Consider the following 57671-nt stretch of genomic DNA (forward strand, 5'->3'; position numbering starts at 1 on the left):
GCGCCGGCCTGCGGCGCCGGCAGCGCGGGCGCCGCCGGATGCGCGCCCGGCGCCGGCGGCAGCTGGGCCGGCGGACGCGCCGCCAGGTCGGGACGGCGGCGGAAGTTCGCTTCCGTGCCGGCCGAGAATTCGGACAGCTGCGCCTCCGGCCGTTGCACGTTACGGATCAGATGCGGGGTGATCGACAGCACGATCTCGGTCTTCTGATTGTCGTCGCGGTTGCTGCCGAACAGGCGGCCCAGCAGCGGCAAGTCGCCGATACCCGGCACATGGCTGCCGGTGCTGCGCTCCTCGCTGTTGATCAGCCCCGCCAGCACCTGGTTCTCGCCATCCTTCAACTGCAGCATGGTGGATGCCTGGCGCGTGCCGATCTGGTAGGCCGTGGTGCCGGACTTGGTCTGGATCTGGTTGACCAGGTTGCTCACTTCCAGCTGCACGCGGATGCCCACCTCGTTGTTCAGGTAGATGGTCGGCTCCGCGTTCAGCGTCAGGCCCACGTCCACATAGCTGACCGATTCCGTGGCGAAGCCGCCGGCGCCGGGCGAAATGGTGGTGGTGATCACCGGCACCTTGTCGCCGATGACGATCTTGGCTTTTTCCTTGTTGCGCACGCGGATGCGCGGATTGGCCAGCAGGTTGGCGTCGCCATCGGTCTTGCTGGCGTTGATGGTGGCGTTGAACGTGCCACCCACGCCGTTGACGCCGATGGTGCGCTGGTTCAGGTTGTTCAGGTCGCGGATGGTCAAGCCGGTGCCGCCCGAGGTGGACAGCGGCGTCAGGCTCACACCGGCCGGCCAGGCCACGCCCAGCTCCATCAGGCGGCTGCGCTTGACCTCCAGGATCTCCACTTCCAGCATCACTTCCGCTTCCGGCGCGTCCTGCAGCGCCACCAGCCGTTCGGCCAGGCGGATCGCTTCGGGCGTGTCGCGCACGATCAGCAGGTTGAGCTTTTCATCCACCACCACGTCGCGCGACTTGAGGATGGTCTTGAGCGTGTTGGCCACCAGCTTGGCCTCGGCGTTGGCCAGATAGAAGGTCTTGACCACCATCTCCTGGTATTCCTTCTGCTTGGCCGCCACGTTCGGATAAATCAGGATCGTGTTGCCATCCATGACCTGGCGTTCCAGCTGGTTGGTCATCAGCAGGAAGTAGATGGCCGATTCCACCGTGCTGTTCTTGAGGAAGATCGACGCCCGCTGGTCGGTCTTGACGTCCTTGTCGAACACGAAATTCAGGCCCGAGCGGCGCGCGATCACCTCGAACACCTGCTTCAGCGGCGCGTCGCGGAATTCGATCGAGATCGGCTGGCGGAACGCCTTGGCCAGGCCGCTCTCCACCACCGGCGGCGCCACCTTGGCCTGCACCTCGCGCAGCAGCTCGCGCGCCTGCGGGTGGGTGGGCGCCTCGGTCAGGATGGCGTTCAGCTGCTGGCTGGCCAACGCGTACTCTCCCTTGGCTTCGTGCTCGCGCGCGCTGGCCAGCAGCTTGTCCTGGCGCTGCGCCGCGTCCAGCGCGCGCAATCCGGCGCGCGCCCGCTCATTGGCCGCATCCAGCGCCAGCACGCGCTGGAAGCCCTGCTCCGCCGCCGGATACTGGCCGGCGGCCAGCGCCCGGTCGGCCTGCTCCAGATAGCGCACGGTGGCGCGGTCGCGCGCCTGCAAATACGCCGCGTGGTATTGCGCATTGCCCGGCTCGGCCGCGATGGCTTCCTGGAACTTGCGCAGCCCCGCTTCCACCTGGTCATGCTCGACCAGGTCGCGGCCGTCGCGGTAAGCCAGTTGCGCGGCGCATCCGGCCAGCGCCAGCGCCAGCGCGGGCAGCGCCAGGCCACGGGTCATCTGCGTCAGCACGCGCCGGCCGGCGCGCTTCTGTGGGTGACTAGGCATCAGTCGAGCACTCCAATATTGAGCTGTTGAACCAGGTTCATGGGCAGATAGGTGACGGACATCAGCGGCGGCGCGATCGCGTCCACCCGGTAGACGCCGTCGATGACGGTCTTGGCGCGCACCACGTACACCTTGTCGGCGCGGCTCAGATAAACTTCCCACGCGCCGTCGGCGGCGGCCTTGCCGATGTAGGTGAACGGCAGCGGCGGCGCCGATGGCGGCGGCGGTGGAGGTGGCGGCGGTGGCGGCGGCGCGGGCGGCGTCCAGTTCTGGCCCAGGAACACGCCCTTGCCGGCGCCGAACGCGGCGTCGCCATCCTCGCCCACCAGTTGCGCGCGCGGCACCAGCGGCAGGATGGCCGGGCCGCTGCCGGCGGCCGCGCTGGCGCCGGACTCGCCGCGCCGCGCCGGAGCGGGCGCGGGCTTGCCGGCGGCGCGCGGACGCACCACGGCTTCGGCCACGTCGGACGACGGCGTCCTGTCCCCGAACAGGGCCAGGCCGGCCGCGCCCACCAGCGCCAGCGCCATCGCGATCTGGTAAGGCTTCATGGCTGCGCCACCGTTTGTCCATCCTTCAGGTAAAGCGTCAGGCGGATGCGCGCCTCGACGGCCGGGTCGGCGATGGCGTCGCGCCGGAAGCTCACTTCATCGAGCGCGGCGAACGGCATGGCGCGCAGCGCCTGCAAGGTGAACTGCCAGATCGCCGCATACGGCCCCTTCACGGGCAGCACGATCTGGTAGGTGGACACCCGGCTGGCCTTGTCGTAGGCCGATTTGTATTCGCCCTGGCTGAGCACAAGGTTGGCCTTGGCGGCCAGCCCGAACAGCACTTTGACCTGCTGCTCCGCATATCGCTGCTCGCCCAGCACGTCGTAGAACGCGGCCAGGTTCTGGTCGGCCGTGGGTGGCGGCGGCGCGCTCACCAGCGCCACCGGCGCCGGCAACGGTTGCGCGCTGAGAGCCACCTGGGCGGCCCGCTGCGGCAGCAGCCACGCCCACCCGGCCGCACCGGCCACGCACAGCAGCGCGGCCACGCACGCGGGCGCGCCCGCGCGCGCCAGCGCCAGGCGCGCGCGCAACGCGAAGGCCGACAGCCGCGCGCCGTTCATGGCGCCACCCAACGGGCTTCGAGCTGGAAGCGCAACGGATGATTGCTGTCCTGCTCATTGATCTCGTGCCGCGTCAGCAGCACGCCGCTGAACAATTCCTGCTCCTTCAGCTGCTCCACGTAGGCGATCATGTCGTCGCTCGATTTCGTCTCGGCCGTGAGCTTGAGCACACGTTTGCGCGGATCGGGCTCCAGCGCCAGCAGCGCCACCGTGGGCGGCGTGGCGGCGGCCACCGCGTCCTGCAGTTCACGCCACGGCAGGTTGAGCTGCATGACGGCGCCATTGACGAACGTGGCCTGCGCCTCCGGGATGGCCACGGCGGCCACCGCCACCGGCCTGGCGCGCTGCGCCGCCTGGCGTTCCTCGATCTGGCGCAAGGCCTGCTCGCGCGCGCGGCGCAGTTCCACCACGTGCCAGCCACCGAGCGCCGCGCCCGTGCACAGCAGCAGTCCCGCCACACCGGCCGCCAGCACCACCGGATGCAGGTGGTACAGCGTCCGGCGCCAGCCACGCGGGGCGAAATCAATACGCAGCTGTCGTTTCGTCGTGCTCATACCATGCTCCCTCGGCGCGCCAGCATGGCCGCGCTGCTCCACTTGGCTTCGCCGGCGCGCTGCGCCAGATCGAGCGCTGTGCACCGGATGTGGGCGGGATTGCTCACCGGGCCGGTCCACAGGGCCGGCGCGGGACCGCACAATTGCAGCTGCGACGGCACGTCCAGTTGATGCAGCAGCGCTTCGCGCGTCAAGGCCTGGGTCAGCCAGTAATGGTCGGCGCCGGCCGGCACCGGCAGCGCGTGCACGGCGCGCAGGCGCTGGCCATCCACCGCCGCCACCGTCAGCAGGCCGTCGTGCAGCACGCCGAACCAGGCGCCGGGCGCCAGCGCGCGCCGCCAGCGGTTCCAGGCGGCGATGAAATGGGGCAGGACTTCGACGATCACCAGCTGCTGTTCGCGCGCCACCTGCTCCAGCACCGTCAGCAGCGTGCGCGGCACGGCGGCGGCGAAGAACGGATGGCTGGCATCCCAGTCGGCGGCGATACGCCACGCTGCCGGCGCTTCGCCGTACAGCGTGTGGAAACGCAGGCCGGCCGCCGCTTCGATGTCGGCCAGGCGCGCCGCGCCGGCCGGCGGCGTGACCTGCCACAAGCGCGTCAGGTCGTCATCGAGCACGATGCTGACCGGCCAGCCCGACAAGCGCTGCTCGCCCAGCAGCGCGCGCAAGGCGTTGCCGATGGCGTCGAACGGATGCTCGCCGGCCGGCGAGAACGCATGTTCGGCCAGCACCGTCAGCGCCGGCCCGCGCCAGCGGCTGGTGCGCAGCAGGCTGACGGCGCCGGCTGACACGCCGACGCGCAACGCTTGTCCCGGCCATCTACGCATGCAAGGTCACCCGTTTGATCTCGGCCAGCGTGGTGCCGCCGCGCCGCACCAGTTCCAGCGCCGCCTGGCGCAGACTGCGCGTGCCGTTGGCGTGGGCCGCCTGCTTGATCTGGCGGATCGGCCGCTTGTCGACGATCAGTTCGCGGATCTCGTCGTTCAGGGTCAGGATCTCGGCGATCGAACGGCGGCCCTTGTAGCCGGTGCCACGGCAGTCGCCGCAGCCCTTGCCCTGCATGAACAGGTAGTCCTGCGCGTCGGCCCAGGTCAGGCCCACGCTGGCCAGCTCCTGCTCGTCCGGCGTGTACGGCGCGGCGCAGTGCGGGCAGTTGATGCGCACCAGGCGCTGGGCCCAGATGCCGTTCAGCGCCGACACGAAGGCGTAGGGATCGATACCCATGTGGGTGAAGCGGCCGAACACGTCGAACACGTTGTTGGCGTGCACCGTGGTCAGCACCAGGTGGCCCGTGAGCGCCGACTGCACGGCGATTTCGGCCGTCTCGCGGTCGCGGATCTCGCCCACCATGATCTTGTCCGGGTCGTGGCGCAGGATCGAGCGCAAACCCTTGGCGAAGGTCAGGCCCTTCTTCTCGTTGACGGGAATCTGCAGGATGCCGGGCAGCTGGTATTCGACCGGGTCTTCGATGGTGATGATCTTTTCGCGCCCGTTGTGGATCTCCGTCAGCGCCGCGTACAGCGTGGTGGTCTTGCCGGAGCCGGTGGGGCCCGTCACCAGCAGCATGCCGTAGGCCTCCTGCGCCAGCACCCGCAGCGTGGCCAGAGACGGCGCGTCGAAGCCGAGCGCCTCCAGCGTCAGCGAGCCGTAGGCTTCGATCATGGCGCGCTTGTCGAGGATACGGATCACGGCGTCCTCGCCGTGGATGCTGGGCATGATGGAGACGCGCAGGTCGATCTCGCGCCCGCCCGCCTCGACCCGGAAGCTGCCGTCCTGCGGCACGCGGCGCTCGGCGATATCGAGTTCGGCCAGCACCTTCAGGCGCGAGATGATCTGCTCGGCCACTTCGATGCCGTTGACGGAGGTGGCGTGATCGAGCACGCCATCGACCCGGTACTTGACGGCCAGGCCGCCGGCCGTGCTTTCGAGGTGGATGTCGGAGGCGCCGGCCTTGAGCGCGTCGTACAGCGTGGAATTGACCAGCCGCACGGCGGGGCTGGCCGCCTCGGACACGGACGCGAACGACAGCACGGCGGCCGTCTTGCCGTCGCGCCGGCCTTCGCTGGCGCCCGGCAGCAGCGAGTCGGTGGCGCGCGCCGATTCCTCCTGCTTGGACAGATAGGCCGAGATGTCGGCCCGCAGCGCCAGCCGCACCGCCAGCGGCGCGTGCGGCGTGGCGCGCGCCTGCGTGCCCAGCCAGGTTTGCAGATCGAGGTCGAAGGGATCGTCGATCACGCCGGCCAGCGCGCCATCGTCCGCGCGCAGCAACGCGCAGCGGCGCGCCAGCGCCTGCGACAGCGGCAGCAGGTCGAACGCCGGGTGCATGGCCAGCATGTCGGCCGTCTCCAGCACCGCCAGCCCGAACGGCTGGGCCAACGCCTGCACCACCAGGCGCGGCTCCATGCCCGACAGCGCCTCCAGTTCTTCGACCAGCGTGCGTTTCGATTGCAGCGCCAGCGCGCGGGCGCGCGTCATCATGGCCGTGTCGATGGCCGGCAGGTGCAGCGCGCTCACGACATGTCCCCCGCCAGATCGAAGATGGGCATGTACAGCAGCACCACGATGGCGCCCACCACCAGGCCGATGGCGGCCATCAGCAGCGGCTCGAAGGTGCGCGTGAAGCGGTCGATCCAGCGGCTGATCTCGCCGTCGTAGAAGGCGGCCGACTGGGTCAGCATGGGGCCCATGTCGCCGGTGCGCTCGCCCACGCGCAGCATGCGCAGCGAGATCGGCGTGGTCAGGCCGTTGCGTTCGAACGCGGTCGACAGCGGCAGGCCGGCCTCGACGTCGGCCCGCGCGCCCTGCAGCCCGGCGCGCACCGACGGCGACACCATGCCCTGCACGGTGTCGATCGCGTGCACGATGGTGATGCCGCCTTCGCTGAGCATGCCCAGCGTCAGGTACAGGCGCGAAAGTTCATAGATGCGCACGCGTTCGCCGATGCCCGGCACACGGCCCAGCAGGCTGGCCAGGCCGCCGCTGCCGGCCAGGCGTCGCAGCAGCAGCGTCACGCCGGCCACCGCGGCGGCGATCCCGCCCAGCAGCACGGCCGTGTGCTGGCCCGCGAACTGGCCCCAGTTGAGCATCTGCTGCGACAACCACGGCAGATTGCGGCCGGCGCCCTGGTACACCTCGGCGAAGCGCGGCACCACGTAGCCGATCAGGAACAGGCTCACGCCGCCGCCCACCAGCAGCAGGATGCACGGATAGATGGCGGCCGACACCAGCTTGCCGCGCACCAGGTCGATGCGCTGCTGGTAGTCGATGAAGCGGGACAGGGCGCGCGGCAGGTCGGACGTGCCTTCGGCCGCCTTGACGATGCCCACGTACAGGGGAGGAAACAGTTCGGGCTGGTCGGCCAGCACGGCGGAGAAACGCTGGCCTTCACGCAGGCCGGCCAGCAGCCGTTCCAGCACGCCGCGCGTGGCGGGGCTGGCTTCCTTTTCCAGAAGCGCTTCCAGCGCCTCGACGATGCCCAGCCCCGCCGTCAGCAGGGCCAGCAATTCCTGGCTGAACAGCACCAGCGAGAGGCCCTTGCCGCGCCGCGTGCGCAGCGTGCCGCGCACGGGCGCGATGGCGCTCACGAACAGGCCGCGCGCCTCCACCTGGCGGCGCGCGTCGGCCTCATCGCGGCCATCGACAAGCAGATGGGCGATGACCATATCGGCCGACAAGGTGCGGACGTCGAACTGCATGGCGGGAACCGGCGCGGACGGACAGGCTTATTGCGAGCTGATGTCGGCGTCCTCGCCCGAGCCGCCCGGCTGGCCGTCGCGGCCCAGCGAGACGATCTCGAATTCGCCCTTGGTGCCGGGCGAACGGTATTGGTAGGGGTGGCCCCACGGATCGGGCGGCACGGCCTTCTTCAGGTAGGGGCCGTTCCACTTGGCGCCGGCCGTGGCGGGCGCCGCCAGCAGCGCGGCCAGGCCTTCATCCGTGGTCGGATAGCGGCCTACGTCGAGCCGGTAGGTGTCGAGCGACTTTTCAAACGCTTCGATCTGGGCCTTGGCGATGGTCACTTCCGACTTGCCCAGCTGGGCGAAATACTTCGGTCCCACGTAAGCGGCCAGCAGGCCGATGATGACGATCACCACCAGCAGTTCCAGCAAGGTGAAGCCGCCGGCCTTGCGCGGCCCGGCGGCTGCCTGATTCTTTGCACCATCCATCAACACGACTCCTCAATTCGACTATCCGCGCCCGCCCAGAGTCCAGAGGCTACCACGCGGCTTATGGTTGCGACAATGTTTTATTGACGCCCTGCAAGTGGGCCCCGGCAGCTTACCCCAGCCGTCGCCAGTTGTTTTACTTTTCCCAACATTGTCGTCTTTTCCTCACAGGCGGTTGACACAGTCAGGCCAAATAACAAATATTGAAAAATTAGCCATTTCGATTATACGGATGACTACATTGACTGGCAACCATCAGGCCGCGCTGGCCAGCGCCGGGCGCGGCCGTTCCAGCAGGCGCAGCGCGCCGCAGCGGGCGATCGCATGGGCCCGGTTCGATACGCCCAGCAGCCGGTACAGGCGCTGCAAATGGTTCTTCACCGTCAGGCCGCTAATGCCCAGCAACTGGCCGATCTCGTCGTTGCTCTTGCCCTCGCGGACCCAGTACAGGATGTCGGCCTCGCGCGCGCTCACGGGCCGCGCCAGCGCGCCGTCCGCGCGCGCGCCGTCCGCCCGTGTACCGCCGGCCGCGCCGGCGCACACGCCCTGCCAGCTCAGGTGCAGGTAGGGCAGCAGCAAGGCCAGGAAATAGGCCTGGCGCGCGGGCGCCGCATGGGGCAGGCCGAACAGGACGAAGCAGCTGGCGCCGCCCGGCAGGCGCTCGGTGCCGTGCACCAGCGCATTGTCGATGCCGCACTGGCGCAACTCGGCCTGGAACGGCAGCAACGACGGCTGCGCCACCACGCCCGCCGCGACGACGCCGGCGGGCAGTCGCAGACCGGCCCTGCAGTGGCGGGCCAGGCGCAGGGCCAGGCCATCGGCGGGATCGGCCAGCCTGGAACGCACGGCCGCGTCCAGCACGCCGCTGTGCAGGCAACTGCTGTGGACCAGCTCATCATCGGCGCCAAAGCGCAGGCAGACCATGATCTGATGCGGCAGCAGCGCCTGCATCTGGCCCTGCGTCCACAGGAAGAACTGGCGCGCCTCGCGCACGGGCAGCGCCGCCTCGATCGCATGCAGCAGCGCTTCCTGCTCCAGCTTGCTCAGGATGACCAGTTGCTCCATGTCAGGCCGCCCTGCCCTGCGCGCCGGCCCGCCGCGCCTGCCAGGCGACGAAGCGGTAGCCGCTGCCGCGCACGGTTTCGATATGGCGCTGGTGGCCGCTCGGCTGCAGGGCGCTGCGCAGCCGGCCCACGTGGGCGTCCACCGTGCGCTCGCCGAGGCAGGCCGCGTTGCCCCACACGTGGTCAAGCAGTTGGGCGCGGCTGTGCACGCGCTCGGGATGGTGCATGAGGAAATTGAGCAGCCTGAATTCGACCCGCCCCAGCGCCAGCGGACGGGCGCCCGCCGTCACCTGCAAGGTGGCCGGGTCGAGCCGCAGGCCGGCCATCTGCACGGGTCCGCCGCCGGCCGGCGGCTGGCGCCGGCGCAGCAGCGCGTGCACGCGGGCCAGCGTTTCGCGCGGGCTGAACGGTTTGGTGATGTAGTCGTCGGCGCCGGCCTCCAGCGCCACGATCTTGTCCTGCTCGGCGGCGCGCGCCGTCAGCATGATGATGGGCAGCTCGCGCGTGCGCCACTGGGCGCGCAGGCGGCGGATCAGGGCGACGCCGGACTGGCCCGGCAAGCTCCAGTCCAGCAGCAGCAGGTCCGGCACGGCCGTCTCCATCAGCAGCAGCGCGCTTTCGCCATCGCGGGCCCGGCTCACGCCGTAACCGGCCATGTCGAGGTTGAACGCCAGCAGTTCCTGGCAGGCGGCATCGGGGTCGACGATCAGGCAGTGGGCGGTCATGGCGGCGGTTCGGCGCATCGGCTGCGATGATGTGTAAATTTTAACTATGCATCAAGCACCATGATGTGACTAATACAATTTCATTCATCCATTCAGAGGCTGGCGCTATAAATCGCGCCGCCGCCAACCGCCGTGCGCCCCGCCCGCCCCCAAAGAAAAAGACACATGGACGCCGGCGGCATCGCATGTGTCTCCATTGCGCCACGCGCGGGCGCGGCGCGGGTCCGGCCGGGTCAGGCGCGGCGGCGCTTGACCATGCCCAGCAACGCCAGGCCGGCGCCCAGCATCAGCCAGGCCGACGGTTCCGGCACCGGGCTGACGCTGGCCACGCCGGCATCGACCACCGCCACGCCGACCTGGCCGGCGCCGCTGGCGGCCGGGTTCCAGCTCAGCGACAGCAGGCTGCCGTTGGCGTCTGGATGGCCGAGCTGGGTGGCGCCGTCGGCGCCGTACAGCGACACCGAGAACAGCGACGGGATGGCGGCCGGCGACGGATCGGGCAAGCCGCTGAAGCTGACGTCGAAGCTGACCGTGCCGCCCAGGTGGACGGCGTGGAACAGGTCGTTCCAGTCGGTGCTGTTGCCGAACACGAAGGCGCCGCCCTGGGCCTGCACGTCGCCATTCAGTTGCGCGGCCACGCCGCCGTCAAAGCCGCTCAGGTGGTCGACCAGCGCGCTGGCGGCCACGGCCGGCACGCTGGCCGGATTGAACTGCAGGTCCAGCCAGCCGCTGCTGCCCAGGCCGGTCGTATCGAGCACCACGTGCATGGACTGGGCCGAAGCCAGGCCGGCGGCGGCCGTCAGGGCCAGGGCCAGGGCGCCGCGCCGCAGCGCGGGGAGGATGTTGGATGATTGCATGGGGATTCCTTAAAAAGTACCGCTGTAGACGTGGACCGTGTAGCCGATATTGGCGCTGCCCGTCTTGCTGAAGCTGAGCGGGAACGACACGCTGGCGCCCGCCGCCAGCGACGCGGCGTCGACCGTGATGTATGGTGCGCCGTTGTGGCTGCCGGTGGCGTTGACCAGGGTGACGCCGGCCGGCAGGCCGTCGAACTCGACCTGGAACGGCCCCGTCAATGCCGCCGCCCCCGTGTTGGTGACGGTGAAGGTGCTGCCGTATTTGCCGGTGGCGCGGTTGTACACCAGGCCGCTGCCGACGGCGCGCACGCTGGCGCCCACGTCCACGAACGATGGCTGCAGGTTCAGGCTGATCACCACCGGGTCGTGGTCGGAGGCGCGGTATGGCTGGGCCGTGTACAGGTCCTGCTGCTTGCCGTTCAGGTTGTAGTCGATCACGGTGGGCTCGTCGGCGTTGATGTGCCATTCCGTGGCGCCGGCCACCTGGCCGTTCATTTTCGCGCTGGCCAGCGCGTGGTCGAGGTAGCCGCTCTGGCTGTCGAAGATGAACGAATACGGCATGCCGTTCGGGCGCACATACCGTTCCAGCTGGTTGACATAGCCGGTGGCCGTGATGGCGTTGATCGGGTCTTCGAAGCCGTGCGAATTGAAGTCGCCGATCAGCAGCACGTCGGGGTCGCCGGCGGCGGCCATCACCTGCGGCACGAACGTGCCCACCAGCCGGTTGGCCTGCTGGATGCGGGTGGCGTTCCAGCAGCCCTGGCTGTCGCCACGGTCGGTGTCGGGGCCGGTGCCGGTCGGGCAGCTCCCCTTGGACTTGAGGTGGTTGACCACCAGCGAGAACTTCTCGCCGTTGGCGGCGCGGAAGGTCTGCGCCATCGGCGGACGGTTGTTGATGCTGTCGCTGTCGGACAGCGCGCCGCCCACCAGCGCCAGGCTGGACGGCTTGTAGATCATGGCCACGCGGATCGCGTCCGTGCCGGTGTCGGCCGGCTTGGGCACCACCGCGTAGGTGGGCGCGCCGATGGCCGTGTTGAGCGCGTCGACCAGGTAGGTGACCGTGTACTCGCCGTTGTTCTGGATCTCCATCAGGCCGTAGACATCGGCGTCGATGGCTTTCAGCTCGCCGACGATCTTGTCGCGCTGGCGCACGAACTCCGTCATGTTGTCGGCGCCGCGGCAGTTCGACTTCGACACGCTGGCGCCCAGCGAACAACCCTGGTTGCTCGCCCCTTCCACGTTGCTGCCGTTGGTGAAGGTGGTGAAGAAGTTGAGCACGTTGGCGCTGGCCACGCGCACGTTGCCGGCCACGACGGCCGGCGCCGTGGTGCGCGGATTGTCGCGCGAGAACTGCGGCGCCACGGTCGGCTGCAGCTTGTAGGCGGCCCCGCCGCCGCCCTTGGGCGCGAAGTCGATCACGCCGGTCAGGTCGGCCACCGTGTCGCCGGCGCGGATGGTGCCGTCCTGGCCGATGTAGGGGATGGTGGGCGGCGTGACGGTCAGGCCGTCGTCGAGCACGATCAGGTTCTGCGCGTTGGCGGCGGCCATGGCCAGCGCCTCGGGGGTGCGCGGCGGGTAGTGGTTGGTGGGCACTTCCAGCCGGCCCGACGACAGGCTCAGTTCGCCGCGCGTGCCGAGGAATGCCGATTGCGACACCGTCAGCGGATGGGCGAAGCGCACCAGCATGCCTTCCAGCTGGCCCAGGTTGGCGTTGGGCAGGTCGATATTGGTCGGCGTGATGCTGTGGCCGCTGCTCTGGGTGACGACGGCCGTCACATCCTTGAGTTCGGTGACCGAATGGCTGGCGCCGGTCGGCGTGTATTCATAGACGCTGCCTGTCACGCGCACCTTGTCGCCGGGCTGGGCGCTGTTGGTGGCGCTGCCGGTGTAGACGAAGATGCCGTCCGAGGTGGTGGGGTCGCCGTCGCCGGCCTCGTCCTGGATGAAGAAGCCGGTGCCCACTTTCAGCGTCAGCACGCCCTCGGTGGTCTGCACCGTGCCCGCGTACGGGCTGGTGTCGCCGGCGCCCTGGATTTGCGGGATGCTGTGGGTGACGCCGGCCAGCGGCGTCACGTCGACGTTGACGGTGCAGCCGGCGTTCTGGCCCTGGTCGTTGCCGAAGCTGATGGCGACCGGGTAGCTGCCCACAGGCACGGCGCCGCCCACGTTCAGGCTGACGCTGGCGTTGCCGCCGGCCGCGTCGGCGGCCGTGAAACCGGCCAGGCTGATGCCGGGCACGGCGGCCGAGGTGATGACGGCGCTGTTGACGATGCCGTCCGCGTCCGTGGCCGACAGCATGGCGCCGCCGCCGCTGCCGGCGGCCAGGGCCAGCGTGGCCGGGCAGGTGGCCACGATCGGCAGCACCACGGGCGCGCCGCACACGCGCAGGTCGGAGGCGCTGTTGCGCGGCGCCGGCGCGGCCGTGCCGAAGTCGGCCAGGTTGTTGTCGGTGTCGGCGCAGCCGTAGTCGCCGCGCTGGGCGGCCGTGGTGTTGGACAGGCCGGGGCCGGGCGCGCCCTCGTAGCCGTTGGCCGTGTTGCCGTAGCCGAGCAGGTCGCGCAGCGCGCCGCCGCTCGGATTGCTGACGTTGAACGCGGCCGTGCTGCTGGCCAGCGCCACCTTGCCGGCCGTGCCGCTCATGGCGATGGTGCCGACCGCCTGCGGCGTGGGCAGGGCCGTGCTGCCGCCCGCGCCCATCGCCTCCTGCACCAGCAGGTACTGGCCCGGCTGCAGGGTCACATTGGGCAGCGGCGTCACCTGCCAGGCCGCGCCGGCCGCGCTGGCGGCGCTGGCGTACTGCACGCTCCAGCCGTTCAGGCTGACGGGGCTGGCGCTGCGGTTGAACAGCTCGATGAAATCGTTCTTGTAGGTGGCGCCGGAATTGCCGCCGCCGCCGTAGACCTGGCTGATGACGACGTCGGAGGCGAGCGCCGGCAAGCCCAGGCCGGCCAGCAGCGCCGCCAGCACGGTGCGGCGGCCCAGCGTGGCGGCGACCCGCGCGGCATGGGGGGGAGCGTAAAGAGTCATGTGGTTTCCTGTCCTGTAAGTATGCAATCTTGCCATTTGCATATTATTCACAGGGCATGACGACTTGATGACAGGGCCTTAGTCCGAACGGACTAAGGGCGCACGCGGCCGGCGCCGGCGCTTCGCTAATGCTGGCGGTACGGCGCGGCCAGCGGCTCGCCGATGAACACGCCCTGGGCCGGCCAGGCCACGCTGCGCCAGTAGGCTTCGATGGCCGTGGCGCCGCCGAGGTAGTGCTTGAGCAGCACCGTGGGCTGCGGGAATTTCTGCCAGTAGTTGCATGGCTCGGACACGGTGCCGTAGCTGGCCGTGGCGCCCGCCTCCAGCCAGCGCAGGCTGCTCATCTGGGCGGTGCCCAGCAGATCGCCACCGGCCGAAGTCAGGTGGTCGGCCAGCGCGCCGGGCAAAAAATGCAGCGTGTCGAGCTGTTCGACCCTCACCCTGCCCGTCTGGTAGATCATGATGTCCTTGACGTCGGCGATGCTGTCGGCGCGCAGGGTGCGGATGGTCAGCTGCTGCTGCGGCAGCACCATGGAACGGGGGAAAAACATGGAGCGGCTGTTGCGCGCCGCGTCGCTCGTGACCAGGTAATAGGCCGTGGCCGGCTGCACGCGAAAACCGCTGGCCTTGCCGCGCAGGATCAGGGCCTTGGCCTGCTCGACCGACTCGGTCGGCAGCAGCATGGACAGGCGGATGCCGAAATCGTTGCGGGGCCGGCTCGACGCGGCGTTGAAATACGGGCTAGGCTTGCTCGGCTCGCACGGCTTGTCGCACAGGCCGGGATCGAAGCCCAGCGTGTAGGCGGACGTGATCGAATTGCACTCGACCGCATAGGGCGCCGTCCACACCATCAGCACGGCCTGGATGCCGGGCGGCAGCTGCAGCTCGATCACATTGTTCAGGTGGCGGAACTGGTCGGCCGTGAGCTTGTGGGGCTTGCCGGGAATGTTGACGTGGACCACGTTGCGGGCCGGGATGTCGCGCGCCTGGCGGTAGAATTCGCCGATGGTCACGCTGTTCGGCTCGTCGTCGTTGACGATGATCGCCAGCTGCGACGGTTGCAGCCCGGCGGCCGGCGGCGCGCCGGCCATGGCGGACTGACAGCACAGGCTGGCGCAAAGTATCAGGAAGGCGCGCAAGGACAAAACCCCGGAGTGGATGGACGACGGCACATGCCGCCGTCCCGATTATAGCGTCTGCGGGGCCGGCGTCCAGCCACCTCAGGCGCGCTGGTAGACGTCCTCGAAACGGACGATGTCGTCCTCGCCCAGGTAGCTGCCCGACTGCACCTCGATCAGGTGCAGCGGCACCTTGCCCGGATTCTCGAGCCGGTGGTTCATGCCGATCGGGATGTAGGTCGATTCGTTCTCCGTCAGCAGGCTGACCTTGTCGCCGCAGGTGACGCGGGCCGTGCCGCTGACCACCACCCAGTGCTCGGCGCGGTGGTGGTGCATCTGCAGCGACAGCTTGCCGCCCGGATTGACGGTGATGCGCTTGACCTGGAAGCGCTCGCCCATGTCGATGCCCTCGTAGCAGCCCCACGGCCGGTAGACCTTGGTGTGGTGCAGGTGCTCGGTGCGGCCCTCGGCCTTCAGGTGGTCGACGATCTGCTTGACGCGCTGCACCTGGTCCTTGTGGGCCACCAGCACGGCGTCGGCCGTCTCCACCACCACCAGGTCCTTGACGCCGACCACGGCCACGATGCGGCTCTCGGCCCGCACCAGCGAACCGGACACGTCGTCGAGGTAGACGTCGCCGCGCACCACGTTGCCGTTCTCGTCGCTCTGCTGCACTTCCCACAGGGCCGACCAGGAGCCGACGTCGCTCCAGCCGATCGAGGCCGGCACCACGACGGCGTGGCGCGTGTGCTCCATCACGGCGTAGTCGATCGAGTCCGACGGGCAGGCCGTGAAGGCGGCCTCGTCGAGGCGGCAGAAATCGAGGTCGCGGTAGCCCTGGGCCACGGCCGCCGCGCTGGCGTCGGCGATGGCCGGCGCGAACTGGCGCAGCTCGTCCAGATAGGCGGCGGCGCGGAACAGGAACATGCCGCTGTTCCAGTAGTAATTGCCGGCCGCCACGAAGCCCTGGGCCGTTTCCCGGTTCGGTTTTTCGACGAAGCGGTCGACCTTGTAGCAATGCGGCGCGCCCGCGCCGGCGCCGCTCTGGATGTAGCCGTAGCCGGTCTCGGGCGCCGTGGGCACGATGCCGAAGGTGGCCAGCGCGCCCTCGGCCACCGGCACGCAGGCCTGTTCGATGGCGGCGTGGAAGGCGTCGACGTCGGCGATCACGTGGTCGGCCGGCAACACCAGCATCACGGCCTCGGGGTCGATCGCCTGCAGGTAGTGGGCGGCGGCGGCCACGGCCGGCGCCGTGTTGCGGCCCACGGGTTCGAGCAGGATGCCCAGCGGCGCCACGCCGATCTCGCGCATCTGCTCGGCCACCAGGAAGCGGTGCTCGTTGCCGCACACGACCAGCGGCTGCATCAGCTGCGGCCGGCCGGCCAGGCGCAGCGCCGTCTCCTGCAGCATGGTGTGCTCAGTCACCAGCGGCAGCAATTGCTTGGGCAACACGGCGCGCGACAGCGGCCATAAACGGGTGCCCGAACCGCCGGACAGGATGACTGGATAAATCTTCATGCTCTATTTCTCTTTTCCGCTAACTCGTTACTCGGGTCGGGCCGCCGTCCGCGGCGCCGGTCGCGCGCGTTGGCCCAGGCCTCGGAATCATACTCGGAGGCGTGTTTCATCTCGCCGGCGCGGTTCACACTATAGTCCTTGAACACGATCATTTCGTTCAAAGAAACATTTTCTAACACACGAGTATATTCGAACAGCACGCTGCGCACCACGTTGGCGCCGCGGCACACGTGGCTGCCGTGGCCTATCCACGTCGGGCCGATGATGGTCACGCCGGCCTCGATGCGGGTGCCCGAGCCGATGTAGACCGGCCCCTCGATGCGCGTGTCCTGCCAGTCGATGCTGGTGTTCTGGCCCACCCACAGGCCGTCGTTGATCTGTATCCCCGGCATGTGCAGGTTGGCCACCTCGCCCATCAGCACGCTCTGGCACACTTCCCAGTAGTCGCGCACGCTGCCGATGTCGATCCAGTTGAAGCGGCGCGTCTGGGCGAAGAACGGCAAACCGCGTTCGGCCAGCAGCGGGAACAGTTCGGAACCGATGTCGAACGGCCGGTCCGACGGGATCAGGTCGATCACCTCGGGCTCGAAGATGTAGATGCCGGTGCTGACCCGGTTCGACAGCGCCTCGTGCTGGCGCGGCTTCTCCTGGAACTGCGTGATGCGGCCGGCCTCGTCGGTGACGACCACGCCGTAGCTCTCGACCTTGTCCCACGGCACCTCGGTGGTGATGACGGACGCCAGCGCGCCCTTGCGGCGGTGCTCGAACAGGGCCGACTTCAGGTCCAGGTCGATCAGGGCGTCGCCGCACAGCACGATGGTGGTGTCGTCGAAGAAGCCGCCGAACTCCTGGATCTTCTTCATGCCGCCGGCCGAGCCGAGCGGCTCGGGCACCACCTCGCCCTCGTCGTTGGTGTAGCCTTCGAACGAGTAGCCGATCTGCACGTCGAACTGGTGGCCCTCGCCGAAATACTCCTCGATCTTCTCGTGCAGGTAGCTGACGTTGACCATGATCTCGGTCACGCCGTAGCGATGCAGGTGCTCGATCAGGTAGGCCATCACGGGCTTGCCCAGGATGGGGATCATGGGCTTGGGCAAATCGTAGGTCAAAGGACGCACCCGCGTGCCTTTGCCGGCCGCCAATATCATCGCTTTCATGTCGCCTCTCTGTTATTTGGGGCCGGACTGCCAGCGCCACGCGTCGGCGCACATCTGGGCGATGCCGCGCTCGGCCTTCCAGCCCAGCTCGCGCTCGGCCAGGCCCGCGTCCGCGTAACAGGCCGCGATGTCGCCGGGGCGGCGCGCCACGATGCGGTACGGCACGGGCCGGCCGCTGGCCTGCTCGAACGCGCGCACCATCTCCAGCACGCTGTTGCCGCGCCCCGTGCCCAGGTTGTAGGTGACGATGCCGGGGCCGGCGGCCAGCTTGTCCAGCGTCTTCAAATGGCCGAGCGCCAGGTCGACCACGTGGATGTAGTCGCGCATGCCGGTGCCGTCCGGGGTCGGGTAGTCGCCGCCGTACACGGACAGGAACTCGCGCCGGCCGTCGGCCACCTGGGCGATGTAGGGCAGCAGGTTGTTGGGGATGCCGTTCGGCTCCTCGCCGATCAGGCCGCTTTCATGGGCGCCCACCGGGTTGAAGTAGCGCAGCAGCGCGATGTGCCAGCCGGCGTCGGCGCGGTACAGGTCGCGCAGCATGTCCTCGATGATCAGCTTGCTGCGGCCGTAGGGGTTGGTGGCCGACAGCGGGAAGTGCTCGTAGATCGGCACCGAGGCCGGATCGCCGTACACGGTGGCCGAGGAACTGAACACCAGTTGCTTGACGCCGAACTTGGCCATCGTCTCGAACAGCACGATGCTGCCCGACAGGTTGTTGTCGTAGTAGCGCAGCGGCTGCTCGACCGATTCGCCGACCGCCTTCAGGCCGGCGAAGTGGATCACGGCGGCGATCGCGTGGGCCGCGAACACGGCCTCCACCCCGCCCCGGTCGCGCACGTCCACCTCGAGGAAGGTGAACGGTTTGCCGGCGATCGCGCACACGCGGTCGAACACGGAGGCCCTGGCGTTCGACAGGTTGTCGATCACCACCACCTCATGGCCGGCCGCCAGCAATTCGACGACGGTATGGGAACCGATGTAGCCCATGCCGCCGGTAACGAGTATCTTCATTTTTTACAATTCCCTCATCCTTGGCGTGGCGTTGCCCAATCCGTTACAGGCGCCACACCTTGAGGCCCACCGCTGACAGCGCCTCCTGGGAGAACGCGGCCTTGACGTCGATGAAGCAGCCACCCTTGATCAGCTTTTTCTGGAAATCCTCCGCCGGCAATCCCAGCAGCGCCTGATGCGACACGGCCGCCACGATGGCGTCGGCGCGCGGCAGCTCGTCCCACGCGAACAGGCGCACGCCATACTCATGCATGGCCTCGTCGGCGTCGGCGTATGGATCATGCACGAACACTTCCACCCCGTACGTCTTGAGCTCGTTGATCACGTCGCCCACCTTCGAGTTGCGCAGATCGGCACAGTCCTCTTTGAAGGTCAGGCCCAGCACGTTGACACGGGCGCCCTTGATGTAGCTGCCGGCGGCAATCATGTTCTTGACGGTCTGCTCGGCGATGTATTTGCCCATGCCATCGTTGATGCGGCGGCCGGCCAGGATCACCTGCGGATGATAGCCCAGCGTTTCCGCCTTGTGCGTCAGGTAATACGGATCGACGCCGATGCAATGGCCACCGACCAGGCCGGGGCTGAACTTGAGGAAGTTCCATTTGGTGCCGGCCGCCTTCAGCACCTCGGAGGTGTCGATGCCGATCTTGTCGAAAATGATGGCCAGCTCGTTCATCAGCGCGATGTTCAGGTCGCGCTGGGTGTTCTCGATGACCTTGCACGCCTCGGCCGCCTTGATGCTGGAGCAGCGGTGCACGCCCGGCTCGACGATCTGCTCATACAGGGCCGCCACCCGTTCCAGCGTGTGCGGGGTGTCGCCCGACACCACCTTCACCACATTGGTCAGCATGTGCTGGCGGTCGCCCGGGTTGATGCGCTCGGGCGAGTAGCCGACGAAGAAGTCCTGCTTCCACTTCAGGCCCGAGGCCCGCTCCAGCACCGGGATGCACACCTCCTCGGTCGCGCCGGGGTACACGGTCGATTCGTAGACCACGATGGCGCCCTTCTTCATGTGCTGGCCGACGCTGTTGCTGGCGCCGATCAGCGGACCGAAATCGGGATTGTGGGCGAAGTCGACGGGGGTCGGCACGGCCACGATCAAAATGTCGGCCTCCGCCAGGATGGCGGGGTCGGCCGAATACTCGGCATGGGTGGCGGCGGCCATCTGCGCGTCGCTCAGCTCGCGCGAGGGATCGACGCCGCCGCGGCAGCTGTCGACCTTGGAGGTGACGATGTCGAAGCCTATCGTGCGGCTGCGTTTGCCAAACTCCACCACGAGCGGCAAGCCCACGTAGCCCAAACCAATTACGGCGATCACTGTCATACAAACCTCTTCTTTAATCTGTGGAATGGAAAATCGGGCTCAGCGACGGCTGGCCTCTTTCAGCAGCAGGCGGATGAACGCCATGTCTTCAATGAAGTAGCGGCGGAACATGCGGCGCGGCTCCTGCAGGAAACGGTAGAACCATTCCAGGCCGGACTGCTGCATCCAGCGCGGCGCCCGCTTGACCTTGCCCACCGCGACATCGAAGGTGCCGCCCACGCCCATGGCGAACGGCACCTTCATCAGCGCCTGGTACTGGCCCAGGAACTGCTCCTTCTTCGGCGAGCTGATGGCCACGAACAACAGGTCGGCGCGGGCCGCCTGGATCTGCGCCACCACCCCGGCCTCCTCCTCGGGCTTCCAGTAGCCGTTGCGGTAGCCGGCCACCACCAATCCCGGATACTTGAGCTCGTAACCCTGCTTGACGCCGGACACCACCTCCTCGCGCGCGCCCAGCAGGAACACCCGCCAGCCCTTCTGCGCCGCGCGCGCCATCAGCGCCTCGAACAGGTCGACCCCGGCCACGCGCTCCTTGAGCGGTTTGCCCAGCAGGCGCGAAGCCCAGACCACGGGCATGCCGTCGACGTTGACCAGCGCGCATTCATTGATGATGCGGCGCAGTTCAGGGTCGCGCTCGGCCTTGACCAGCTTGTCGACGTTGACCACCACGTGCTGATGCGGCAGGCCGGACTGGATGAAGCCTTCGATCTTCTGGAGCGTGTCCTCCATCGACAGGTTGTCGATCTGGCAGCCCATCATAGTGATGCGTTCGCTCATGCCAGCTCCTTCGCCAGCACGTCCACGATCCGTTCCGCCGCACGCCCGTCCCACAGGTGGGGCCGGCGGCCCTGCTTGCCCTCGCCGCGCAAGATCTTATGCGCCTCGGCCACGATGCGTTCCGGATCGGTGCCAGCCAGCACGTTGGAACCCTCCTCGACCGTGACGGGGCGCTCCGTGTTCTCCCGCAGGGTCAGGCAGGGTACGCCGAGCGCCGTGGTTTCCTCCTGCAGGCCGCCGCTGTCGGTCAACACCAGCGCGGCATCCTTCCACAGGTTGAGGAATGCCATGTAGCCCTGCGGTCCGACCAGCTTGATGTTGGGACCCAGGTCGATGGAGAATTTTTCCAGGTTGGCGCGGGTGCGCGGATGGACGGGAAAAATCAGCGGCAGCTCGGCGGCGATGCTGCGCAGCGCGTCGGCCAGGCGCGTCATCATGGGCGCGCTGTCGACGTTGCTGGGGCGGTGCAGGGTGACCACGCCATAGCGGCGGCCGGCGCCGCTGTGGCGCGCCTTGTAGTCGCTGGTGTCGAACTGCGCGCCCGGGTCGTCGCCGAGCTTGTTGGCCTGGTACAGCACGTTGTCGACCATCACGTGGCCGACATAATGGATCGCCGACTCGGCCTTGCCCTCATGGCGCAGATGCGCCACGGCGCTCGGCTCGGTGACGAAGAACCAGTCGGAAATGCTGTCGGTCACCAGGCGGTTGATTTCCTCGGGCATGGTCATGTCGCCGCTGCGCAGGCCGGCTTCGACGTGGGCGACCGGGATGTTGAGCTTTTTGGCCACGATCGAGCAGGCCAACGTCGAGTTGACGTCGCCCACCACCAGCACGGCGTCCGGCCGCTGCTGCTGGCACAGCTCCTCGAAGGCCAGCATGATCCTGGCCGTTTGCTGGGCATGGCTGCCGCCGCCCGCGCCCATGAAGATGTCGGGTGCGGGGATGCCCAGCTCCTCGAAAAAGACCTCGTTCATGTCGCGGTCATAGTGCTGACCGGTGTGGATGATCTTGAATGCGATGCCCCGGTGGGCTTGCAGCGCACGCACGATGGGCGCGATCTTCATGAAATTGGGACGCGCTCCTGCGACCAGATACAGAGTAGGCATGACGAACACCTTCAGAATTGAAATTTACAAAAATACATCTATTTTAAACTGGGCGCGCAAGACGGCGCCCGCCTCGCGCGTGGCCACGCGCAGGGTCGGCGCCGGCTGGCGGTGCTCATAGCGCGCCGAATACCAGCCCAGCGGCGGCCGCTCCCGGCCGCGGACCAGGTCCAGCGTCAACGCCGGACCGGAAAACTCGGCCCGCAGCGCGAAACGCTCGCCACGCACCTGCAACACACTGCCCTCCAGGCTCAGGTGCAAGTCCGGCGCGAAATGCCAGAACTGCTCGAGCAGGTGGGACTGGCGCCCGCCCGCCTCGTCGTCCACCGCCAGGGTCAGCGTATCCGCATCGAAGCGCACGCGGCGGCGGTGCCGCAACGGCTCGGCCAGGCGCTGGTAGCCGTCGTGCGCACCGACGAAGTCGAACTGCGCGGGACCGCTCGGCATGCGCTCGACGACGCAGCGGGCCTTGCGCGTCCACATGAAGCGTCCGCCGCTGACCGACTGGTCGAGCCCATCGACGCGCAGCGTGTTGTGCGCCGATGTGCCGCGGAAATAATCGCGCCATTGCTGCTCCTGCCAATACGAGTACGTGCCCGGATCGACCAGGCAGGGCTGGCCACAGACCGACAGCGTCAGGGCCAGCGCGTCGGCATGGCCATGGGCGGCGATGCCGAGATAGCCGAGCGGACCGCAATCGACCATGCCCTTGATCTCGTCCGCCGCGCCGAAGCGCGTGCCGAACAGCAGGTAGCCGCCGTCGGCGAATTGCCAGTCGCTGGCGGCCGGCAGCGGCGGCGCCAGTCGCGCCAGTCCGCCCAACAGCCAGCGCGCCTCCGCGGAGCGCGGCGCGCCGGGTTCGAACATGGCCCGGCCCAGCGCCAGCAACATCGCGCCGCGGTCGGCCACCGGCCCCGGTTCCAGCCGGAACACGGTGCCATCGTCGGCGTCGCCGACCATCGGCATGTGGCCACCCGCGTCGCGCACGGCCGCCACAAAATGCAGGCCGCGCTGCAACGTCTGCCAATAGGCGGGCGACCAGGCCTCGCCGGCGCGCGCCCCGGCGAGGCCGGCCATGAGCAGGAACTCCGCCGTGAAAATCTGGTACGAGAACGCTTGCTCGCGGTTGACGCCGTCGGCCGCGTGCTGCAGGCGGGCCTGCTGTTCCAGCTCGGCCTTGGCGCGCCGGCGCCAGCCGGCGCTGTGCGGCCAGCACGGCCAGGTGCGCGCCGCCACGTACAGGCCGGCCAGTTCGCCCACCAGGTGGTTGTTGGCCGACGAGTGGCGCGACAGATGGCGGCGGACGTACAGGCAGTGGGCGAAAATGCTGTCCAGCCAGGCGCGGCGCAGCGCGGCGCCGGCGGCGCCGGCGAACAGCGCGCTGTCGCGGCCGCCGATCAGCTGCCAGATCAGACTCCAGTTGATCAGACGGATGCCCAGTTCGAGCGAGCTGGTCCAATTGGGGCCGCGCAACGGCGGACACTGGCGCAGCCAGCCATCGAGCTGGCCCAACAAACCTTCGCCATACCGCGCATCGCCGCTCAGGTGATAGGCCTGGGCCAGACGCACCAGGTGCAGGTGGCGGTTCAGCTCCCACACATGCTTGATGTCGCCCACGCGCGCGCGGTCGGTCACGCCGATGGCCGGCCCGAAGCCGGCCGGGCCGCGGATGCCGGTCAACGGATCGCGGTTCCATTCCGGCTGCGCGCCCACGGCGAAACTGCCGGTCGCGAACAGCGGCACGGTGCCGGCCAGGATGGCGTCGGCCTCGTCCAGATACGTCCGGGCAGCGAGGCCGTCCAGGTCGAACGGCGGCGGCGGCGGGCAGGACGCCAGTTGCGCCGGCGGCGCCGCCTGCGGCAGCATGCCGTGGCGGATCAGCCGCGTCAGCCCGGCCTGGCCGGCACGGTGCAACACCTCCAGCGGCGACATGCAGCGCAGCCGGTTCCAGAACCAGCCCGCCCTGTGCCGCACGGACGACCCCATCGACGGCGCGCTCATGGCCGCACGGTCGACTGGCCCGCGCCGCGGTCCAGTTGACGATAAATGGCCGCGATGCGCGCCAACACCACGTCCGAGCTGTAGCGCTCGCTCACGGTCTGCCGTGCGCGCACGCCCAGCCGTTGGCGCAGGGCCGCATCGGCCAGCAGGCGCTGCAGCGCGGCGGCCAGCGCGGACGGATCGGCAACCGGCACCAGCAGTCCATTGTCCTGGTCCTGCACGGCTTGCGGAATGCCGCCCACGGGCGTGACGACGATCGCCTTTTGCGCCGCCATGGCCTCCAGCATCGACATCGGCAAACCCTCGTCGTGGGATGGCAGCGTGAAAATCGCCGCGCGTGCCAACTCCTCGTCTTTTTGCGCGGCATCGATCCAGCCCAGCAAGTGCACGCGATCAGCGATGCCCAGTTCGGCCGCTCGCCGCCGCACCTGCTCCAGCTCGCCGTCGCCGGCAATGCGCAGTTGCAGCTCCGGCCAGGCCGCGCTCAATTGCGCGACGGCCTCCAGCAGGTCATAGGTCCCCTTGCGGCGGTTGGAACGGCCGAGGAACAATACGCGGCCGGCCTGTTCACGCGTCGGCGTCGGCAAGACCGGCAACCGGACCGAGTTCGGCACCACGTGCACCGTCGCCCGCGGCGCGTAGCGGCGCAGGAAATCGGCCCAGGCGTCGGACAACCCGATCACGACGGAGCTGCGCTCAAGGGTATGGCGTATCCACCAGCGCATGGGCGGCCCGGCCTCGTTCTCGGCGAACTGCTGAAAGCCACCGCCATGCAGGTGGAAGATGGTCGGGCAGCCACAGGCGCGCGCCAGCGCAAGCAGCAGCGACTTCCGGTAGAAGCTCGCATGCGATGCCGAGTGGACGTGGACGATGGGGCGGCCGCCCAGGCAGGCCACCAACAATTGCCAGCTGGCCGAACACATGGCGCGCACCTTGCCGCCCACGCCATGTTCGATATGGCTGGCCAGGTAGCGAATCTGATGACGCTCGAACAAACCCTGCTGCCGTAGGCCGCTCACCACCGCCGCCACCCCACCCTTGCCATCTGGCGCGGTGCCGACCATCAGCACCTTGGCCGCCGTGCGCCTCATTGCCGCGCTCCGTGGCGGACACACGGCCATGCCTGTCCCGGCGACGCCGCGATTACTCTTCCCAGTCCCATCTTCCAACCTCTCCTGAATCGAACTACCCACCGGCCGGAGACAACGGGCGTGACCAATCTGCACGAACAGCTGCGGGCTTGTCGCCGCAACAATAACATTCGGACAACATCATTCCATCCCTTGTGTGGATTGTCAATCGAAACACACCCCATCGGGCGCGATTCATGCGGCCCGCCTAAGAAAAAACCTCCCTGCCGGGCGCTGCGGCCACGGGAGGGAGGTTGTCTGGCCGGCGCCCCAGCGGGCGCCGCGGCGGATCGATACCCGCTTATTTTGGCAAGGAGATGGTCTCGGTGCCCACCTGCAGGGTACGTCCGGTACTGGTGGTGGTCAGCTTGACCGTCGGCTTTTTGCAGCCGACATCGAGCAGCATCAGGAACTCGGTCGACAACACCGCGCTGTTGTTCGCGTAGACCCCATAGTCTTCCACCCCGGTCTTGGGCGGCGGGAAACTGCGCTTTTCGAAGTGGATGCCGGCCGTGTTGATCGGCCGTATGCACAGCGACCTGTTCAGGTAGGTCACCGAGGCGTTGCCCGCCGCGTCGACGGCGATCGGCGCCAGGGTATGGAAGTTCCATTCGAACACGTGCGCGGCCGGCGCGGCCAGCGTATCCATGACGACGGCCGCGTCGATGTTGCGCAGGTACCAGATCTTGCGCACCGCCTTGCTCAGCACACCGGAATACGTCACCGTGGCGTCGCCCTCGGCATAATCGCGCGTCGCGCTGGTGGAGAACGAGGTCACCTTGCCGGTGTAGGCGAGCGTGCGGGTGTAGCCGGCCGTCGTGTAGCCGTCCACCGCCTGCCCCTGGCCGCCGTCGTAGGTGATGGCGTTGTGGGCTTTGGTCTGGCGATACCAGGTGCTCCACAACAGCGAGCCGTAATAGTCCTCGAAGCCCGACTGCGGCAACAGGGGCACGCCGGCGCTGTGCAGCACAATGCTGTTCTGCTCGCCGTGGCTGTGGTTATACGAACCGTATGGGCTGGCCTTGAAGTACAACGAGGTACGCAGGTTGCTGCCCATGTCGCTGTGCATGGCGACCCAACCGATACTCGGATAGAGCCCGGCATTGGCGGGAGGGGCCACCGAGGTGGCTGTGTTGACCGGCAACGGCCATGGGGCCTGCAGCAAGGTCAGCGTATCCATCTCGCCGGGGATGTGGCTGTAATACCATGCGGCCGCCGGCGTCGAATAATGGGCCGCGTAGCCTTTGAGCACGTAGAAGGTCGGAGGTACTTCGTTCTCATCGCCAAACACGTGACGGGTCGCCCCCGGCGGCACGAAGTGCATGAAGTAGCGCAGGAAGCCGGCCGACCAAGGCTTGTTGAACATATTAAAGCCGGTTGCTTGCATCATGGGCTGCCAGATTTGCTGGGCCAGCTCGGCCGTGTACTGCGCGTAGGCCGAACCGTTGGCGAAGCCGCCCTCCGGACCGCTCCAGGCGCTGAACGACGCCACGTAGGCGCGGAACGAGAAATCGAACCACGTGTCGGCGGCGGGAATGTCGCCCAGCGCCAGGGTGGAAATCAACGCCAGGAAGCCGAGGTTGGTGCCGCCATGGGAATCGAATGGATACTGGTCCATGCGGCCGTTACTGCCGGCCAAGTCGTTGTAGATGTCGGTGGTGCGCAGCGCCACCGAGTTGAGCCAGGCCGCGCGGCGGGTGCCCGACACGTTGGCGCCCAGGCCGTCGATTGCCCGCAGCAGGGCCAGCGTGATCACGCGGCACCCTTGGTCCTGATTGGCATAACTGGTCGGGCCGGTCGTGCTGAGGGCGGCCATCGCATCGCCGCGCAGCAGCGCTTCATTGAGGAACTTGACCTCGCCCGACAAACGGTACATCAGCGTGGCGGCTTCCAGCTGGCGGCCGTTGGCGTAGATGGCCGCGCGCACGGCGTTGATCTGGGCCACCTGGGCCGACGTCAGCGGCGAGCCGGTGGTGCTGAGCGGCCACAGCGCGTCGCTGACCGGCTTCACCGAGGTGACGGCCCACGATACCTCGGAGTACAGCTTGTTGTAGGCGTTGAGGCGTTCGGCCTTGATCGCCGAGCCCCAGCTGCTAAACAGCGGCAAGCCGCGCTGCAGGCCGCGCGGGCGCGGCGTGGCGATGATGGCCGCGCGCAGCGTCGCGTTGTCGGCCACCTGGAACACCTGGGCCGAGCTGTCGACCGTGAAGGTGCGCGGCAGCGACCAGTTGGTGGTGCCGGTCGGCGCCACTTGCCAGGTGTAGGTGCCGAGCGGCAGCGCCGTGGTGGGCAAATACCAGTTGCGCGTCGTGGTGAAGGTCTGCACCACCGTGGTGCCGGATTTGATGACGAGGGTGTACGAGGCCGCCCCGGTCGGGTAGCGCGCCCACTTGAAGGTGGGGGGATTCTGCGCCTGCAGCTCCATGTTGGCGGGGGCGGGCGTCACGACCACAGGGTCGGACGACTGCACCCAGTCGGCATGCGCCTGGGTACTGGCGGCGAACAACAGCACCGCCGATAGCGGCAGCGCGTACAGTGAATTGAGTTTCATATTGCAGCCTCCGTGGCGACAAAAGGAGCGGACAAGGACAAACGGTTTACGCGATGGGTCGTGGCGAAATCGGATCGACAAGCGGCTGCGGACTTTATTCGCTGCGCCGACCACACAGTCGCGCGATCGAATATCAAGCCGCTTGTTCCCTTTGATTATACACAGTTTCCCTCTGAAAACGACCCCTCATTGACCACCCAGCGGAACTTCCCGGCCTTTGTGTGCGCAATATCCGACATCAGACGGATATTTATTTGTATCCTTGCATCAACTAATTGATGTATGTTGTCAATCAACCTTTGTTGATCAGAAGCATCAAAACCATGATCCGGCACCAGCCTGATTTCCCACCGGCCCGGCGCCACCTGCGCCACCTGCGATTTGAGGATGCGGCCGACGCCCTTGAAGGCGAAGGTCAGGACGGACGGACTGACCGGGGCGCCGTCGCTGCCGTAGATCGCGTCCTCGTATTTGCCCGTCACCGGCTCGATCATCGGGAACGGCCGCCCGCAGCGGCAGGCGCCCGGCTTCCAGCGGGTGCGGTCGGACAGGCGGTAGCGCACCAGCGGCATGGCGGCGTTGAACAGGGTGGTGCCCACCACATAGCCCTCGCCATCGGTGGGGCGGCCCTGCTCGTCGACGATCTCGACATAGGAATAGTCGGAATTGATGTGCATTTCACCATATTCGCAGGCGGTGGCCATCGCCACCCGCTCGGCCATGCCGTACATGTCGCGCACCTGGCCGCCCAGGCGCCGCTCGATCAGTTCGCGCTGGTGGTTGTACAACGGTTCGGAACTGGTGAAGATGTGCGGGATGGCCAGCGTCCGCTGCGCGCGCTCCAGGTATTGGGCCAGCATGTAGGCCGTCGACGGATAGGCCTGCAGCATGGCGGGCGCGAAGCGCGCCAGCTCGTCGACGATGGCCGGCAGGAACGGCGCCTTCAGGTGGCGGGAGGAAATCAACAACTGCTGGTTATATCGGTTGTGGAACCAGAAAGGCGGCGTGGTCCGTCCCAGATCCACGACCTGGTCGCCGCGCAGGGAGGCCCGCCGCATGCCGTCGTGGAAGCCACTCCATTCCCACTGCCGCTTGACGAAGGCCATTTCCAGCAGCACCGAGCGCGGGCTGCGGAACATGGCGATCGGCGTGCCGGTGGTGCCGCTGCTCTTGCCGACCGACTCCCACGGCCGGGGCCGTCCCCCGTGCGGATACAGGCGCGACGGCTCGGCCAGCAGCGTGTGCTTGTCGATGATGGGGAACCGCGTGCGCAGCACATCGACCGCCTCGGCCGGCGTGAAGCGCACGTCGACGTGGGCGTAATACGGCAGTTTGGCGATCGCCCACTGCAGGCTCTGGTGCAGCCATTGGGCTTGCCGCGCAGCCAGCTCGGTCGTCGTGAGGCTTTCATGGCGCCGGATCGAGCGCAGCAGATAATTGCCCAGGGCGTTGTCGCGCAGCAGCGCCCTGGCGCCGAAATGCAGTTCCTGTTTCAGCGTCACGTTCCACCCACTTCGCCGTACCGGTGCACAAGCATCGCATCCGGCCCATGCTCCAATACTACTTTGCTGGCGATGGGCGTCTGCGGGGGGATCAAGCGAACGGTCGCCATTCCTCTCAGCAGACCGGCCGCCGCCACGTGCCACAGCAACAGGGAAAAGGCGGCATCGGGCAGGCTGCGCTTTTTCGCCGCCAGTGCCACGCAAACGAATACCCCCGCGCCGACCAGCACGGGTAGTGCGCCCGGCACCAACAATGCTAGCGCCAGCATGATGCTCCAATAGACGAGCACCCCCAAGGGGTGCAGGCACATGCGCAATACGCGTCCCAGCCACGGCTGGCCCATGGCGGATTTCAGCAACACGCCCCCGGCATCTTGCCTGCCCGAACGCCATTGCCGCCGAATCAGGGCCATGGTGGAATCCGCATGTCCGGTATGCAACACGGCGACAGCGGGAAGACGTACCAAGCGCCAGCCCCGGCTGCGCAGCCGCAGCCCCAGCTCCGCTTCCTCATACGCCTTCAAATTACGGTTGCCCGCATAGCCACCCGACTCCAGCACGGCGGCGCGCCGGTACAATCCCCCACCGGCCAACCACTGGACTTCACCAGGCTGCGCCGCCGGCTTGTTCTTCAGGCGGTGGCGGTCAAAGCGATTGTTGATTTGACTATCCTGCAACACGCCAGCCACCCCCCCCAGCGTTTCATCGCTGTCGATCAGCGCCAGGGCCTGCCGAAGAAAGTCCCCCTGCAGCTCCATGTCGCCATCAAGAAGATACACAAACTCACCCTGCGCGTGCTGGAACCCCAGCTGCACGCCGGCGCCGCAGCCGCGGTCATCGGCGCGTATCATCTGCACGATCTTCACCGGGTAGCGGGCGGCGATGGCCAGCGTCGCGTCGGTCGACAGTGAGTCGGCCACGATCACTTCGACCTCGGCTAGCCCCTGCACCGCGGAACAGACCGCGTCCAGGCACCGAGCTATCTTGCGCTCCTCGTTGTAAGTCTTGATCAATACCGAAAGTTTCATCTCTTTATCCATCCGTGTCGGCCACTGACCGTGCCCGCGCGGGTATCCCCACCACGGTGACCCCAGCCGGAACATCGTGCAGCACCACCGCGTTCGCGCCTATCCTTGCCCCCGCCCCCACCGTGACGGGCCCGAGTATCTTGGCGCCACTGCCGATCACCACGTCGTCTCCGATCACTGGCACGGCGTGCAAGCCGGAGCGCCCACCTATCGTCACATTGGTGCCTATATTGACGCGGCTGCCGATGCGGCAGCGCCCATGTACCACGATGCCCAACCCGCTGTACCCAAACACGGTGCCCGAGCCGACCACCGTCGTTGGCGGCAACACGACAGCAAACAAGATGCGGTTGATCACATATAGCATCTGCGGCAACAAAGGGATGTGCCGGCGGGACATCCAGTGGGCAAGGCGGAAGATCAGCAACATGGATTGCGTCCTCCATACCGACGCGTCCAACGGAAAATTTGTTCAATCATAAATATTATCATAACAATCACCCCGCCATCTGTCCGCGCGCGTACCGGGCGGTGACAGACTGTGCGGGCGCCCGTGCCGGCGGCAATGCGCGCGCGCCCCGGTCAATCACATAGAAAAGATAGGCCATCGTCGCGAAGAATTCCGCCCCCAGGATGGCATTGGGCGCGATCGGCACTTCCGTTATCGAGCGCGCCAGCAGGACCAACAACATCGCAATGCTAGCGCCGGAGGTCGCCTTCGCCGCGCGGACGGCATAACGGATGAATACGCCGAGGAAGCCCAGCAGACCGACCACGCCGACCAGGCCAGAACGGCTGAACACTTGCAAATACTGATTGTGGGCGGTGACCGCCCCGCTCAAGCCCAGCCGCAAGCGGTTTTCCAGATTCCAGAAGCCGCCGCCCTGGCCGAACAAAGGATGCTCCATGCCCCCGTTGAGCGCCGCACGCCAGATCCACAAGCGGCCCGTCCCGGTGCTGAGGTCACCCACAGCGCGCGAATCCAAATTTCTTTCGAGCGTACGCAGCAAGTGCGAATCGGCGAACATCATCCATCCTCCCAGCACCACAATCATCATGCATGCCAGCCCAAGCAGCACGGCCAGGAACAGGCTGCCGCTGCGATTGTAGCCCTGGCCCTTGTCGCTCACGTAACGCCAGATCCGGTTGCCAGTGATAATCAACGAGCCGAACATGGCCGACAGAATCGACGTCTTGGACTGCGTCAGCAACAACGTCAGCCAGGCTGCGCCCAGCACCAGCAAGCCGACCCAGCGCCGTTTGGATGGCACCGCCAATTCCATCAGGACGTACGCGCAGGCGACCGCCCCCAGCGCGTTGGCATGGGCGGTGACCCCCCACAGGCGCCGGCTGAAACCGGGGATCAAGCCGACGTAGCCGGGTTGAAAGGCCGAACTCGGCGTTGCGACTGCGGCGATCAGGCTGGCGAACACCAACATACCCAGACAATACTTCAAGATCAGCGCCGGGTCGAAGTCGGACAGCTGCATGTAGCAAAACAGGGCCAGATAAACAAAGAAGGGATACACCAGCGAGATGTGGAAATAATAGTGCTTGCCCAAAGGAATCGGCAACACGCTGAAGGCGACAAAGAACAGCATGAACGCCACCGTTGCGTCACGCGGCGGCATGAGGCCACGGCCGAGATAGCGTGGCGCGCCGGCCAACTTTTTATTGAAGTCGAAGAACCAGGCAAGGCATAGCGCTATGGACGACGCCACCAATGTCATCAATAGAAGTTTGGCCGCCAAACCCGAGCCGGCATCCCCTTCGGCGACATTCATCAGCCCCTGGTCGCTCAGCGTCAGTTTCCTTTTGGACAAGACGATGCTGAGGATACTGGCCACCGTCAACAACATGATCAGCGCGCTGAAGGCGTAGCCGCGCCAACGGATCGCCATGCCGCTGACGATGACCGACCCGCTGATCGCCGCCACGGCAAGCAACAGCGCCGCCAGTGGCAATAACACAAACGTAAAAAGTTCTACCATGGTGGATGCGCTCCCCCTCCGAATTACATTACCGCCCGGTCTAGCGTCCGAACAACGCCGCCAGTCGCCGCCCAGCCCCGAAGCGCAGCATCACTTCATGCAGCGCCGGACAGAAGAAAAAGTGTGGAAAAGCCTTGAGCAGGCCGACCACCACCAACAGTTTGAGCGGCAAGCTGAGCGCCTCATACATCATCAGATCGCCACCAGGCACATACAGCGGGGCAAACTGCACCGCCAGCACCAGTGCCAGCACCAGCGGCCCGCGGACCACGCCCAGCAATTCCCGCCCCCCGATGCCGGCACTGCGCGCGATCGCGCGCGTTTGCACCGCCAGTCGGACCAGATAGGCTCCGCTGATGACCAAACCGAGCGCCACCAGGCCATAATCCACGGCCAGGTAGAGGCCGAGCAACATCAATAGCAGGCAAAACAATTGCGAACGCAGCACGGTCTGCTGACCACCGATCGCTGTCAGTATGGCGCCCGACAGCGTGCTGATGGATAGCGCGACCATACCGACAGACATGGCCGAGAACGCAGGCGCGGCCTCCAGCCACTTGTTGCCGAACAACAGGCTGATCAACCAGTGCGCATGGGTCAGTGCATAACCGTAGGCGGGGATGACCACGAAGGCAATCGACGCCACCGCGCCCAGGTAGAGCCGCTTGATGCGCGGCGCGTCACGCCCGACCGCCGAGGCGGTGGAGAACAGCACGACCTGCAGCGTCTGCGCCAGTTGCATCGCCGGCGTGCGCGACAACATGCTGGCCGCATTGAAATTGCCGAGGGCGCCCGCCCCCAGCGCGCCGGCGACGACCCCGCTAGAATTATCGACCGCCCAGTTCAGCACGTTGATGCCGGCCACCGAGCGTCCCAACGGGCCGGCCTTGGTCGGCCGCAGCGGATTGCCAAGCCGCAATGAGTGCGGATAGAAGTAGTAACCTATCGCGAACTGCAAAATCGCCTGCGCATACCAGGCGCCCAGCAGGGCCCACATGCCGCAGCCGGCCAACGCCATGCCGACCCCGACCAGCGGATAGGCGATCAGGTAGGCGCCGGTGGTGGCGTATTGGATCTCCCGGAACCGCAACTCGGCCCGCAGCTTGGCGTGCGAGATGCCGAACACGGCGATCAGCAGATAGGACGGCGCCGAATAGCGGAACATCTGGCCCGCCAGCGGGCTGTGCAGCCAAGCCGACAGCGGGTAGGACATGGCATACACCAGGCACCCGCCCAGCACCGAGCCCAGCATCACGCGCGACAGCACGATACTGACCTCATCGGCCTCGAACTGCCCCTGGATCAGCGCCCAGCCGAAGCCCTGGTCGATGATCAGCGCCATCACGCCGTACAGCAGCAGGTTGTAGCCGAATGTGCCGACCAATTCCGGTCCGAGCTGGCGCATGATGATCAACTGGGCGAAGAATTGGGCGGCGATGCGCACCAGCGTGCCCGCGTAGTTGCTCTTGACGGCACCGATCGTCTTTGCTGCTAAATTCATTGGATTCCTAATGGCGTGCGCCGGCGCGATGATCGCCTAGCGGGTCAGCCCCGTCAGACGCAGCTTGTCCGGTTCGCCCAGCCGGGCCACCAGCGCCTGCACGAAACTGTCCTGCAGCTGGAAGGCGCTGCCGGTGTCGCGGTTGATCGAGGACACGCGGAACAGCAGACCGTCCGGGATCTCGCCGTGGAAGCCATAGCGCATCTCGGCCAGTTTCTTGTCTATCCGGCTGACCACCACCACGTCGCCGACGGTGGTCCAGTAGGTCACGGGCTCGTAGCGCTGCGCCTCCAGACTCGTCTCCAGGCGCCGCACGGGGATGGTGCCGCTGGCCGTGGCCAGCGTCGCCGCCCGGTTCGACAACACCTGGAAGCCCTGGGCCGGATAGCAGATTTCCGGATAATGCACCTGGGTGGTGTCGCTCTGGTCCTTGCCGTAGGCGATCGACAGCATCACCTGCTCGCCCTTGCCGTTGACATAGGTGCGGGCCAGGGTCTGGGTGTAGATGCGCTTGAGTTCGTCCTGGATCTGCGGATCGACCACGGTGGCGCCGGTGTCGACCAGGGTCCAGTCGCCAAAGCGCGACGGGATGGCGCGCTCGAGCACGATGGGCGCGCGCACCTCGGCCAGCCGGACGGTCGGGGTCAGCTGTTTGGCCAGGCCGGCCGACAGCAACATCATGCCGCACAGGGCGAATTGGGCGTAGCGTCGCTGTGTCATGCCGCGTCCTTACTGGCCGCCGCCGGCGCCGACCGGCGCGCGCGCACGCCGACGATGTATTGCAGCAGCGAGTCGACGCCCATGATCAGCAGCAAGGCGCTGATAAACAGCAGCATCCCGGCGAAGCCGTGCAGGAAACCCTGGCCGGCCGCGTCGCCGAAATAATAGGTGATGAGGGTGAGCGTGATCACGCGGATCACATTCGCCGTGAACGAGATGGGAATGATCAACGCGGCCAGCGTGACGTTGCGCAGGGCGGCGGAGTGGCGCACCACGTTCAGGTAGAACAGGCCGAGCGCCTCCAGCGTGAGCAGGGTCTGCAGGCCGGCGCAGGCGTCGGCCACCAGCAGCTGGTACTGGCCGATCTGCAGGATCACGCCGCTGCGCGCGATCGGATAGCCGAACAGGAACAGGATGTGCTCGGCAGCGTAGGACACGGCCATCTTCATCGGCAGCGTCAGCATGCTGACCACGGCGCTGGGCAGCGGGATCATGAACAGCATGAAAAAGAACGGGAACCAGACCACGCGCAGCGAGCCCCCGCCGAAGAAGATCAGCACCAGCGCCAGCAGGACGACGATGAACGAGCCCAGCTCGAACGCCTGGATGGCCTGCGAGCGGCCGATGACGTACAGCGCCATGGCCAGCACGCCCAGCGCCCAGCCGGCGTAGGCGCGACCGCCGCTGCGCCGCTGCGCCATCCGGGGAAACAGGCGCGCCAGCAGCCACAGCGCCAGCGCCAGGATGATGGGACCGTGGGCATAGCTCTCGGTCGACCAGAGGCCGGTGGCCAGGTCGTAGAAGGTGGGGCCGTACAGGGCCGCCATGCCCAGCATCAGCGGCCACCAGTCGGCCAGCAGTTGCGGCCAGGAAGGGCCGGCCAGCGTCAACGGTCGTGTCATCGTCCGTGCCATCAGTCGTCGATCATCACGGCGCCCACCACCTCGGCGCCACTGCGTTCCATCTGCTCGCGCATGGCGTGCACGCTGGCCATCCGGGTCTTGTTGTTATTGATCACCAACAACACACCGCCGGCGCGCGCCGCGGCCACGAAGGCGTCCGTGCCGGCCTGCACCGAAGGCACGTCGTACAACACCACGTCGTAGCGCTCCTCGAGCTGCAAATTGAGGCCGGCGAAACCGGATCGGCTCAGCAACTCCAACGGGTTGGGCGGCAGCGTGCCGGCGCCCAACACCGACAGGTCGAGGAAATCGTCGATGACGGCGATCGCGTCCAGGCCGGCCCGTCCGGCCAGCAGGTCCGACAGGCCCTGCCGCCCGCTCAAGGCGAAGATGTCATGCTGGCGCGGCGTGCGCAGGTTGGCGTCGACCAGCAAGGTGCGCTCGCCCAGCTGGGAAAACACCACGGCCAGGTTGGCCGCCACCAGGCTGGCGCCGGCGTCGCCATCGACGCCCACCACCACCAGCGCCTTGCGGCCGCGGGCGAACCATCGCAACATGAGCTGGCTGCGCACGGCGCGCAGCGTCTCGACCTGGCCGCTGAAGGGCTGGTAGGCCGCCACCAGCGTCGGCGGGAACTTGCCCTCGCCTTCGGCCAGATAGGGGTAGTCGAACTGGCGCGCCAGCACCTGCTGGATGTCGGCCTCGGTGATCAGGCCCAGACGCTGGGCCGCTTCACCGAAGCGTATGCCCAGTTCCTTTTGCATACGCAGGACACGTTCGGCGTTCTCGGGACTGATCTTGCCCGAAGCCAGCAGCAGGGCGCCTATGCTCGAATCGCCGCCGCGCGCCAGCGGCGGATGGGGCACGGGGGAGGCAGGATAATTCATAGCGGGTTCCATCATTTAATTTGAACGGCGGCTGCGCGCGCCAGACGCGGCAATCCAAAGCGGCGCGGCCGCGGCGCATCCTGCCAACGGATGGCGCCAAACACGGGCACCTGCAGCAACTCGACCACATCGGCCTCGGAACGCACACGGCGGTCGAGCATCTCGGCCAGCAGGCCCAGCCCCACGCCGAGCAGGCTGCCCAGCAGTATGGACAGCAGGGCGTTGAGCAGCACACGCGGGCTCGACGGCTGCACCGGCGGCACGGCGGGGTTCAGCACGGCCACGTCGGACTGGTCCGCCTGGCCCTCGATCTTGGTCTGGGAGAAGCGCTGCGAGGTCGCATCGAAGGCGCGCTGCGCGCTCTCGACGTCCTTCTGCAGCACCCCCAGCTCGTCGCGTGTCCGGTTCAGTTCCAGCACCTTGGCCTTTTGCTGGGCCAGCGCCGCGCGCACGGACGCCTCGCGCTGCTGCAGGATTTGGGCGTTGTTGCTGACACTGTTGGAGGTGGCCTGCAGCTGATCGCGCAAGTCGGCCCGCAGCTTCTCGACCTCCGCCTTGGCGGACTGGTACTGGGGATGGTTCTTGTCCAGGCGCTGGCTCAGTTCGGCCAACTTGGCCTCGGCATTGCCCAGGCCGACCTTCAGGCTCTGGATCAGCGGGTTGCTCACCACGTCGGGCGATTCCGCGCCCATGCCGCCCTGCGCCATGCGCTGGCGCGACGTCGCCTCCATCAACTGGCCCTGCGCCATCACCAGCTGGGTCGACAGGTCGTTGAGCCGGGTCGACTCCACGTCCAGCCGGTTGTCCAGGCTGACGATGCCATGCTCCTGCTGATATTTCGACAGGCGCGCCTGGGCCGTCTCGACGTTATCGCGCAGCAACTTGGTCTGCTCGTCGAAATAGCTGGCCGCCTTCTTCATCGGCTCGACCTTCAGCTGTATGCTCACCTTCTGGTATTCCTCGGCGAAGGCATTCGCCACGCCGGCGACGAAGTCCGGGTCGGCGCCCTTGAAGTTGATGTCGACCACGCTGCTTTCGCGCGACGGCACGATCTCCAGCTTCTTCAACAGCAGGTCGGCCAGCCAGTCGCGCACCGTGCCCTTGCCCTCGGTGGCCTCCTTGAATTGCGCCTGCACGACCGGGCTGCTGGCCAGTTTCATCTGGTCGACCACCCGCAACGCGACGTTCTTGCTGCCGATGATGTCGATCTGCGTGGCCATATAGCCGGGCAACAGCTGGCCGGGCATGGTCAGCCCGGTCACCGAATCGACGCCCTTATAGTTCATCACCAGCGAGGCGGTCGCGGTATAGGTCTTGGGCAGCAACAGGCTGACCAGCAGCGTGATCGAGACGGTGGCCAACAAGGTGATCAGGATGATCTTCTTGCGCGCCCGCAGGATCAACAGGAATTGAGAGAAATTCATGTTACAACTTTCGACACAAAATGGAGGACATGGCGCCGCGCGCAAACGGCGCGGCGTGTATCAGAACAGGCTTTCCCGCACATACACGACATCGTCGGCCTGGACCACGTCGTCCAGCTTGGCGTCGATCGATTGCATCGAGCCGTCGGCCCCGCGGCGCTTGATGCGCACGCCACGCTCGGTGCCGCGCGGACTCAGACCGCCACCGACGGACAACGCCTGCGCCACCGTCATGGCGCGCTCCAGGCGGAACGTGCCCGGACGCTGCACCTCGCCATAAATATAGAAGCGCGGCGCCCGCTCAACGTACAGGATATCGTCCGGCGCCAGCTCGAAATCGTTCTTGAACTCGCCCGTGCGGATCATGTTGACGATGTCGATCACGTCCTTGGTTGTGCGGCCGTTGCGCTTGCGGATCACGCTGACGGTGTCGCCGCCGTCGGCGCTGATGCCGCCGGCCAGCGCCAGCACGTCCATCACACTGCGCTTGCCCTCGACCGGGTAGCGGCCCGGACGGTTCACTTGACCCAGCACGGAGATCTGCTGGCTCTGCAGGGCCGTGACGACAATGTTGACCTGCGCCTTGCGCACGAAACCACCCGACTCCAGCAAACCACCGAGCTTCTTCTCCGCCGTCGTCACGGACAGGCCGCCGACCTCCACCGCGCCCAGCAGCGGAAACGTGATCGTGCCGTCGGTGTTCACGCGCGTCTCCAACCCCAGGTCCGGATTGCCGTACACGGACACCTTGATCAAATCACCGGCGCCCAGCTGCGTTTCAGCCGCGTTCGCCAGTCCAGCCATACCGGCCAGCAGCAAGGCCATCATCCATATCGCAAGTCGCTTCATTATCCACCCGATCCTATCGCTCATAAATGTTTGTTGTGCGCCATCGCGCCCCGCTTCACTTCAACCCGGCGACGCCCCGTTCATTGGCCGTCGCCGCGCTGGCGGCCGGCGCGGCCGGCGTGGCGGCCGGCGTGGCCGGCGCGCCGGCCGCCTTCTCGTCACCGGGCGTCAGGTAGACTATCTTGGCGGCGGCACGCAGCCGGGCCAACTCGGCGTCGGCCAGTTCCTTGTTCTTCTTGTTGAACAAGAATTGTTCGATCTGCGCCGCAGCCACATCGACGGTCACCGGCACGTCCTTGATGGCGGCGATGGTGATCAGCAGACTGCGTTCGCCTTCCTTGATGACGAACAATTGGCCCTTCGGCATAGCCAGCAATTTGCTGACCAGCTCGGAGGGCAGGTCGGAGCTGGCGCGCGTCAGTTCCGTGCGGCCGAATTTGATCTTGCGGGCATCGAGCCAGGCCGCCACGTCGTCGAGCGACTTGGCGCTGTCCATCTCGGCCTTCAGTTCATCGCCCAGGTCCGCGGTGGCGATGACCAATTCGCGCATGAGCAGTTCCTTCCGGTTGGCGAAAAATTCCGGATGGGCCTTGTAATAGGCCTCCACCTCGGCCCGCGAGGGCCGCGCCACGGCGCCCACCCGCTTTTGCAGGTAAGCCTGCGCCACGATCAGCGACTTGGCGCGCTCGACCGCCTGCACCACCTTGGGATCGCGGTCGACCTTGTCCTTGACGGCCTCGTTCTGCAACAACTGCCGGTCGACCAGGGCATCCAGCAATTGCTTGCGCGCGGCCGCCTGCTGCTGCGGCTGGATGCCGGCGCGCTGCAATTCCTCGTTCAACTGGAGCACGGTGATCTCTTCGCCGTTGACGCTCACCAGCGACTGGCCCGATTTCTTTTCCTTGTTCCCGCAAGCGGACAGGGCCAACGCCGCCGCCAGCATCACCCCGGAACACACCAGCACTTTCCCAGCAGTCTTTTTGTTCTTCATCAAGTTCGCCATATTCAAATAGGTCAACAAGTCCCGGCAAGCACCGCCAAGCCCGATCGTGGGCCAGCCGCCGGCCTACCGCGACATTAGCAAACTTTCGCTACCCACAGCATAAATATTTGCTACTGATTTGCCACCGCAGTATGCAAGCCACGGGCTTGATTGTCAATATTACAAAAATCATCGACGGCCGGAAATCGCGCCGCGCAACTTTGCCAAAAAAACCATTTTGTGGATTATAAAGCAAGCGCCGCGGTTCGTCACGGCGCGCCGCTACCGTGCGCACGGTGGTGGCCGTCAGTGCGCGTTGTCGCGCTTGAGCACCACGTGCACCGTCTTCACGATGATCCAGAGGTCCAGCCACAGCGACCAGTTGCGCAGGTAGTCGAGGTCGTAACGGATGCGCGCCTCCATCTTGTCCAGCGTCTCGGTCTCGCCGCGCAGGCCGTTCACCTGTGCCCAGCCCGTGATGCCGGGTTTGGCCTTGTGGCGCAGCATGTAACCCTTGATCAGCTTGCGGTACTGCTCGTTGTGGGCCACGGCGTGCGGCCGGGGGCCCACGATGCTCATGCGCCCCTGCAGCACGTTGATGAACTGGGGCAGCTCGTCGAGCGAACTCTTGCGCAGGAACGCCCCCACCCGGGTGACCCGCTGGTCGTTCTTGGTGGCCTGCACCACGTGGGCGCCGTCCTCGGCCACCGTCATCGAGCGGAACTTGTAGACGATGATTTCCTCGCCGTACAGGCCGTAGCGGCGCTGGCGGAAGATCACGGGACCGGGCGAGGTCAGCTTGACGGCCAGCGCGATCACCAGCATCACGGGCAGCAGGGCGATCTGGATCAGCGCCCCCAGCACGATGTCGCTGGCGCGCTTGATCATGCTGTTAAAGCCCGTAAACGGCGACTCGCAGATGGCGATCACGGGCATCCCGCCGACGTTGTCGAACCGGGCCTGCATCAGGTCGAACACATAAATGTCGGGCAGGAAGTAGACCGAGGCCGTCGTATCCTGCAGCTCGTCGAGCAGCTTGCGGATGCGCGGCTGGGCAGAGATGGGCTGGCTGATGAAGATCATCTTCACATGGTTGGCCCGCACGTAAGGGGCGATGTCGGCCATGCGGCCCAGCATCGGCTGGCGCATGTCGGCCGGCCAGCGGTCCTCCGTGCGGTCGTCGAAGAAACCGTGCACGCTCATAAACAGGTTCGGATGGCGCTCGATGGTGCGGGCGAATTTCAGGCCCACGTCGTTGGCGCCGATGATGATCACGGAGCGCACCTCGCTGGCCTTGGCCGGGTCCGAGCCGATCACGCGCGCGGCCAGGTGGCTGGTCAGCAGCACGAACGGGGTGGCCACGAACCAGGACAGCACCACCGTCTCGTCGTAGTGGTAGGCCAGGCCGCTGATCGAGCCGAGGAACACCAGGATCAAGGCCGTCACCACCCAGCCCACCACGATGTCGCGCGAGTAGGCCAGCATGCGGCCGCTGCGCCACGTGCGGTAGGGGTCGACGTGCTGGTACACAGACGACGAGACGAAAAACGCAAGCACCATCAGCACCAGCGAATAGCCGGTGAACGGTTCAGCATAGATCATCGAAAACAGGTACAGCGTACCCATGATGATGAGTGGATCGAGGATACGCTGAAAGAAGGAAATTAAGGGGACGTCGTTTACAGTCATAGCTTACTTTAGAACTGCCCCGTCGCCGTCAGCGACACACCCTTGGCCGTGTAGCTGCCCGTCCCCACGTACGCGCTGCCGGTGCGGCTATCCCGGAATACGCTGAGATTCAACTGCACCGAATTGAGCGGCATGTAGGTCAGTCCGGCCTGGGCCAGGTTGCCCGAATCGCTGGGGTCGCCCGCCAGCACGACGGCGCGCACCACGTTGAAGTCGCGCCGCTCGTGGCGGAGCGAGGCGTCGGCCTTGAGCTTGGCCGAGATGTCCCAGTTGGCGCCCACGCTGACGCCCTTGTTCAGGCTGCTGTTGACCAGCGTGCTCTCGACCGCCTGGAACTCGCGCCACGTGCTGGCATTGAATTTCAGCTTGCCCAGCGGTTGCCAGTACACGGTCACGCGGCCGTTGGCGCCGCTGGCGTTGTAGCCGGTGAAGAAGTTGTGGTCGCGGCGGGCCCAGCCGGCCAGCACCTGGACCTGGGTCACGCCGTTCAGCAGCCAGTAGATGTTGGCCTTCAATTCGTCCTGCTTGTAGCCGTTGTCGATCACCACCCCGCCCACCACGCGCTGGTTGGGATAGCTGCCCTTGGCGTGGCGCGCCAGCACGCCGAAACGGCTGCCGCTGGCGGCCAGGTAGTCGAGGCCGACATCGCCGCTGTCCTCGGTGCGGTCGATGAAGCGCTGGCTGGCCAGGTCGTAGCTGTACTTGGTGGTCGACAGGCCGGCGTGCACCTGCCAGCTGGGGTGGAAGCGCCAGTAGCCGTCCGCGTATTCTCGCCGCGTGGTGCGCAGGTTGCGCTCGCTGCTATGGTAGTCCGTGAAGGGCGTCAGCACCTGGGAATAGGCCACCCCCACATGCCCGGAGAAGTTGCGCAGCACAAACCATTGCCACTCGGCCGAGAGATCCTTGCCATTGTAGTTGAGCTGGTCGTAGTGGTTGAAGCTGACGCGCGACACCTTGGCCTGCCCGGTCAGGATCTGGCGCCCGATGGGACGCTCGAACAACAGCCCGGCCTGCAACTGGGTCAGCGTGTCGGAGCGGCTGCCCTGCGGTCCCGGCACGCCGTCGGGCAGACGCAACAGGTTGTCCTCGTAGCTGTAGGTGGCCGACACGAACGGGTGGATGGTGTCGCTGAGGGCGGCCTGCGCCGGGCTGGCCAGGATGGCGCCGATCAGGGCCGCCAGCGGCAGCAAGGTGCCGCGCGGGCAACGGGAGTGGGTCGACAGGGAACTAGGCATGGGCGTCTTCTTTGTAAAATATCAAACTGCTATTTGTCAATATTACCAGTAACTCCAACGACCAGTGGAAATTATCCATGCCCCCAGTAAACCGTTGGTGACACTGTGCGCCAGCACGGGCGACCACAGGGTGCCGCTGCGCATGTACAACAGGCTGTACACGGCGCCGGCCACGATGCCGGCCAGCCAGAGGTTGTGTTCGAAGCCGAATAATACCACTGTGACAACAAAAGGTTTCCACCCCAACCGTGCGGGCACCACTTGCTGGAACCGGGGCGAGGCGATCCAGCGCATCAGGTAGGAGCGCCAGAACAGCTCCTCCATGACGGGCACCACGAGGGCGGCGCCGGCCACGCGCACGCTTGCCAGCAGCCAGTCTATCTTGCCATCGCGCATGGGATCAAATCCGGCGCTGGCGCCCACCGACATCCAGTCCGCATTGAGGTTTATCCACAACACCAGCACCACGACGCCGGCCGTCACCGCCGTGGCGGCGGCGCGCCGGTCCAGGCGGGACAGGCGCAACTCATCGTACTGGCGGCGGAACAGCAATAGCAGGGCCAGCACGACGGCGATCTTGCACGGATACAGCCAGCGCAACTGGTCGGCGCTGGCGCCCAGCCGCCCCAGCAGGTCGGCGGCGGCGATGAAGGCGAGGTAGGCGGCGAACGGCAGGACGCGCGGCCAGGCGGCGCGATCAAACATGGCGGCACCGGCGACGGACGGGCGTGGCGCGGGCCACGGACGGTGCAACGGGGATAACGCGCATGCTGTTCCTGTCTCAACGAGGCAACGGGCCGCCAAGGGGGCGGCCCCAAACATGCTTATGTTACAACAAACTGGACGAACTGAGGAGTCCGCCCGCAAACGAACCGCGCGTTCAGCCGCGCGCGGCAGACTCGATCGCCTCCCACCGCTCGAGCGCCGTCAGCAGCTCTTCCTCGATCTGCTCCATGCGGGCGTTGACGCGCTTGGCCTCGGCCGCGTTCTTCTTGTAGAAGTCGGGGTCCGACAACTGCAGCGCCAGCGCCGTCTGCTCGTCCTCCAGGCTGGCGATCAGCTTGGGCAGCTCGTCGAGCTCGCGCTGCTCCTTGAAGCTGAGCTTGCGCGGCTTGGCGGCCGGCGCGGCGGCGGCCGGCGCCGGCTTGGCGTCGGCCTTGGGCGCCGGCTTGGCCGGGACCGCGGCCGGGGCCTGCGCCCGCACCCGCTCCCAGTCCGTGTAGCCGCCCACGAACTCGCGCCAGCGGCCCTCCCCTTCGGCCACGATCACCTGGGTCACGACGTTGTCGAGGAAGGTGCGGTCGTGGCTGACGAGGAACACGGTGCCCGTGTACTCCTCCAGCAGTTCCTCGAGCAGCTCGAGGGTGTCGATGTCGAGGTCGTTGGTCGGCTCGTCCAGCACCAGGCAGTTGGCCGGCTTGGCGAACAGGCGCGCCAGCAGCAGGCGGTTGCGCTCGCCGCCCGACAGCGACTTGACGGGCGAACGGGCGCGCTCGGGGGCGAACAGGAAGTCGCCCAGATAGCTCATCACGTGCTTGCGCTGGCCGTTGATCTCGACCCAGTCGCTGCCCGGCGCGATGGTGTCCATCAGGCTGGCCTCCTCGTTGAGCTGGGCCCGCATCTGGTCGAAGTACGCCACCTGCAGCTTGGTGCCCAGGCGCACGGTGCCGGCGTCGGCCGTCTCCTCGCCCAGGATGATCTTGAGCAGCGTGGTCTTGCCGGCGCCGTTGGCGCCGATCAGGCCCACCTTGTCGCCGCGCAGGATGGTGGCGCTGAAGTCCTTGATGACCACTTTCTCGCCAAAGGTCTTGGAGACGCCTTCGAGCTCGGCCACGATCTTGCCCGAGCGTTCGCCGGACGACACGTCCAGCTTGACCTGGCCCTGCTGCTCGCGGCGCGCGGCCCGTTGCAGGCGCAGCGCCTCGAGCCGGCGCACGCGACCCTCGTCGCGCACGCGGCGCGCCTTGACGCCCTTGCGGATCCACACCTCCTCCTGGGCCAGGAACTTGTCGAACTTGGCGTTCTCCACCTCCTCGATCTCCAGCTGCTCGGCCTTGCGCACCTGGTAGGCGCTGAAGTTGCCCGGGAAGGACAGCAGCCGCCCCCGGTCGAGCTCGACGATGCGGGTGGCCACGTTGTCGAGGAAGGAGCGGTCGTGGGTGATGAACAGCACGCTGCCCTTGAAGTCGCGCAGCAAGCCTTCCAGCCACAGGATGGACGTGAAGTCGAGGTGGTTGGTCGGTTCGTCGAGCAGCAGCACGTCGGGCGCCGACACCAGCGCGCGCGCCAGCGCCACGCGCTTCTGCATGCCGCCGGACAAGGTCTTCATCAGCATGTCGCCCGGCAGGTTGAGCTTGCCCAGCGTGGTGGCCACCTTGTTGGGCAGGCTCCAGGCGTCGGCCGCGTCGAGCTTGACCTGGATGTCATGCATGCGCTCCATCAGCGCGTCGTCGTCGCCCTGGCCGAACTGGCCCGTCAGCGCGTCGTACTCCTTGAGCAAGTCCTGCAGGTCGCCCATGCCGGCGGCCACGGCCTCGGACACGGTCATCTCCGGATCGAACACGGGTTCCTGCTCCACGTAGGCGATCTTCAAGCCCTGCTGCATCACCAGCAGGCCGTCGTCGAGCTTGAAGCGGCCGGAGATGATCTTCAACAGCGACGATTTGCCGGTGCCGTTGCGGCCGATCAGGCCCACGCGCTCGCCCGTTTCCAGTGAAAATTCCGCGTGATCGAGGAGCGCGACGTGACCGAACGCCAGTTGCGCCGAGGATAAGGAGATGACTGCCATAATGAGTGAGGAGATATCCGGGCGGGCGCCGACAAGGGCGACCAGCCGCAGAATGGATGAATGAATGAAGCACGCATTGTACCGGCTGCCGCGTGCGCCGCGCCAATTGCGCCGCACCGGAGGCGGTGAGGGTGGTCCGGAGGCCGGGCGCCGGACTGGTATCGCCAACAGGAATCGAACCTGTATCTGATTCTTAGGAGGAACCTGTTCTATCCGTTGAACTATGGCGACACACTGTGAGCAGCGCCATTGTACAGCCTAACAAACGACTGCGACAGGGGGGGCGCGCGGCCGCGCCCTCAGTCCGGCACCACCGCCGTCACCTCGATCTCCACCCTCGCCCGGTCCTCGACCAGTCCCGCCACCTGCACGGCCGTCATGGCCGGGTAGTGCGCGCCCATGATTTCGCGGTAGGCGAGGCCGATGTCGGGCCAGGCCGCCACGTACTCACGCTTGTCGAGCACATACCACGTCATGCGCACGATGTGCTCGGGACGCGCGCCGGCCTCGGCCAGCACGGCGACGATGTTGTGCAAGGCCTGGCGGGTCTGGCCGGCGAAATCGTCGGTGTGGAACACACCCTGGCCATCCCACCCTATCATGCCGCTCACGTACACGGCGGTGCCGCGCGCGGCCACCCCGTTGGCATAGCCGCGCGGGCGCACCCAGCCCGGCGGTTGCAGGATCTTCATCTGCTCATTCATCTGTCCACCCATTTTGTCTATTTGCCCTCAGGTTGCGGCGCGGCGCGCAGCAGCTCGCGCGCGATGATCAGTTGCTGGACCTCCGTCGCCCCCTCGTAGATGCGCAGCGCGCGGATTTCGCGGTACAGCCGTTCGACCGGCTGCTCGCTGACCACGCCCAGCCCGCCGAACAACTGCACGGCGCCGTCGATCACCTGCTGCGCCGTCTCGGTGGCCGTCAGCTTGGCCATGGCCGCCTCCTTGGTCACGTTGCGGCCCTGGTCGCGCTGCCACGCGGCCCGGTAGGTCAGCAGCGCGGCCGCGTCGATGCCGGTCGCCATCTGCGCCAGGCGCGCCTGCGTGAGCTGGAAGTCGGCCAGCGCCTGGCCGAACATCTGGCGGCCCGTGGCGCGCGCCAGCGCCTCGTCCAGCGCGCGCCGCGCAAAACCCAGCGCGGCCGCCGCCACCGAGGTGCGGAACACGTCCAGCGTGGCCATCGCCACCTTAAAGCCCTGCCCCGCCTCGCCGATGCGCGCGCCGGCCGGCACCCGGCAGCCGGTGAACGTCAGGCGCGCCAGCGGATGCGGCGCGATCACGTTGATGCGTTCCGCGACCGCGAAGCCGGGCGTGCCGGCGTCGACGATGAAGGCGCTGATGCCGCGCGCGCCCGGCTGTTCGCCCGTGCGCGCGAACACCACGTAGAAGTCGGCGATGCCGCCGTTGGAGATCCACGTCTTCTCGCCATCGAGCACATAGTGGTCGCCGTCGCGCACGGCCGCGCACGCGAGGGCCGCCACGTCCGAGCCGGCCTGCGGCTCCGACAGCGCGAACGCGGCGATGGCCGCGCCGCTGGCCACGCGCGGCAGATAGGCGGCGCGCTGGGCGGCGCTGCCGAACAGGCTGATGGCGCCCGAACCGAGGCCCTGCATGGCGAACGCGAAATCGGCCAGGCCGCAATGGCGCGCCAGCGTTTCGCGGATCAGGCACAGGGCGCGGGTGTCGAGCGCCTCGTCATGGCCGCCCCACTCCCTGCCGGCCACGGCGTGGCGCAGCCAGCCGGCCGCGCCCAGTTGCGCCACGAGGGCGCGGCACGCCGCGTCCACGTCGCCATGGTGGCCGTCCACGATGTTGGCGGCGGCCCAGGTGTCCAGCGTGCGCTCCAGTTCCGCGTGCTGCGGCGCCAGGAACGGCCAGTCCAGGTAACTTTTGTCGGCCATGCTCAATCCCCCTCGAACGCCGGTTTTTGTTTGGCCACGAACGCGTGGTAGGCGCGGTGGAAATCATTGGTGGCCATGCAGATGGCCTGGGCCTGGGCTTCCGCCTCGATCGCCTCGTCCACGCCCATGTTCCACTCCTGCTGCAGCATCTTCTTGGTCATGCCGTGGGCGAAGGTGGGGCCGTCGGCCAGACCGCGCGCCAGCGCCTGCGCGGCGCCGGCCAGCGCGTCCGGCTCGTGCAGGCTGTTGAAGAAGCCCCAGCGCTCGGCCTCCGCGCCCGACATGGAACGGCCCGTGTACAGCAGCTCGGCCGCGCGGCCCTGGCCGATCACGCGCGGCAGCAGCGCGCACGCGCCCATGTCGCAGCCGGCCAGGCCCACGCGCGTGAACAGGAACGCCGTCTTGCTGCGCGCCGTGCCCAGGCGCAGGTCCGAGGCCAGCGCCAGGATGGCGCCGGCGCCGGCGCAGATGCCGTCCACGGCCGCCACCACGGGCTGCGGGCAGGCCCGCATGGCCTTCACCAGGTCGCCCGTCATGCGCGTGAAGGCCAGCAGACCGGGCATGTCCAGTTTGGTGAGCGGGCCGATGATGTCGTGCACGTCGCCGCCCGAACAGAAGTTCTCGCCGGCGCCGGTGACCACGATGGCCTTCACGTCCTGCGCGTAGGCCAGCGCGCGGAACAGGTCGCGCAGCTCGGCGTAGGAATCGAAGGTGAGCGGGTTCTTGCGCTCGGGCCGGTTCAGCGTGACGGTGGCCACGCCATCGGCCACGGTGAACAGGAAGTGACTGGCCTGGTGGCCGGCCAGGGTGCTGACGTTGCCGGGCAGGCGCTGTGCTTCGCCGGGGAGGTATCGCATAGGTGGTCCTTACTTTTCTTCGGAGGCGTTCAGGTGGCGCTTCATCTGCGACAGCAGGTCGATCAGCTGCGCCTTGTCGGCGCCCGACATGTCCTGCAGCAGTTCGGCGATCCATTGTTCGTGCACCACCGCGATGGTGGCGAAGGTGCGGCGGCCGGCGGGCGTCAGCTTGACGCTGTAGGCGCGGCCGTCCTTGGGGTCGGGCACGCGCACCACCAGATTTTCCTGCTCCAGCTGGTCGGTGATGCCCGTGACGTTGCCGCCCGTGACCATCATGCGCTTGGACAGTTCGCCCATGCGCAGCCCCTGCGGATAGCGTTCCAGTTGCGCCATCAGGTCGAAGCGCGGCAAGGTGATGCCGAACGTGGTGCGCAGCCGGCTGCGGATCTCGTTCTCGATGCGCATAGTGCACGAGAGCATGCGCAGCCACAGCTTGAGCGACTGGTGATGGTCGTCCGTCAGGCGGGTGGCCAGGTCCAGCACGGGCGCTTCCTCTTGCTGCGCCTGTGCCGCGGCGTGGTCGTGGTTCTCTGGGCTAGACATGGTGTTCCGTTTCCAAGGTTGAATACATGCTCACATCACCTCGCCGCCGGCGACGGCGATGGCCTGCCCGGTCATGGCGGCCGATTCGGGCAGGCATAGCCAGGCCACGGCGTTGGCCACCTCCTCCGGCTGCACCAGCCGTTGCTGGGGATTGCCGGCCGCCAGCCCGGCGCGCGCCTGCTCTTCGTCGCGGCCCGTCTTGGCGACGATGTTGGCGATCGCCTCGCGCACCATGTCGGTCTCCGTGTAGCCGGGGCAGACGGCGTTGACGGTCACGCCGCGCGCGGCCACCTCCAGCGCCAGCGCGCGCGTCAGCCCCACCACGCCGTGCTTGGCCGCCACGTAGGCCGCCACGTAGCGGTAGCCCACCAGTCCCGCCGTCGAGGCCACGTTGACCACGCGGCCCCAGCCCGCCTCCAGCATGGCGGGCAGCGCGGCCTGGGTGCAGTGGAAGGTGCCGGTCAGGTTCACGTCCAGCATGCGCTGCCACAGCGCCGCGTCGGTCTTGCCGAACGGCGCGGACGCGGCCTGGCCGGCGTTGTTGACGAGGATGTCGATGCGCCCCGCGCCGCGCGCCGCGCGCGCGAAGCCGGCCAGCACGCTGGCGTCATCGGCGACGTCGATGATCTGCGTTTCCACCCGGCCCAGCGTGTCCAGCCGCGCGGCCGCCTCGGCCAGCGCGGCGCCATCGCGCCCGGCCAGCGTGACGGTCGCGCCGCGCAGCAGCAGCGCGCGCGCGCACGCCGCGCCGATGCCGCGCGCGCCGCCCGTCACCAGTGCGTGCCGTCCCTCCAGCGATGCGGCGATAGGATTCATCGTCAGCCCTCCAGCAGGCGCGCGGCCTGTTGTTGCGGTGTGAGGCCGGCGCCGGCGGCGGCCAGCTGGCGCTCGCGCTCCAGGTTGCGTTCCAGCTGCTGCTTGCCGGCCAGGTACTGTTTGGGCCATGCCGCGCCGGCGTAGCCGATCCGGGCCGCCTCGGCCAGCGTCCAGGCGGGATTGGCCAGATGCGGCCGGCCCACGGCGCACAGGTCGGCGCGGCCGGCGGCGATGATGCCGTTGGCGTGGTCGGCCTCGAAGATGGAGCCGACGGCGATGGTGGCGATGCCGGCCTCGTTGCGCACCCGGTCCGCGAACGGGGTCTGGTACATGCGCCCGTACTGGGGCCGTTCCAGCTTGCTGACCTGGCCCGACGAGCAGTCGATCAGGTCGGCCCCGGCCTGCTTGAACAGGCGCGCGATGCGCACCGCGTCGTCGGGCGTGATGCCGCCTTCGACCCAGTCGTGGGCCGAGATGCGCACGCTCATCGGTTTATGCTCGGGCCACACGGCGCGCACGGCCGCGAACACGCGCAGCGGGAAGCGGCAGCGGTTCTCCAGGCTGCCGCCGTATTCGTCGCCGCGCTCGTTGGTGAGCGGCGAGATGAACGACGACAGCAGGTAGCCGTGCGCGCAGTGCAGCTCCAGCCAGTCGAAGCCCGCCTCCCCGGCCGCCAGCGCGGCGCGCACGAAGTCGGCCTCGATGCGCGCCATGTCGTGCGCCGTGACGGCGCGCGCGGTCTGCGACACGCCGGCCAGGTACTGCTGCGGCGAGGCCGACACCAGCGGCCAGTTGCCCTGCTCCAGCGGCAGGTCGATGCCGTCCCACATGGCGCGGGTGGAGCCCTTGGCGCCCGCGTGGCCCAGTTGCAGCGCGATTTTCGCGTCGCTGTTGGCGTGGACGAAATCGACGATGCGCTTCCACGCGGCCGTGTGTTCGGGCGCGTACATGCCGGGGCAGAACGGCGTGATGCGGGCATCGGCCGACACGCACGTCATTTCCGCGCACACCAGCGCGGCCCCGCCCAGCGCGCGCGCGCCCAGGTGGGCCAGGTGGTAGTCGCCCACGGTGCCGTCCACGGCGCTGTACTGCGCCATCGGCGAGACGACGATGCGGTTCTTGAGCGTGAGCCCGCGCACCTTGAACGGCGTGAACATGGGCGGGATGGCCAGGCTGGCCGGTGGCGGCAGCTGCGCCTGCGAGAACGCGCGCCGCGCGAACCACGCCTCGAAGCGGGCCACGTAGGCCGCGTCGCGCAGCCGCAGGTTCTCGTGCGACAGGCGCTGGCTGCGCGTGAGCATGGAATAGGCGAACTGCTGCGCCTCCATGGCGCTGTAGCGCTCCACGTTCTCGAACCATTCCATCGAGTTGCGGGCCGCGCTCTGGATCTTCAGCACCTCCACCGCCCGCACCTGCTGGTAGGCGGCCAGCGCGGCGGCCGTGTCATCGTGCGCGCCGAAGCAGCGCGCCAGTTCGATCGCGTCCTCCAGCGCCAGCTTGGTGCCCGAGCCGATCGAATAGTGGGCCGAGTGGGCCGCGTCGCCCATCAGCACCACGGGCACGCGGCCGGCCGGCGTGTCGTTCCAGTGCACCCACTGCGCGCACACGATGCGCGGGAATTTGATCCACACGCTGGAGCCGCGCAGGTGGGCCGCGTTCGACATCAGCGCATGGCCGTCGAGCTGCTCGGCGAACAATTGCTCGCACCAGGCGATGCTCTGTTCCTGGCTCATGTCCTCCAGTCCTGCCGCACGCCACACGGTCTCCGGCGTCTCCACGATGAAGGTCGAGGTGTCGCCGTCGTACTGGTAGATGTGGGCCTGGAACCAGCCGTACGGGGTCTGCTTGAAGGCGAAGGTGAAGGCGTCGAACTTCTTCCTCGTGCCCAGCCACACGAAGCGGCACTGGCGCGTTTCGATCTGCGGCGCGAAGCTGGCCGCGTAGCGCGTGCGGATGCGGGAATTGAGGCCGTCGGACGCGATCACCAGGTCGGCCCCGTAGCGGGCGGCCACCTCCTGGTCGTCCGCCACGTCCGTCTCGAACACCAGCCGCACGCCCAGCTCCTCGCAGCGCTGCTGCAGGATGTTGAGCAGGCGCTTGCGCCCGATGCCGCAGAAACCGTGGCCGCCGGAGCTGACCTTGTGGCCTTTGAAGTGGATGTCGATGTCGTCCCAGTGGTTGAACGATTGCAGGATGGCGCGCGCCGTCGGCGCATCGGCCGCCGCCAGGTTGCCCAGCGTCTGGTCGGAAAACACCACGCCCCAGCCGAAGGTGTCGTACGGCCGGTTGCGCTCGATGACGGTGATGACGTGCGCGGGATCCTGCTGCTTCATCAGCAGGCCGAAATACAGCCCGGCCGGGCCGCCGCCTATGCATACGATATTCATGGAGTCGATTCTTTCTGTTTCAGTGTTCACCGTCGTCGCGCAGCTTGAAGCGTTGCAGCTTGCCCGTCTCGGTGCGCGGCAGCGACGACCGGAAGCGCACGGCGCGCGGGTATTTGTACGGCGCGATCTGGCGCTTGACGAATTCCTGCAGTTCGGCCGCCAGCGCGCCGCCGGGCGCGTGGCCGGGCTTGAGCACCACATGGGCTTCCACGATCTGCCCGCGCTCGGCGTCGGCCCGCCCCACCACGCCGCATTCGGCCACGGCCGGGTGGCGCAGCAGCACCTCCTCCACCTCCGGCCCGGCGATGTTGTAGCCGGCCGAGATGATCATGTCGTCCGTGCGCGAGCGGTAGTGGAAGTAGCCCTCCTCGTCCATCTCGTAGGCGTCGCCCGTCAGGTTCCAGCCATTCACCACGTATTCGCGCTGGCGTTCGTCGTCCAGGTAGCGGCAGCCGGTCGGCCCCTGCACGGCCAGCCGGCCGGTCACGCCCGGCCCCACCGGCCTGCCGTCCGCGTCCAGGATGCAGGCCCGGTAGCCGGGCACCGGCTTGCCGGTGGCGCCGGGCCGCACCTGCGCGCCAGAGGCGGAGATGAAGATGTGCAGCAGCTCCGTCGCGCCTATGCCGTCGATCATCTCCAGCCCCGTGGCCTGGCGCCAGGCGTCGCGCGTGGCCAGCGGCAGCGCCTCGCCGGCCGACACGCTCAGGCGCAGGCTGGCGATGTCGTGGTCCGCCGCCAGCGGCGCCATCTGGCGGTAGAACGTGGGCGCGGTGAAGCTGATGGTGGCGCGGTAGTGGCCGATGGCGGCCAGCAGCGTCTCCGGCGTCAGCCTCTCCAGCAGCACGGCGCTGGCGCCCACCCGCAGCGGAAACAGCAGCAGCCCGCCCAGCCCGAACGTGAAGGCCAGCGGCGGCGTGCCGATGAACACGTCGTCCGGGCGCGAGCCGAGCACGGAGCGGGGGAAGCAGTCGCAGATGGCCAGGATGTCGCGGTGAAAATGCATGGTCCCCTTCGGCACGCCCGTGGTGCCGGAAGTGAAGCTGATCAGGCACACATCGTCGGCCGCCGTGTCGACCGCCGCATAGGCGGCCGGCTGGCGCTCCATGCGCGCCTCCAGTCCCGTGGCGCCGGCGCCGGCGCCGAAGTACAGCACGCGCTGCGGCACGCCGGGCGCCGCCTCCATTTCCTCGCGCAGCCCGGCCGCGCACAGCACGGCGTTCACGCGGGCCTTGGCCAGGATCACGCCCAGCTCGCGCGCGCGCAGCAGCGGCATGGTGGGCACGGCCACCAGGCCGGCCTTGAACACGGCCAGGATGGCGGCCGCCATCATCGGCGTGTTGGCGCCGCGCAGCAGCACGCGGTTGCCGGTCTCCAGCCCCAGCTGGCCGCGCAGCACGTGGGCGATGCGGTCGACCTGCTCCAGCAACTGGGCGTAGGTCCACTGCTGGCCGGCGCCACGGATGGCGATGCGCCCGCCGGCGCCGGCCGCCACCGCCCGGTCCAGCAGCTCGGCCACGCAATTGAGCCGGTCCGGATAGCGCAGTTCCGGCAGCTCGAAGCGCAGCACCGGCCACAATTCGGGCGGCGGCAGGTGATCGCGCGTGAATGGGTCGGTGTGGGCGCTGGCGCCCATGGTGGCATGGCTTGCGCCGGCACTGCTGGCAGTCGGTCTGGTCATGGTCGCCCTGAAGTTGGTGGTCGTATCCTCACAGCCTGCGGCAGATACTTTAAACCTAAACTATCTCAACTTCAAGCGCGACGTGGAATGGATGGCGGCGGTTCAAGGTCGGAGCCCGGGGTCTGAACCTCCTCCTGTGCGGTGGCGCGTCCGGCCGGGAAACGGCGAAAGCGACAAACCGGGGCCTGCCGCTCGCGTACGCTATGGGGACAGGGCCTGGCGCGTCAGGCCGGTCTGGCGGGTCACGGCGCGCTGCACGTCCGCCAGCGCGTCCTGCACGGCCGCGCCGGACAGGGGCGCCGCCAGCACGGCCTGCAGGCCGGCGGCCGCGCCGTGCAAACCCAGCGTGGCGCAGCCCGTGTGCAGCCGTTCCAGCCGCAGCCGGGCCTCCTGCAGCTCGCCGCCGTCCAGCAGCTGCTGCAATTCCTGGCCGGCGGCGGCCAGCTGGTTCTGGAATCCACCCAGGTAGGCCAGCAGACGTTCGGCGTTGATGCCCAGCCGCAGCTGGGTGGCGGCCGGGGTTTCGGCCGCGTGTTCCGGGGTGCCGGCCGCCGGCGGCGGCGGAGCGAGGAAGCGCGCCAGGTGCACCCGCACCTGCTCGGCCTGGAATGGTTTGACCACGTAGCCGGCCGCGCCCGACGCGGTGGCCAGTTGCACCGTGTCGCCATCGGTGGCCGACGTCACCAGCACGAACGGCATCGCTTGCAGCGCCGGGTGCTGCTTGACCCGCTGCAGCAGTTCCATGCCCGACAGGCGCGGCATGCGCAGGTCGCAAAAACAGATGGCCGGGCGCAGTCCCGCCTCCAGCTGCTGCCACGCGTCGGCGCCATCCTCCGCCTCCACGATCTCGAAGCTGCCGCAGCTGTCGACCAGGTGCATCAGCACCATGCGCGACACGACATCGTCATCCACCACCAATACTTTCATCTTGCTCTCCAGTGCCCGTGCGCGCGCTGGCGGCGCCGGTGGCGTCCGCGTCTGGCACCGCCTCCATCTTACCCGATCAGCACCGTTTCCCGACAGGGCGCGGCGGCGAAAAAATCACAGCGCGGCGGCGGCGGCCGTCTGTTCCAGCAGCTGGCGCAGGCGCGGCAGGCCGGCCTCGATCTGCGCCCAATAGCCATGGTCGGCCGCCAGTTCCAGCTCGCCGCACAGCGCCTGCAGCTCCTGCTCCTCCAGGTAGCCGGCGCTGCCCTTGATGCCGTGCAGCAGACGCCCGGCCGCCTCGCCGTCGCGGGCGGCCAGCGCGCGATCGAGCTCGGCCAGCCGGCCCGGCACGTCCGCCAGGAAGGCGCCGCGCAGGCGCGCGCGCAAGTCGCCCTTGCCGCTGTGCTGGGCCGCGCGGGCCGATTCCGGGCCGGCCGGCGCCACGCCGAACATGGCGTCCAGGTCCGCCGTGGCGGCCGCCGGCGCGCGGCGCGGCTCCATGCGCGGCAGCGCCACGCCGCGCTGCAACTGGCGCTCGATGGCGCGGCTCAGCTGCATGTGCAGCGCCGCCTCGTCGATCGGCTTGGTCAGGAAGTCGTCCATGCCGGCGGCCAGGTAGCGGCTGCGGTCCTCCTCGCTGGCGTTGGCCGTGAGGGCGATGATCATCAGTTCCTGGTCGCGCACCGGCGCGTCCGGCGCGCCGCCCGAGCGGATCAACCGGGTGGCGCTGGCGCCGTCCATCTCCGGCATGCGGCCGTCCATCAGGATCAGGTCGTAGCGCGTCATCGAACACGCCTTGACGGCCAGCAGGCCGTTGGCCGCGATGTCGACCTTGTGGCCCAGTTCCTCCAGCATCATGCGGATGATGATCTGGTTGGTGGGGAAGTCCTCCGCGCACAGCACCTTGAGCTGGTGGCTGTGCGGCTCGCGCGGCACGTGCGGCAGCAGCGGCGGCGCCACCCCGTTGGCCAGCGGCAGTTCGAACGAGAAGGTGCTGCCCACGCCCGGCGTGCTGGCCACGCGGATCTCGCCGCCCATCAGTTCGACCAGCTGGCGGCAGATGGCCAGGCCCAGCCCCGTGCCGCCGTAGCGCCGGGTGGTGGTGGAGTCGGCCTGCTCGAATTTCTGGAACAGGCGCGACATGGCGTCGGCCGGAATGCCGATGCCCGAATCGGCCACCGTGAAGCGGATCAGGTTCACGCCCGGCGGCGCGTCCACCCCGCCCTGCGACTGGCCCGGCGCCACCCGTTCCACCCGCATGCGCACCGCGCCGCGCTGGGTGAACTTGAAGGCGTTGCCCACCAGGTTGACCAGCACCTGGCGCAGGCGGGTGGGGTCGCCCACCACGAACTGCGGCAGGCCGTCGCCGAACTCCAGGCTGAAGCCCACGCTGTGGGCGGCGGCCTGCTCCTCGAACAGGCTGACCACGTTCTCCACCGCCGCCGCCAGCGCGAAGTCGATGTTCTCGATGGTCAGCTTGCCCGCCTCGATCTTGGAGAAGTCGAGCAGGTCGTTGATGATCGACAGCAGCGACTGGGCGTTGACCTGGCCGCGCAGGATCTGCTCGCGCGTGCTCTCCTGCAGCTGGCTGTCGCGCAGCGCGAAGCTCAGCATGCCGATCACGCCGGCCAGCGGGGTGCGCATCTCGTGGCTCATGTTGGCCAGGAACTCGGACTTCTGGCGCGTGGCGTCTTCCGCCTTCTGCTTGGCCAGCCGCAGCCGCTCGTCGTTCTCCTGCAGGGTGCGGTTGGCCAGCGCCAGCTCGTCCGTGTGCAGCCGCACCTGGCGCTCCTGCAGCAGCAGCTGCTCCTGCGTCAGCCGCAGCGCCTGCAGGGCCTCCTCCAGCTGCTGGTAGGCGCGCGCGTTCTCCAGGCCCACCGCCGCGTGGGCGGCCAGCGTCTGCAGCATGTCCAGGTGCACCTGCTGGTAGGCGTGCTTGCCCTCGCTCTGCACGCACAGCAGGCCCACCACCTTGTCGTTGACCACCAGCGGCACGTAGATCATGGAGCGCGCCATGGCCGGCGGCACGCCGTCCTCGCGCATGCACGGCACGTTCTGGCTCGCGCCCGTGTCGTCCACGTAACGATGGTACTCGGCGTCGATGTCGTTGATGAACACTTCGCTGCGGTGGTTCACGCACCACACGGCCAGCTGGTTGGGGTTGTCGAGCCGGCGCGTGTAGGGCAGCGTGCGCACCCCGCTCTCGATGGCGAACGGGAATTCGATGATGCCGCGGTCCTCCTGCACGAAGCCGATGCCGAACATCTGGGCGTCCATCAGGTGGTGCACGTGGCGGTACAGGGTGCGCATGGCCGTCTCCATGTCCAGCGTGGCGCTCATCTCGCGTCCCAGTTCGCTCAGCACGGAGATGTTGCGGTGGGCCTGCTCCACGTTCTCCTTCTGCCGCTCCACTTCCTGCTTCTGGCGCTCGGTGTCGACGCGGCACTGCTCGGCCTCGGCGCGCTGGCTCTCGGCCTCGAGCCGGCGCTGCTCCAGCTCCTGCGTCTGCTGGCGCAGCAGCAGGTTCTTCTGCTCCACCTCGGCCGTGCGCAAGCTCACCTGCTGCTCCAGCACCGTCTTCTGGCGCCGCAGTCCGCGCATGCGGGCCTGGTAGGCCGCGTAGCCGGCCGTCGCCAGCGCCACGGCGGCCAGGGTGCGGAACCACCACGTCTTCCAGAACGGCGGACGGATGGTGATGACGAGGCTGGCGGCGTTGTCGTTCCAGATGCCGTCCTTGTTGGCGGCCTTGACGCGGAACGTGTACTGGCCCGGGTCGAGGTTGGTGTAGGTGGCGAAGCGCTTGGTGGAGTCGGTCACCACCCAGTCCTTGTCGAAGCCCTGCAGCTGGTAGGCGAAGCGGTTGCGCTGCGGGGCGGCGTAGTGCAGCGCCGTGAATTCGAGCGAGAACACGGAGTCGGCCTGGTCCAGCGTGAGCGCGCTGGTGTGCTCGATGGCGCCGCTCAGCACCTTGCCGTGCGCGCCCTGCCCCGGCCGCAGCGACTTGTTGAACACCTGGAAGTCGGTGATCGCCACCGTGGGCGCCACGCTGTTCTCGCGCACCTCGGCCGGCGCGAACGCCGTGATGCCGTTGAAGCCGCCGAAGTACAGCGTGCCGTCGGCCGTGCGCAGGGCCGCGCCGTCGAAATAGGCGCCTTCGATGGTGCCGTCGGCGCCCGAGTAGTTGCGCACCAGGCCGGTGCGCATGTTCAGCCGCGACAGGCCGGTGTTGGTGCTCAGCCAGAGGTGGCCGGCGCCGTCGGGCAGGATCGAGGCGATGGCGTCGTCGCTGATGCCGTCGCGGCGCAGGTAGCGCTGGAATGCCACGCCGCCGTCCGGCCGCTGCACCATGCGATTGAGGCCGGCGGCCGTGCCGACCCAGATCGTGCCCTGCTCGTCCTCGTACAGGTAGTGCACCTCGTCGTGACTGAGGCTGGTGGGGTCGGCCGGGTCGCGCCGGAAGTGGCGGAAGCGGCCGCTCTTGCGGTCCAGCAGATCGAGGCCGTTGAAGGTGCCCACCCACAGGTTGCCGCGCTTGTCCTCGAGGATGGGGCGCACCACGTTGTCGGCCAGGCTGACGCTGTCGGCCGGATCGTGGCGGTAGGTGTGGCTGGCGCCCGTGCGCGGGTCGAAGCGGTGCAGGCCGCCGCGCGAGGCGATCCACAGCAGGCCGCCGCGGTCGCCGACGATGTTGCGGATGGTGTCGCCGGCCGGGTCGCCGTGCGAGAACGACCAGGCCCGCATGGCGCCGCTGGCCGCGTCCATGCGGTTGATGCCGGCCCGCCCGCCTATCCACAGGTTGCCGCCGGCGTCGCGCCACAGGGCCGTCACCAGGTCGTCGCTCAGGCCGCCGGGCGCGTGGCGCCAGGTGCGCGCGTGGCCGGTGGCCGGGTCGTACAGATTGAGGCCGGCGCTGGTGCCCAGCCACAGCTGGCCATGGCCGTCGGCCACGATGGCGCGCACCTTGTTGTCCGACAGGGCCTGCGGC

The 57671-nt window shown here is 67.7% G+C and carries 46 protein-coding genes and 1 tRNA gene (1 of these 47 running past the window's edge); all 47 read right to left on the reverse strand.

Features of this window, described 5'->3' with window-relative positions; translation table 11 throughout:
- Positions 1-1886: secretin GspD/PilQ domain-containing protein (locus AC1RQG_RS05930; RefSeq protein ID WP_493129304.1), on the reverse strand; the 1886-nt coding region annotated here is incomplete at its 3' end.
- On the reverse strand, positions 1886-2434 hold the full coding sequence (locus tag AC1RQG_RS05935; protein ID WP_493129306.1) for a hypothetical protein: 549 nt from the start codon (positions 2432-2434) through the stop codon (positions 1886-1888). The genes AC1RQG_RS05930 and AC1RQG_RS05935, both read right to left, overlap by 1 nt.
- Positions 2431-2994: a hypothetical protein gene (locus AC1RQG_RS05940; protein ID WP_493129308.1), complete on the reverse strand. Its 564-nt coding sequence runs from the start codon at positions 2992-2994 to the stop codon at positions 2431-2433. Before AC1RQG_RS05940 ends, AC1RQG_RS05935 begins: the two co-directional genes overlap by 4 nt.
- Positions 2991-3548, reverse strand: coding sequence for a hypothetical protein (locus tag AC1RQG_RS05945; protein ID WP_493129310.1), 558 nt, complete (start codon positions 3546-3548; stop codon positions 2991-2993). The genes AC1RQG_RS05940 and AC1RQG_RS05945 overlap by 4 nt, the downstream gene beginning before the upstream one ends.
- Entirely contained in the window at positions 3545-4375 is an 831-nt protein-coding gene (locus AC1RQG_RS05950; RefSeq protein ID WP_493129311.1) for a hypothetical protein, read from the reverse strand. Before AC1RQG_RS05950 ends, AC1RQG_RS05945 begins: the two co-directional genes overlap by 4 nt.
- A complete protein-coding gene (locus AC1RQG_RS05955) occupies positions 4368-6026 on the reverse strand; it encodes a GspE/PulE family protein (protein WP_493130017.1) in 1659 nt (552 codons plus the stop codon). Before AC1RQG_RS05955 ends, AC1RQG_RS05950 begins: the two co-directional genes overlap by 8 nt.
- A 32-nt stretch (positions 6027-6058) precedes the next feature.
- Positions 6059-7243, reverse strand: a complete 1185-nt coding sequence (locus AC1RQG_RS05960) for a type II secretion system F family protein (RefSeq protein ID WP_493129313.1) — start codon at positions 7241-7243, stop codon at positions 6059-6061.
- 27 nt (positions 7244-7270) lie between these two features.
- A complete protein-coding gene (gene gspG, locus AC1RQG_RS05965; protein WP_493129314.1) occupies positions 7271-7714 on the reverse strand; it encodes a type II secretion system major pseudopilin GspG in 444 nt (147 codons plus the stop codon).
- 255 nt (positions 7715-7969) lie between these two features.
- A complete protein-coding gene (gene epsA / locus AC1RQG_RS05970) occupies positions 7970-8779 on the reverse strand; it encodes an XrtB/PEP-CTERM-associated transcriptional regulator EpsA (protein WP_493129315.1) in 810 nt (269 codons plus the stop codon).
- 1 nt (position 8780) lies between these two features.
- Positions 8781-9503: a response regulator gene (locus tag AC1RQG_RS05975; protein ID WP_493129316.1), complete on the reverse strand. Its 723-nt coding sequence runs from the start codon at positions 9501-9503 to the stop codon at positions 8781-8783.
- Positions 9504-9736: 233 nt separating this feature from the next.
- Positions 9737-10360 carry an NF038129 family PEP-CTERM protein gene (locus AC1RQG_RS05980; RefSeq protein ID WP_493129317.1) on the reverse strand — a complete coding sequence of 208 codons (624 nt, stop codon included), beginning with the start codon at positions 10358-10360 and terminating at the stop codon, positions 9737-9739.
- A gap of 9 nt (positions 10361-10369) precedes the next feature.
- Entirely contained in the window at positions 10370-13387 is a 3018-nt protein-coding gene (locus AC1RQG_RS05985) for an ExeM/NucH family extracellular endonuclease (RefSeq protein WP_493129319.1), read from the reverse strand.
- A 125-nt stretch (positions 13388-13512) separates the two neighbouring features.
- On the reverse strand, positions 13513-14478 hold the full coding sequence (locus tag AC1RQG_RS05990; RefSeq protein WP_493129321.1) for a TIGR03790 family protein: 966 nt from the start codon (positions 14476-14478) through the stop codon (positions 13513-13515).
- Positions 14479-14607: 129 nt separating this feature from the next.
- On the reverse strand, positions 14608-16023 hold the full coding sequence (locus AC1RQG_RS05995; RefSeq protein WP_493129323.1) for a mannose-1-phosphate guanylyltransferase/mannose-6-phosphate isomerase: 1416 nt from the start codon (positions 16021-16023) through the stop codon (positions 14608-14610).
- Positions 16020-17180 (reverse strand): nucleotidyltransferase family protein, encoded by a 1161-nt coding sequence (locus AC1RQG_RS06000; protein WP_493129325.1) that lies wholly within the window; start codon positions 17178-17180, stop codon positions 16020-16022. Before AC1RQG_RS06000 ends, AC1RQG_RS05995 begins: the two co-directional genes overlap by 4 nt.
- A gap of 12 nt (positions 17181-17192) precedes the next feature.
- Positions 17193-18191, reverse strand: coding sequence for a UDP-glucose 4-epimerase GalE (gene galE / locus AC1RQG_RS06005; RefSeq protein WP_493129327.1), 999 nt, complete (start codon positions 18189-18191; stop codon positions 17193-17195).
- 43 nt (positions 18192-18234) lie between these two features.
- Entirely contained in the window at positions 18235-19515 is a 1281-nt protein-coding gene (locus AC1RQG_RS06010; protein WP_493129329.1) for a nucleotide sugar dehydrogenase, read from the reverse strand.
- A gap of 39 nt (positions 19516-19554) precedes the next feature.
- Positions 19555-20292 (reverse strand): WecB/TagA/CpsF family glycosyltransferase, encoded by a 738-nt coding sequence (locus tag AC1RQG_RS06015; RefSeq protein ID WP_493129331.1) that lies wholly within the window; start codon positions 20290-20292, stop codon positions 19555-19557.
- Positions 20289-21398, reverse strand: a complete 1110-nt coding sequence (gene wecB / locus AC1RQG_RS06020; RefSeq protein WP_493129333.1) for a non-hydrolyzing UDP-N-acetylglucosamine 2-epimerase — start codon at positions 21396-21398, stop codon at positions 20289-20291. The genes AC1RQG_RS06015 and wecB overlap by 4 nt, the downstream gene beginning before the upstream one ends.
- 24 nt (positions 21399-21422) lie before the next feature.
- Positions 21423-23399 (reverse strand): heparinase II/III family protein, encoded by a 1977-nt coding sequence (locus tag AC1RQG_RS06025; protein WP_493129335.1) that lies wholly within the window; start codon positions 23397-23399, stop codon positions 21423-21425.
- Entirely contained in the window at positions 23396-24490 is a 1095-nt protein-coding gene (locus AC1RQG_RS06030) for a glycosyltransferase family 4 protein (RefSeq protein WP_493129337.1), read from the reverse strand. Before AC1RQG_RS06030 ends, AC1RQG_RS06025 begins: the two co-directional genes overlap by 4 nt.
- A 340-nt stretch (positions 24491-24830) precedes the next feature.
- Positions 24831-27080 (reverse strand): heparinase II/III domain-containing protein, encoded by a 2250-nt coding sequence (locus AC1RQG_RS06035; protein WP_493129339.1) that lies wholly within the window; start codon positions 27078-27080, stop codon positions 24831-24833.
- Between the two features lie 155 nt (positions 27081-27235).
- The gene (locus AC1RQG_RS06040) at positions 27236-28582 is read right to left on the reverse strand and encodes a phenylacetate--CoA ligase family protein (protein WP_493129341.1); all 1347 of its coding nucleotides are present in this window, start codon (positions 28580-28582) and stop codon (positions 27236-27238) included.
- Positions 28579-29610 (reverse strand): glycosyltransferase family 2 protein, encoded by a 1032-nt coding sequence (locus AC1RQG_RS06045; RefSeq protein ID WP_493129343.1) that lies wholly within the window; start codon positions 29608-29610, stop codon positions 28579-28581. Before AC1RQG_RS06045 ends, AC1RQG_RS06040 begins: the two co-directional genes overlap by 4 nt.
- Before the next feature lie 4 nt (positions 29611-29614).
- Positions 29615-30040, reverse strand: a complete 426-nt coding sequence (locus AC1RQG_RS06050) for a serine O-acetyltransferase (RefSeq protein WP_493129345.1) — start codon at positions 30038-30040, stop codon at positions 29615-29617.
- Positions 30041-30107: 67 nt separating this feature from the next.
- Complete coding sequence (locus AC1RQG_RS06055; protein ID WP_493129347.1) at positions 30108-31601, reverse strand: O-antigen ligase family protein; 1494 nt, start codon at positions 31599-31601, stop codon at positions 30108-30110.
- Between the two features lie 40 nt (positions 31602-31641).
- Positions 31642-33102: an oligosaccharide flippase family protein gene (locus AC1RQG_RS06060; RefSeq protein ID WP_493129349.1), complete on the reverse strand. Its 1461-nt coding sequence runs from the start codon at positions 33100-33102 to the stop codon at positions 31642-31644.
- 36 nt (positions 33103-33138) lie between these two features.
- Positions 33139-33822 carry an exosortase-associated protein EpsI, B-type gene (gene epsI, locus AC1RQG_RS06065; RefSeq protein WP_493129350.1) on the reverse strand — a complete coding sequence of 228 codons (684 nt, stop codon included), beginning with the start codon at positions 33820-33822 and terminating at the stop codon, positions 33139-33141.
- Positions 33819-34724, reverse strand: coding sequence for an exosortase B (gene xrtB / locus AC1RQG_RS06070; protein WP_493129352.1), 906 nt, complete (start codon positions 34722-34724; stop codon positions 33819-33821). Before xrtB ends, epsI begins: the two co-directional genes overlap by 4 nt.
- An 11-nt stretch (positions 34725-34735) precedes the next feature.
- On the reverse strand, positions 34736-35611 hold the full coding sequence (gene epsG / locus AC1RQG_RS06075; protein WP_493129354.1) for a chain length determinant protein tyrosine kinase EpsG: 876 nt from the start codon (positions 35609-35611) through the stop codon (positions 34736-34738).
- An 11-nt stretch (positions 35612-35622) separates the two neighbouring features.
- Positions 35623-37035: a chain length determinant protein EpsF gene (epsF, locus tag AC1RQG_RS06080; protein WP_493129356.1), complete on the reverse strand. Its 1413-nt coding sequence runs from the start codon at positions 37033-37035 to the stop codon at positions 35623-35625.
- A gap of 60 nt (positions 37036-37095) precedes the next feature.
- Positions 37096-37863: a polysaccharide export protein EpsE gene (epsE, locus tag AC1RQG_RS06085; protein WP_493129358.1), complete on the reverse strand. Its 768-nt coding sequence runs from the start codon at positions 37861-37863 to the stop codon at positions 37096-37098.
- A gap of 76 nt (positions 37864-37939) precedes the next feature.
- Positions 37940-38875: an EpsD family peptidyl-prolyl cis-trans isomerase gene (locus tag AC1RQG_RS06090; protein WP_493129360.1), complete on the reverse strand. Its 936-nt coding sequence runs from the start codon at positions 38873-38875 to the stop codon at positions 37940-37942.
- Positions 38876-39172: 297 nt separating this feature from the next.
- A complete protein-coding gene (locus tag AC1RQG_RS06095) occupies positions 39173-40555 on the reverse strand; it encodes an undecaprenyl-phosphate glucose phosphotransferase (protein WP_493129362.1) in 1383 nt (460 codons plus the stop codon).
- 8 nt (positions 40556-40563) lie between these two features.
- A complete protein-coding gene (gene epsL / locus AC1RQG_RS06100) occupies positions 40564-41790 on the reverse strand; it encodes an XrtB/PEP-CTERM-associated polysaccharide biosynthesis outer membrane protein EpsL (RefSeq protein WP_493129364.1) in 1227 nt (408 codons plus the stop codon).
- Positions 41791-41832: 42 nt separating this feature from the next.
- Complete coding sequence (locus AC1RQG_RS06105) at positions 41833-42495, reverse strand: CAAX prenyl protease-related protein (protein WP_493129366.1); 663 nt, start codon at positions 42493-42495, stop codon at positions 41833-41835.
- Positions 42496-42670: 175 nt separating this feature from the next.
- Positions 42671-44578, reverse strand: a complete 1908-nt coding sequence (locus AC1RQG_RS06110) for an ATP-binding cassette domain-containing protein (protein ID WP_493129367.1) — start codon at positions 44576-44578, stop codon at positions 42671-42673.
- Between the two features lie 156 nt (positions 44579-44734).
- Positions 44735-44809 (reverse strand) — tRNA-Arg (locus tag AC1RQG_RS06115).
- 68 nt (positions 44810-44877) lie between these two features.
- Positions 44878-45270, reverse strand: coding sequence for a RidA family protein (locus tag AC1RQG_RS06120; protein WP_493129368.1), 393 nt, complete (start codon positions 45268-45270; stop codon positions 44878-44880).
- 29 nt (positions 45271-45299) lie between these two features.
- The gene (locus AC1RQG_RS06125) at positions 45300-46478 is read right to left on the reverse strand and encodes an acyl-CoA dehydrogenase family protein (RefSeq protein WP_493129370.1); all 1179 of its coding nucleotides are present in this window, start codon (positions 46476-46478) and stop codon (positions 45300-45302) included.
- Between the two features lie 2 nt (positions 46479-46480).
- Positions 46481-47335 carry an enoyl-CoA hydratase family protein gene (locus tag AC1RQG_RS06130; RefSeq protein ID WP_493129372.1) on the reverse strand — a complete coding sequence of 285 codons (855 nt, stop codon included), beginning with the start codon at positions 47333-47335 and terminating at the stop codon, positions 46481-46483.
- Between the two features lie 9 nt (positions 47336-47344).
- Positions 47345-47878: a MarR family winged helix-turn-helix transcriptional regulator gene (locus AC1RQG_RS06135; RefSeq protein WP_493129373.1), complete on the reverse strand. Its 534-nt coding sequence runs from the start codon at positions 47876-47878 to the stop codon at positions 47345-47347.
- A 30-nt stretch (positions 47879-47908) separates the two neighbouring features.
- Entirely contained in the window at positions 47909-48694 is a 786-nt protein-coding gene (locus tag AC1RQG_RS06140; protein ID WP_493129375.1) for an SDR family NAD(P)-dependent oxidoreductase, read from the reverse strand.
- 2 nt (positions 48695-48696) lie between these two features.
- The gene (locus AC1RQG_RS06145) at positions 48697-51081 is read right to left on the reverse strand and encodes a bifunctional salicylyl-CoA 5-hydroxylase/oxidoreductase (protein ID WP_493129377.1); all 2385 of its coding nucleotides are present in this window, start codon (positions 51079-51081) and stop codon (positions 48697-48699) included.
- 19 nt (positions 51082-51100) lie between these two features.
- Complete coding sequence (locus AC1RQG_RS06150) at positions 51101-52759, reverse strand: AMP-binding protein (RefSeq protein WP_493129379.1); 1659 nt, start codon at positions 52757-52759, stop codon at positions 51101-51103.
- A 201-nt stretch (positions 52760-52960) separates the two neighbouring features.
- Positions 52961-53686 carry a response regulator gene (locus AC1RQG_RS06155; protein ID WP_493129381.1) on the reverse strand — a complete coding sequence of 242 codons (726 nt, stop codon included), beginning with the start codon at positions 53684-53686 and terminating at the stop codon, positions 52961-52963.
- Between the two features lie 114 nt (positions 53687-53800).
- Positions 53801-57671, reverse strand: partial view of a two-component regulator propeller domain-containing protein gene (locus tag AC1RQG_RS06160; RefSeq protein ID WP_493129383.1) — the 3' portion only. Its footprint extends 1103 nt past the window's final position; the window shows 3871 of its 4974 coding nt (coding positions 1104-4974); the start codon falls outside the window, past its right edge — the gene reads right to left on this strand; its stop codon occupies positions 53801-53803.

It is taken from the genome of Rugamonas sp. GW822-FHT03B10, assembly GCF_058801745.1.

Bases quoted from the DNA above. Each gene is read 5' to 3' on its own strand.
- AC1RQG_RS06035 (WP_493129339.1), bottom strand. From the start codon at position 27,080: ATGAAACTCAATTCACTGTACGCGCTGCCGCTATCGGCGGTGCTGTTG.
- AC1RQG_RS05955 (WP_493130017.1), bottom strand. From the start codon at position 6,026: ATGATGACGCGCGCCCGCGCGCTGGCGCTGCAATCGAAACGCACGCTG.
- AC1RQG_RS06155 (WP_493129381.1), bottom strand. From the start codon at position 53,686: ATGAAAGTATTGGTGGTGGATGACGATGTCGTGTCGCGCATGGTGCTG.
- AC1RQG_RS06125 (WP_493129370.1), bottom strand. From the start codon at position 46,478: ATGGCCGACAAAAGTTACCTGGACTGGCCGTTCCTGGCGCCGCAGCAC.
- AC1RQG_RS05975 (WP_493129316.1), bottom strand. From the start codon at position 9,503: ATGACCGCCCACTGCCTGATCGTCGACCCCGATGCCGCCTGCCAGGAA.
- AC1RQG_RS06135 (WP_493129373.1), bottom strand. From the start codon at position 47,878: ATGTCTAGCCCAGAGAACCACGACCACGCCGCGGCACAGGCGCAGCAA.
- AC1RQG_RS05995 (WP_493129323.1), bottom strand. From the start codon at position 16,023: ATGAAGATTTATCCAGTCATCCTGTCCGGCGGTTCGGGCACCCGTTTA.
- AC1RQG_RS05945 (WP_493129310.1), bottom strand. From the start codon at position 3,548: ATGAGCACGACGAAACGACAGCTGCGTATTGATTTCGCCCCGCGTGGC.
- epsI (WP_493129350.1), bottom strand. From the start codon at position 33,822: ATGACACAGCGACGCTACGCCCAATTCGCCCTGTGCGGCATGATGTTG.
- epsE (WP_493129358.1), bottom strand. From the start codon at position 37,863: ATGATGGCCTTGCTGCTGGCCGGTATGGCTGGACTGGCGAACGCGGCT.
- AC1RQG_RS06145 (WP_493129377.1), bottom strand. From the start codon at position 51,081: ATGAATATCGTATGCATAGGCGGCGGCCCGGCCGGGCTGTATTTCGGC.
- wecB (WP_493129333.1), bottom strand. From the start codon at position 21,398: ATGCCTACTCTGTATCTGGTCGCAGGAGCGCGTCCCAATTTCATGAAG.
- AC1RQG_RS06055 (WP_493129347.1), bottom strand. From the start codon at position 31,601: ATGGTAGAACTTTTTACGTTTGTGTTATTGCCACTGGCGGCGCTGTTG.
- AC1RQG_RS05960 (WP_493129313.1), bottom strand. From the start codon at position 7,243: ATGCAGTTCGACGTCCGCACCTTGTCGGCCGATATGGTCATCGCCCAT.
- AC1RQG_RS06130 (WP_493129372.1), bottom strand. From the start codon at position 47,335: ATGCGATACCTCCCCGGCGAAGCACAGCGCCTGCCCGGCAACGTCAGC.
- AC1RQG_RS05980 (WP_493129317.1), bottom strand. From the start codon at position 10,360: ATGCAATCATCCAACATCCTCCCCGCGCTGCGGCGCGGCGCCCTGGCC.
- AC1RQG_RS06060 (WP_493129349.1), bottom strand. From the start codon at position 33,102: ATGAATTTAGCAGCAAAGACGATCGGTGCCGTCAAGAGCAACTACGCG.
- epsA (WP_493129315.1), bottom strand. From the start codon at position 8,779: ATGGAGCAACTGGTCATCCTGAGCAAGCTGGAGCAGGAAGCGCTGCTG.
- AC1RQG_RS06090 (WP_493129360.1), bottom strand. From the start codon at position 38,875: ATGAAGAACAAAAAGACTGCTGGGAAAGTGCTGGTGTGTTCCGGGGTG.
- AC1RQG_RS06045 (WP_493129343.1), bottom strand. From the start codon at position 29,610: ATGAAACTTTCGGTATTGATCAAGACTTACAACGAGGAGCGCAAGATA.
- AC1RQG_RS06105 (WP_493129366.1), bottom strand. From the start codon at position 42,495: ATGTTTGATCGCGCCGCCTGGCCGCGCGTCCTGCCGTTCGCCGCCTAC.
- AC1RQG_RS06025 (WP_493129335.1), bottom strand. From the start codon at position 23,399: ATGAGCGCGCCGTCGATGGGGTCGTCCGTGCGGCACAGGGCGGGCTGG.
- AC1RQG_RS06140 (WP_493129375.1), bottom strand. From the start codon at position 48,694: ATGAATCCTATCGCCGCATCGCTGGAGGGACGGCACGCACTGGTGACG.
- AC1RQG_RS06030 (WP_493129337.1), bottom strand. From the start codon at position 24,490: ATGAGGCGCACGGCGGCCAAGGTGCTGATGGTCGGCACCGCGCCAGAT.
- AC1RQG_RS06120 (WP_493129368.1), bottom strand. From the start codon at position 45,270: ATGAAGATCCTGCAACCGCCGGGCTGGGTGCGCCCGCGCGGCTATGCC.
- AC1RQG_RS06095 (WP_493129362.1), bottom strand. From the start codon at position 40,555: ATGACTGTAAACGACGTCCCCTTAATTTCCTTCTTTCAGCGTATCCTC.
- epsG (WP_493129354.1), bottom strand. From the start codon at position 35,611: ATGAATTATCCTGCCTCCCCCGTGCCCCATCCGCCGCTGGCGCGCGGC.
- AC1RQG_RS06050 (WP_493129345.1), bottom strand. From the start codon at position 30,040: ATGTTGCTGATCTTCCGCCTTGCCCACTGGATGTCCCGCCGGCACATC.
- AC1RQG_RS05990 (WP_493129321.1), bottom strand. From the start codon at position 14,478: ATGGCCGGCGCGCCGCCGGCCGCCGGGCTGCAACCGTCGCAGCTGGCG.
- AC1RQG_RS05985 (WP_493129319.1), bottom strand. From the start codon at position 13,387: ATGACTCTTTACGCTCCCCCCCATGCCGCGCGGGTCGCCGCCACGCTG.
- AC1RQG_RS05950 (WP_493129311.1), bottom strand. From the start codon at position 4,375: ATGCGTAGATGGCCGGGACAAGCGTTGCGCGTCGGCGTGTCAGCCGGC.
- gspG (WP_493129314.1), bottom strand. From the start codon at position 7,714: ATGGATGGTGCAAAGAATCAGGCAGCCGCCGGGCCGCGCAAGGCCGGC.
- xrtB (WP_493129352.1), bottom strand. From the start codon at position 34,724: ATGACACGACCGTTGACGCTGGCCGGCCCTTCCTGGCCGCAACTGCTG.
- AC1RQG_RS06150 (WP_493129379.1), bottom strand. From the start codon at position 52,759: ATGACCAGACCGACTGCCAGCAGTGCCGGCGCAAGCCATGCCACCATG.
- epsL (WP_493129364.1), bottom strand. From the start codon at position 41,790: ATGCCTAGTTCCCTGTCGACCCACTCCCGTTGCCCGCGCGGCACCTTG.
- AC1RQG_RS06015 (WP_493129331.1), bottom strand. From the start codon at position 20,292: ATGAGCGAACGCATCACTATGATGGGCTGCCAGATCGACAACCTGTCG.
- AC1RQG_RS06110 (WP_493129367.1), bottom strand. From the start codon at position 44,578: ATGGCAGTCATCTCCTTATCCTCGGCGCAACTGGCGTTCGGTCACGTC.
- AC1RQG_RS05935 (WP_493129306.1), bottom strand. From the start codon at position 2,434: ATGAAGCCTTACCAGATCGCGATGGCGCTGGCGCTGGTGGGCGCGGCC.
- AC1RQG_RS05940 (WP_493129308.1), bottom strand. From the start codon at position 2,994: ATGAACGGCGCGCGGCTGTCGGCCTTCGCGTTGCGCGCGCGCCTGGCG.
- galE (WP_493129327.1), bottom strand. From the start codon at position 18,191: ATGAAGATACTCGTTACCGGCGGCATGGGCTACATCGGTTCCCATACC.
- AC1RQG_RS06000 (WP_493129325.1), bottom strand. From the start codon at position 17,180: ATGAAAGCGATGATATTGGCGGCCGGCAAAGGCACGCGGGTGCGTCCT.
- AC1RQG_RS06010 (WP_493129329.1), bottom strand. From the start codon at position 19,515: ATGACAGTGATCGCCGTAATTGGTTTGGGCTACGTGGGCTTGCCGCTC.
- epsF (WP_493129356.1), bottom strand. From the start codon at position 37,035: ATGAATTTCTCTCAATTCCTGTTGATCCTGCGGGCGCGCAAGAAGATC.